The sequence below is a fragment of the Rhizobium sp. RSm-3 genome (assembly GCF_001854685.1).
Lineage (GTDB): Bacteria > Pseudomonadota > Alphaproteobacteria > Rhizobiales > Rhizobiaceae > Rhizobium > Rhizobium ecuadorense.
Genome location: NZ_MAWZ01000014.1, coordinates 55570 through 112310, shown reverse-complemented (window position 1 = coordinate 112310; position 56741 = coordinate 55570). Strand labels below are relative to the sequence as shown.

The window sequence follows — 56741 nt, the reverse complement described above, 5'->3', positions numbered from 1 at the left end:
AAGGGCGAACCCACGATGGCTCCGATATACCGGGCCTGGCCGAACTCGACGGTCCGCGCAAAGATCGCCGGTCCGATGTCGATGATCTCGGCATAGTCTCCGGTCTCAAGCAGGGCCTGCAGCAGGGCTGCGCCCGCCAGCACCTCGACGCGGCCGATGGAGGCTTGCCCGGCGCGCTTAGCCACGCTCAAAAAGCCATCGATCCGAGAACTGTCCGAGGCCATGTCCACGGATGCCGCGACGATCAACGCCTCGATACGATATTCCTCGTCATCGAGCCTCTCCGCCAGATCCTTCAGTTCGGCGCCCAAGAGCCTGGCGCGATCGAATTCTCGCCGCAATATCAGCGCCCGGGAAAACTGCCCCAGTCCGTCCGCGCGCAGCCTTGTGGGATCGACCGCATGATAAAGCGCTCGTTCCAGATCGGCGATTTCGCCCGGAATAAGCGTGTGCTGACGCATCACCGCGCGCTGCAGAAGAAGGGCTGCCAGCTGCGCGCCGTCGCCCTCGGCATCCACTTCGGCGAGGGCACGCTCGACGAAGGCCAGCCCCTGTTCGGCTTCCGCTGCCCAGCAAGCCGCATCGGCGGCCAGTTCCAACACCCTGCAGTGATCCGCGCCGATCAGATCGGCCGCATGATCGACGTCGGGCCACGCCGCCAACACGAGCTTGAGCATCTCCATCTGATCCGCATAGGCGAAGGTGGCGGCGGCTTCTACGGCAGATTGCCAGGCCCATCGCAGGCAAGGTTCGGCCTGGCCGGCGCCGTGCCAATGGCGGGCGAGAGCAACGGCATGCCAAACCCGGTAGCTTGGAACCGGGCCGCGTTCGAGCACCTCGGCATAGCCGCGATGGATGGCCATCCTTTCGCCGGCGATCAGGTCACTCCGCACCGCCTCGTGGATCAGGGCGTGGCGGAACGCATATCCGTCGCCATCCGGTACCAAGATCCCGGCCAAAATTGCAGGCCGCAGCAATTCTGCCAGTTCGAGATCGGGCTTCTCCGTTACGCTGCGAAGAAGCGCATGCGTGATATGCGGGCCGCCAAGCGCCATCACCTTCAAGAGTTCTGCCGTCGACGCCGGCATCTCCCTGGCGGTTTTCAGCAGATAGTCGTTGAGCGAGCCGGGGAAATCCGTCCGCAAGCCTCCGCTCGCGTCGATGAGCGCCTCGGTGAAAAGCGGGATCCCGCAGCTCCGCGCATGGACCTCATTGACGACAGCGGGTGTCGGCGGGCGCCCGAGCAGGCCTTCGAGTTGGGCGGCGACTTCGGCGCGCTTCAGGCGGGGAAGCTTCAACAGCTCGGCACCCTCGGAAAGCGACAGCTCGGCGATGGTCGTCCGCAGCGCGTTGCTGCCGCTGGTTTCCTCGGGTCGGTAGGTGACGATCAGCATCAGCCGAATTTTCTTCAGCCGCGCCGTGAGGAAGCGAAGCAGATCGCATGTGGCCTGGTCGGCCCAGTGAATGTCCTCGACGACCATGACGAGCGGCATCTCGCGGGCGAGCTCTTCGAACAATTTTCGCAGCGCTTCGAACAGCCGCGCTCTTGCGATGCTCGCATCGAGCCTTTCAGAGGTCTCGCCGAATTCGGGAAGAAGCCATGCCAGCTCGCGCGCACCCTCGACGCCGACAAGCGATCTGGTGGCCGTCCCGCCGCGCAGCTGAACCAGTTCATGCAGCAAAGCGGTTACGGGCGCATAGGGCAATGCCGATTCCCGCTGCTCGATGCAGCCGCCTTTCAGGACGATAGCCCGGCCCGACAGTCGGTCGGCGAATTCTTCTACCAGCCGGCTCTTGCCGCCGCCTGATTCCGCCCCGAGAAGAATGGAGCGTTGCCGGCCGCCGGAGACATCCCGGAACGCGCTATCCATCGCATCGAGTTCGGCGACACGGCCTGAGAACAGGGATCTTCTGAGGGATGCCGACACGAAGTCCTCCGATACGTGAAGTTTAAGATTAGCAGAGATGGAGACGTAGTCATCCCATGTGTGATTTGAGCCTGCCCTACGCAAAATGCCCGATGCGGCACCCCTGCCTTAGCCCCATTATGAAAATGCCTGCCGGTACCAGGACCCAAGGCGCCGCTTCACCCGATACAAATAAAGGATGCCCCAAGTGACTGAACGCATTATCAAGTTTGACGAGGTCGAGATCGCCACACAGGCATTTGGCAACCCGGCGCATGAGCCGATCCTGTTGATCATGGGCGCGATGGCGTCGATGCTGTGGTGGCCGGATGAGTTCTGCCAAAAGCTCGCCGCTCAGAAATATTATGTCATCCGTTACGACAATCGAGACACCGGCCGTTCGACGATCTATCAGCCCGGGGAACCGCCCTACACAATGGACGACATGGCTGAGGATGCCGTCAGGGTACTGGATGGCTACGGCATTGACCGCATCAATCTGATCGGAATGTCGCTGGGCGGCACGATTGCCCAGATCGCAGCGCTCTCCCATCCCGAACGCGTCAAGACGCTGACGCTGATGTCCACCACGCCGATGGGTGTTGATACAAGCGCTCTGCCGCACACCACTGACGCCTACATGGCGCACGCCCAGACGGGCGAGACCGTCGACTGGACAGACAATGCCCAGGTGATCGAATTCCTTGTCAAAGACACCCGGATGATCGCCGGGGTGGCGCACCCTTATAACGAACACCAGGCGCGTGCCTTTGTCGAACGGGATGTCAAACGGGCGAAAAACTTCGTCAGTGCCACCAATCATTTCATGCTGAGGGGCGGCCAGGCCCTGAAAGGAAAATTGGCTGAACTGGCCGCGCCTCTCCTTGTCTTCCACGGAACGGCCGACCCGATTTATCCGGTTGAACACGGCGAGCTGCTGGCGCGAACCGTCCGAGGCGCGAAGCTTGTCCGGCTCGAAGGCGGCGGGCACGAAATTCATCCCGATGATTGGCAAGAGATCGTTTCCGCTATCGACACCCACTTGCGGTGATCCGAGACGTGGCAGGGGCGTGCCGATCGATGGCTACGCCCTTCCGTACATCCGGCTCGCGCGCAACAGGCGTTGCGAATAGGGGTGTTCGACCGCACCTCTTCGCAATGCCTCGATATCGACCTGTTCGACGATCTCGCCCGCCTCCATGATGGCGACGCGGCTGCACATGTGGGAGACGACGGCGAGATCGTGGCTGACGAGCAGATAGGTGAGGCCGCGCTCCTTGCGCAGATCCTGCAACAGATTGAGGATTTCGGCCTGCACCGAAACGTCGAGCGCCGATGTCGGCTCGTCGAGAAGCAGCACGTCGGGATTGAGCATCAAGGCCCGGGCGATCGCCACGCGCTGGCGCTGGCCGCCGGAGAGTTGATGCGGAAACCGATAGCTTAGCGCCGGATCGAGGCCGACCGATCGCAGCACGGCGTTGACGTCGACCGAATTGGTGTCGAGCCCCTGGTTGCGCAGCGGCTCCAGCAGTTGCGAGCGGATGGTCTTGCGCGGATGGAGCGATCCGTATGGGTCCTGAAACACCATCTGCACTCGCCGATAGAACGGCCGGCTGCGCTGGCGCTCCAGCGTCTCGCCCTGGAGTTCGATGTGACCGTCATAATTGGCGTTGAGACCGGAGAGCGCCCGGAGAACTGTGGATTTGCCGCAGCCGGATTCGCCGACGAGGCCAAAGGCCGTGCCGCTCTCGATGGCGAGGTTGACGTCTCTGACGACGGGCCGCTGGCCGTGTCCGAAACGGATGGTGAGATTGTCGATCCGGATCATCGTGACGCCTCCGCGAGGTCATTGAGCCAGGCGGGATCGCGCGTCAGGATCGGGAGCCGGGCCGGCGGATCCTCTATCGTCGGCAGGGAGGCCAGAAGCCCTTGCGTATAAGGGTGTTTCGCCTTGTCGAGATCGCGCGCCTCCAGCACTTCCACGACGCGGCCGGCATACATGATGAGGACGCGGTCGCAGAAATTCCGGATGAGGTTGAGGTCATGGCTGATGAAGATCAGGCCGAGATTGCGGCGTGAAACGAGTTCGTCGAGCAGGGCCAGGATCTCGAGCCTGACCGTGACATCAAGCGCTGATGTCGGCTCGTCGGCGATCAGCACTTCCGGTTCGGCGATCAGCATCATGGCGATCATCACGCGCTGGCCCATGCCGCCCGATATTTCGTGCGGATAGAGGCGGGCGACGCGCTCGGGATCGCGGATCTGCACTGCTTCGAGCATATCGAGCGCTTGGGTGTAGGTCCTTTTCGCGCTGACCTTGGGATGGTGGAAGCGGTAGGTCTCTGCGATCTGTTCGCCGATGCGCATAACCGGATTGAGCGAATATTTCGGGTCCTGCAGGATCAGGCCGATCCGCCGTCCCCGGATCGTCATCATCTTTCGTTCATCCGCCTTGATGAGGTCGACGTCGCGAAATGTCATTCGCTCGGCGCTGACCACCGCGGTCGGCGGCAGCAGTTTCATGATCGCCCGGCCGACGGTCGATTTTCCCGATCCGGATTCGCCGACGATGCCGAGTTTTTCCTGCCCGAGCGCGAAACTGACGCCGCGCACCGCGCGCATGTGGCCGCCGCCATAGGCGATTTCGAGGTTGCGGATATCGATCAGGGGCTCTGTCATTCCGAACCTCTCGGGTCGAGCACGTCGCGAAGAGCATCGCCGACGAGGTTGAAGGCGAGGCTGACGAGTGCAATGGCGATACCGGGTGCGGCGATCACCCAGGGGCTGTCGAGCATGAACTCGCGGCCGCTGGCGGCCATCGAGCCCCATTCCGGCCATGGCGGCTGCGCGCCGAGGCCGAGAAAGCCGAGACCGGCGGCAGTGATGATGATGCCGGCCATGTTGAGGGTGACGCGGACGATCACCGAGGGAATGCACATCGGCAGGATGTGGCGGGTGATGATCGCAAGTGATGTCGCGCCCTGCAGGCGCACGGCGGCGATATAATCCGCCTTGCGCAGGCTGAGCGTTTCGGCACGCGCCAGCCGGGCGATCGGCGGCCAGGCCGTCAGCGAAATGGCGATGATGGCGTTGGTGATGCCCGGGCCGAGCGCTGCCGCAAAACCGAGCGCCAGCACGAGGCCGGGGAAGGATAGGAAGATATCGGTGACGCGCATCAGGATTTCATCGACGATACCGCCGAAATAACCCGAGACTGTGCCGATCAGCAGGCCGAGCGGTGCGACGATGATCGTCACCAGCATGATGATGTAGAGCGTCGTGCGGGCGCCGTAGATTACCCGGGCAAAGACGTCGCGGCCGAAATTGTCGGTGCCGAGAAAATGGGCTGCCGACGGCGGCGCAAGCCGCCCGGCCATATCCTGCACGATCGGATCGTAGCTCGTCAGCAGAGGCGCGGCCGTCGCCACAACGATGAGGAGCACGATGATAAACAGGCCCGCCAAACCAAGCGGATGCAGACTGAACTTCAGCCAACCCTGGTGGATCTGCTGCATCGACGACTGAAACCAGCCCTGAGGTTCCGGCGCCAGCAGCCATTTGTGGAGGCCGCCGGCATTGGCGCTGTCTGCGTCTTCGGTGGAGATCGTCATGGCGTCACCGTGTTCTCGGGTCAAGAATGCGATAGAGGACGTCCGACAGGATGTTGATGGTCAGGAAAACGGCGCCGATCGTCAGCACCGAACCCATCACGACGTTCATGTCGTTCATCTGCAGGCCGCGGGTGAGGTACTGGCCGAGCCCCGGCCAGCCGAAAACCGTCTCGATCAACACCGCGCCCTCGAGCAGCCCGCCGAAGGTCAGCGCCAGGATCGTCAGGAGTTGCACGCGGATGTTCCGGAAGGCATGGCGCCAGACGACCTTGCGGGTGCCGAGCCCCTTGGCCCGCGCGGTGATGATATATTCCTGGCTCAGTTGCTCCAGCATGAAACTCCGCGACATGCGGCTGATATAGGCGACGGAGTAATAACCGAGGATCGCCGCAGGCAGGATGATGTGGCCGAGCGCGTTGTGAAAAACGTCCCATTGGCCCTGTATCGCCGCGTCGATCAGCAGAAAGCCGGTCATCGGCGTGACGAGGCCCTCGTAGAAGACGTCGATCCGGCCGGATGCGCCGACGAGTTTCAGCTTGGCGTAGAACAGGAAGAGCGCCATCAGCCCGGTCCAGAAGATCGGGATGGAGTGGCCGGCAAGCGCGACGATCCGGGCGATATGATCGATGATCGTTCCGCGCCTGACGGCAGCCGTGACGCCTAAGGGAATACCGATGACGGCGCCGATGATCATGGCGATGATCGCAAGCTCGATCGTGGCGGGAAAGATCGTCATGAGATCGGTGAGGATCGGCTGGCCCGTCGTCGCCGCCGTGCCGAGATCGCCTGTGGCGACCTTCCCGACATAGGAGAAGAACTGCATCCAGATCGGCTGCCCAAGTCCCAACTCGTTATAGACCCGATCATAGACCTCCTTGCTGACCTCCGCCCCGGTGATGGCCAGTACCGGATCGGCAGGCAGCAGACGGCCCATCGAAAAGGTTAGGAAAAGCAGGCCGAGCAGCGTGGTGACGATAGCCACCACGCGCCCTGCCAGGCGCCGCAGCAGGCTCGTCAAGGGGTGCGGGGCCGCATCGGCAAACCCGCCCGCCCTGGAATGACGGCTCTCCTGCTTCGATGTCAGATCGGCGCTTGCCACGCGCTCTACTCCTTGGTCACGTCATGCCAGCGCGTCGACCAGGTCGTATGGCCGTGATAACCCTTGACGTTGGCGCGCATGACATAGGGGTCGGTTCGCTGGAAGAAGATGACGAGCGGTGCGGCCATTCCGGCGTAGATGCCGTCCATCTTCTTGAAGATATCGGTGCGCTTTTCCGTGTCCCGCTCCTTCATCGATTGATCGATGAGCGTGTTGAGCTCGTCCACCTTCATGCCCGTGCGCCAGAGATAATAGCTGCCGAGGCGCGCCTCGTCGCTATTGTCTGGGTTGTAGGCATATTGCGTGGCGACGGCGAAAGGATCGGGCAGACGGGCGCCGGAATTGCCGAGCAACACTTCGAATTTGCGCTCGCGGAAGGCGGGCGTGAATTCGCCGGGCACCAGATCGAGTTCGAGGCCGGCGGCCCGGGCGCTCGCCTGCAGCGCTTCGGCGAAGGGCAGGGTCGGGGCACCCGACGGATTGAGCACCTTCTTCAGGCCGTTCGGATATCCGGCCTCCGCCAGCAGCTGCTTGGCTTTGGCGGGGTCGTAATCGTAGCGGGCGGCAGCCTCATCGGGCGCGCCGATCATGCCGCGCGGGATCATCGACTGCCAGGGAAAGCCGGTGTGGCGCATGATATTGCCGGAGATTGCCTTCCAGTCGAAGGCGTGTTGGAAGGCCTCGCGAACCTTCGGCTTCTGCAGATCAGGGTCTTTTTGGTTGAGGGCGATGTAATAGAAGCCGAGACCCGGGACATTGTCGATGACCATATCCTTGTTGGTGGACAGCGCATCGAGATCGCCGCTTGCCACATACTGGCCGACATCGACGTCGCCGGCTTCGAGCTGCAGCCGGAGATTGCCGGATTCGGGAATGTGGCGGGCCACGACGCGGGCCATGGCCGGCTTGCCGCCCCAATATTTCGGCTGCGCGTTGAAGATCGCCACGTCGTTCGGCCGCCACTGCGCCAGGCTGAACGGACCGCTGCCGGCGGAATTGGCCGAAAGCCAGGCGCCGCCGAAATCACCGTTCGCCTCATGCGACAGCACCGTCTTCTTGTCGACGATGCCGATCGACGAGCCGGCCAGCGAATAGAGCACCAGGTCGGTATTCACCGACTGCGGCAGCTCGATCTCCAGCGTATGGTCGTCCTTTGCCCGAACGAGCTTTTCGACGTTTTCGGGCGTGAACCCCCAGAGTGCGACGTCGGTGGAGCCGACCTGGCCCATCTTGATGACGCGCTGGATCGACCAGGCGGCATCCTCGGCGGTCACCTTGTTGCCGCTCTGGAAGACGGCGTCGTCGCGCAGGGTGAGTGTGATGATCTTGCCGTCCGGCGAGACGCTCCATTGCGTCGCAAGCATCGGCTTCAGCGTCTTGAGATCGTCAGGCGACAGTTGCACGAGGTTGTCGTAGAGGTTCGAGATCAGCTCGGAAACCGTGCGGGCATTGTTCTGGGCCGGATCGAGCGTCCGGATACCGGTGAGGTTGGTGCCGATCACCAGCATATTGGGCGGTGACGCCGCCAAGGCAGGCTGCGCACCCATCAGGGCGCCGGTAAGTGCGATCGTTGTCAGTAGCTGTTTCAGCATCTCTAGACCTCCCAATCCTGTTATTTGCGAAAATACCGTTGAGTTCAGCCGGCCGCCTTGGCAGATTGCTGGCGCTCCGGATCCGTTTGAATGCTGCCCTCGGCCTCCCAACCTCGAAGCAGCCGATGAAGTTCCTCACGATCTTGCTGGTCGAGCAGCGGCAATCCCGGCACGCGCACGGGGCCGACATCGAGGCCGGAATAGGTGACGGCCTCTTTCACGACGGTCACGTTGGCGCCGTTGCGGAATTTCGTCCGCATCCGCTCGAATGGTTCGAGCGTGTTGACGATCGCCCGTGCCGCGGCAAAGTCGCCTTTTTCGAGCGCGGCGTGGACGGCAAGCGAAAGCCGCGGTGCAACATTGACGAGGCCCGAAGTGAAACCGCGCGCGCCGGCTGCGGTGAATGTCGGCGCCCAGCTCTCCGCCAGGCCGCAGACGAACAGCGCGCCATCAGGATCGGCCGCGGGGATCGCCCGCGACAGCAGCATCAGATCGGTCGTGGCGAACTTGATGCCAGCAATATTGCGGTGGTTGGCGAGACGGACGATATCCTCGACACCGAAACCTTCGGCCCTGACATAGGCGACGAGCGGCAGGGTGGACGCGTCGGCAAGTTTGCAGAAGTAGCCGATCTGGGCCGAAGGTGCCGCGAAAGGATCGACCGGCTGATGCGACATGACGGCGGAGGCGCCCATCGCCGCCGCATCCCTCGCCATGCCGATCGCCTCGCGCAGCGACCGGCCGATGGCAGCCGTCACCGGCGCCCGGCCATCGACGCCCGATACCGCCGCCTCGTGGACGATCCGGATCTCCTGCGGCGTCAGGGCATAGAATTCGCCTGTATTGCCGGCAGCGACGATGTTGTGAATGCCCGCTGCCGCTACCCGCGCATAAACCTTGGCCGTAATCCGAGGTTCGACTTCGCCTTTACCGTCATAGGCCGTGACGGGAACGCCCGACACGCCCGTAAGCGCCTTGCGCATGATCGCGATGCTCATTTTTCTTTCCCCGTTAGCTTTCCATCCAGATGATCGTCATCCGAAGCGGAAGGGCGGCAGCCCCTCCGCATCCACATCGAAGGCGATGACCGTGCCCGCCTCGAAACGTCCGGTGCGGTCCGTCGACAGGCTGGTGACGAAGAGGGTCCGGAGATCCGGCCCCCCGAAACACGGCATTGTCGGTGCCGGGACCGGCAGAATGTAGATCTCGACGATTTCGCCTTCGCTCGATATGCGGTTGAGGCGGCCGGCGGAGACGCCGGCGCTCCAGTAAAATCCATCGCGATCGGTCGTCGCCCCGTCCGGCCGCCCCTCTTCTTCGGTGAAGCCGCGCAGGCGACGTCCTTCACCGAGGCTGCCCGTCTCAGGATCGAAGTCGAATGCCTGCAGGAAACATTGGCGGCTGTCGGAGTGATACATCTGCCGGCCGTCCGGCGACCAGGCGAGGCCATTGGAGCTCGTCAGTCCCGTTGCAACCGTCCGCGTGCTGCCATCGGCGCCGACGCGGTAAAGAGCGGCCTCTTCGATCTGCGGCTTGGCTTCGCTGATCGAGCCGACCCAGAAATGTCCGTCCGGGCCGACCTTTCCATCATTGAGCCGGCCAATCATCTCGCGCCCGACCGGGTCGCATAGGAATTCGATATCGCGGGAGGCCGGATCGAAGAGATGGACGCCCGTCTGGAGGCCAACGACGATCCTGTGATCGCGGCAAAGCCCGAGGCTGCCGACCGCCGCCGGCATGTCGAAGCGGTCGATCTTTCCCGAAGCCGAGAGCCGCACGACAGCCGGCGCCAGAATGTCGACGAACCACAGCGTGCCGGTCTCGTCGTCCCATACCGGCGATTCACCGACCGTCAGCGGTTGCTCGATCACGGAACGGACTTGCGGGTGGATGATCCGAGGCGCCGTCATTCGGCCGCCTCCAGGCTTTTGGCCAAACCTTCGGCGTCACGCATGCGGATGGTGCCGTCGTGGTTGATCTCACAAAATCCGCCACCCTGGAACGCAAGCGCGACCGGCCCTTCGGATCCCTGTTCGATGCGGGCGTGATCGCGCGGCCGGTCTTCCGGTTGGTAGCCGAGCCTCCTCGCCAGATCATTGTCCCACCATTTCTCGTCGGTATCGGAAACACCGTAGACCACCGTCGCCGCGATCAACGGATGAGTGAGCCCGATCCGCACCAGTTGCGCCAGGTCGCGTGCGCTGATCCAGATCGCGACCGATCGCTCGCTGTTGGGATAGGTGCCGGCATTGCCGATACGGATGGAAAGGGAGCGAATGCCCGAGGTGTCGTAGTAGAGCCCCGCCACCAGTTCGCCCCAGCATTTGGAAAGCCCATAGGGGCTGTCGGGGCGCATGGGATCGAGCGGCGAGATGATTTCGCCACGCGGATAGAAGCCGGTCGCATGGTTGCTCGATGCATAGACGACCCGCTCGACCTTGTTGATCCGTGCCGCTTCGTAGAGATTGTAGGTCCCAAGCACATTTGCGTGCAGAATGGCGTTCATGTCGATGCCGCTGGCGATGCCGGCGAGATGAACGACGCCGTCGATATCCTTCAGGGCAGCCGTTGCCTCGTCGAGCTTTGTAAGGTCGGCTCTTACGAAGGTCTCGTTTTCGCCAAGCCCGTTGGGCTCCTGCAGATCGATCAGGCTGACGTGCTCGAAATGCGAGCGGAGCAGCGGGCGCAGCAGCGTTCCGACACGCCCAGTAGCCCCCGTCACAGCGATCCGTTTCATCATCCGTCCTTCCATTATCGCTCAACCCCCTGAAACATGCGGGCGCGGGCGTTCAATATGTGTTTCTTCATCGCATCGTGCGCTTCGGTTTCCCGCCGTGCGAAGATCGCCTCGACGATCACCGCATGCTCGTCCTGGACGCTGCGAATCTGCTCCAGCGTCCGTTTCAAGCTCAGGCTTCGCGTGACGGAATGCCCGATAGCGAAATGCGGCCTGAACCATTCGCGAACGGTGATGTGGAACTGGTTGCCGGTCGCCATGGCGATGGCATCATGCAGAACCTGATCCTCCTCGGCGCCGAGCTCTCCGTTTCGCAGACATTGCTCGATCGAAAGAAGCGCTGCCGTAATCCTCTCCTTGTCGGCCGGCTGCCAGTTTCGCGCGGCAAGCTCCGCCGCCTCGGCCTCGAGGCCGGCGCGGAACTCAAAGAACCGCTGGACATCGGCGAGTGATCCGACCGGCACCATTTTCAGCATCGACGAGTCCGGTCTTTGCCTGACATAAGAGCCCGAGCCCTTGCGCGAAACGACCAGGCCATCGGCTCTCAGGCGTTCGAGCGCTTCGCGAACGACAGGCCTCGATGCGCCGAAATCGGCGGCGAGCTTGGTCTCCGACGGCAGCCGTTCGTTCACCGGAAAATTGCCGTCGGCGATCATCCCCACGATCTTCTCGTAGATGATGTCGCTGAAGCGCGTTGCGCCCCTGTTCGAAACGGCGTCGACCGCGAATGTCATTATCGTCCTTTTCTCTGAACGCTATCGGCTCTTGCAACTGCCGACCGATGCCGTCTGCGTGGAAGTGTACAGCTTCTGACAGATTTCTGTCATTTATTCGCTTCTGCCTTGCTATCGGCGCGGGAAAACCCGGTTCCATTGCAGCATCGCTACAAAATTTGTAATTATCTGTCAACTCTTGTAATCATTTGGGAACGTGTCTATGGTTCGGTCCCAGCGCCGAGGAGGGTGCGGGCGGCAGGTCGGGAGCCTGCCGCATCAGCCGGTTCAAAAGGTGTGCCGGCTTAGAAAGGGAGGAACTCGATGCCCAATGAAATTCTGTCGCGCGGCGTTACCCGCCGCACTGTGCTTGGTGGCATGGCGGGCGTCGCAGCCTTGTCCATCGCCGGTCGCGTCTCTGCCGCCGCAGGCGGCGAAGCGCCGGCACTTGCGCAGCTTGTGAAGGACGGAAAACTGCCGCCGCTCGCCGAGCGGCTGCCGAAGAAGCCGATGGTCGTCAAGCCGTACGAGAAGGTCGGCACCTATGGCGGCTCGCTGCGCCGCGGCCTTCGCGGTTCGTCCGACCACAACGGCATCCTGCGCATGGTCGGCAACCAGAGCCTGGTGCGCTGGAACCTCGAATTTACCGCCGTGGAGCCGAACCTTGCCGAGCGCTGGGAAGTCAGCGACGACGCGACGCAATTCACCTTCCATCTGATCGAAGGCGTGCGCTGGTCGGACGGCCATCCCTTTACGGCCGATGACGTGGTTTTTGCGATCGAAGACTGCGTCAAGAACACCGAACTCTACAGCTCGACACCGGCGCAGCTTGCCGTCGCCGGCAAGCCGGTCACCGTCGAGAAGGTCGACGATTATACCGTGAAGTTCACCTTTGCGGCGGCCAACGCCCTTTATCTCGAAAACCTCGCCACGCCGCTCGGTCAGCATCCGACGCTCTTTCCGAAGCATTACTGCAGCCAGTTCCTGCCGAAATATAACCCCAACATCGAAGCCGACGCGAAGAAGGCCGGCGTCACCAGCTGGACGGAACTGTTCCGCAGCCGCTGCGGTGACATCGAGATCCCATCACGCTGGGGCAATGTCGACAAGCCGACGCTCGATCCATGGGTGGTCAAGGAGCCCTATGCCGGTGGTGCGACGCGTGTTGTCATGACCCGAAACCCCTATTTCTGGCAGGTCGACACCGAGGGCAATCAGCTTCCCTATATCGACGAAATCAATTTCGGCATCTCGCAGGACGTCGAATCGCTGATGCTGAATGTCATCTCGGGTAAGATCGACATCCAGGAACGCCATATCAGCGTGCTTGCCAACAAGCCGACGCTGTCGAAGAACATGGAAAAAGGCGATTATCGCCTGCTGACGCTCGTGCCTTCGGCCTCGCAGCAGTGCCAGATCTATTTCAACATAACCCACAAAGATCCGGCGATGCGCAAGATGTTTGCGGACAAGGCGTTCCGTCAGGCGCTGTCGATCGGCATCAATCGGCCGGAACTCATCGACATCGTCTATTTCGGGCAGAGCGAACCCTATCAGGCCGGGCCGCGTCCGACCCATCCCTGGTATAACGAGAAATATGCGCGCCAGTTCACCGAATTTGACGCCGACAAGGCGGGCGCGATGCTCGATGAGGCCGGCTACAAGAAAGGCGGCGACGGCTTCCGCCTCCGGCCGGACGGCCAGAAGGTGTTCTTCTCGATCGACGTCATTCCGACGCTCTATCCCGACCTCGTCGACGCGCTCGAACTGGTCAAGACGCATTGGGCGCAGATCGGCATCGACATGAAGGTCAACACGATCGAGCGAGCTCTTTATTACACCCGCGGCGACGACAATGCCCATGACGCGCAGGTATGGCCTGGCCCCGGCGGCCTCGATCCGATGCTCGATCCGCGCGATTTCTTCGCTTTCCATCCTCAGGGGTCGCGTTACGCCATTCCATGGACGCTTTGGTACACCTCCAACGGCGCACGCGGCGAAGAACCGCCGGAAAGCCAGAAGAAGCGGATGAAACTCTTCGACGAGGCGCGTTCGACGGCCGACCTCGACAAGCGCGGTGCGATCATGAAGCAGATCTTCGATATCGCGGCGGAAGAATTCGAGACCGTCGGGCTTTGCCTGGCCGTCGGCGGCTTCGGCATCATCCGCAACAATCTGCGCAATGTTCCCGAGAAGGAGCCGGACAGCTGGTCCTGGCCCAATCCGGGGCCGGCAATGCCGCAACAGTTCACCTTCACGAGCTGATTTTGATTGAGCGCCGTACCCACGGTACGGCGCTTTCCTCGGTTTGCCTTCCCCTTGCCGACCCCGATGGCCGGCAAGGCCCGGTGGGCAACGTTAGTGCAAGAGGCGCCTCATGCTGGTCTTCATCGCCAAACGCTTGCTATGGATGATTCCATCGCTTTTCGCCGTCAGCTTTCTCGCTTTCGTACTGATCCAGCTGCCGCCGGGCGACTATGTCACCACCTATATCGCAACGCTGGCAGCCTCCAACGAGATCGTCGATCAGAACACGGCCGCGCAACTGCGTGAGCGTTTCGGGCTCGGCGATCCGATGCTTGTCCAATATTTCAAATGGATATGGGGCATCCTCTCGCGCGGCGATTTCGGTATTTCCTTCGAGTGGCAGCAGCCGGTCTCGGACCTGATCTGGGAGCGCATGGCCCTGACGCTCGTGCTGGCTCTGTCGACCTTGATCGCCACCTGGGCGATCGCCTTGCCGATCGGCGTCTATTCCGCCGTGCGCAAATATTCGATCGGCGACTATTTTTTCACCGCCTTCACCTTTTTCGGCCTGGCCGTTCCGTCCTTCCTGCTGGCGCTGGTGCTGATGTATGTCGCGGCGGTTGAATTCGGCCAGGATGTCGGCGGCCTGTTTTCGCCGGAATACGAGAACGCGGCCTGGAGCTTCGCCAAGATGGGCGATCTTTTCTCCCATCTCTGGCTTCCCGTCATCATTCTCGCCGTCTCCTCGACAGCAAGCCTTATCCGCGTCATGCGCGCCAACATGCTCGATGAACTGCCGAAGCCTTACGTGACGACAGCACGGGCAAAAGGTCTGTCGGAGTTTCGGCTGCTGATGAAATACCCGATGATGATCGCGCTCAATCCGTTCATCTCGACGATTGCCTGGCTGCTGCCCAACCTCATTTCCGGCTCGGTGGTCGTCGCCATCGTTCTCAACCTGCCGACGGCCGCCCCCTTGCTGCTGCAGGCGCTGATGGCCCAGGACATGTATCTGGCCGGCGCTTTCGTTCTGCTCATCTGCGCGCTGACGCTGATAGGCTCGCTGATCAGCGATATCCTGCTTGCGCTGGTCGATCCCCGCATCCGGTTGGAATAGGAGCCGATATGGCCGACATTACCGTTACAAATATACAGCCGGATCGCGCCGCCGTCGCATCGCAATGGCAGCTGATCTGGTGGGCTTTCCGCCGACACCGGCTGGCCATGGTGGCGCTCGTCGTCACCGTGATGATGTATATCGTCGCCCTGGTCCCCGGTTTCTTCGCCATCAACGATCCGAACCTGCAAAATGCCCGGGCGACCTTTCACCCACCGCAAAAGTTGCATCTGATCGATACTGAGAACGGCTTCTCCTTCGGCCCGCATTATTATCCGATGAAGCTGACCCGCGATCCGGAAACGCTGGCCGCCATCTTCAAGGAAGACACGACGAAGCGCGTCGACGTCCAGTTCTTCGGGCGCGGCTATGAATATTCCGTCTTTGGACTGTTCAACACCAACATCCATCTGATTGCTTCGCCCGACAAGACCACGCCGCTGCTTCTCTTCGGCGCCGACAGGCTTGGGCGCGATGTTTTCAGCCGGACGGTGCAGGGCGCGCAGGTTTCGCTCTCGATCGGCCTCGTCGGTGTCTTCCTGTCGTTGATGCTCGGCATCGTGATCGGCGGCATCTCGGGATATTACGGCGGCCGCATCGATTTCATCATGCAGCGCGTGATCGATTTCGTGCTGTCTCTGCCGACGATCCCGATCTGGCTCGCCATGGCCGCGGCCCTGCCGCAGGACTGGCCGGCGACGCTGCAATATATGATGATCACGATCATCCTGTCGCTGACCGGCTGGGCGCAGCTCGCCCGTGTGGTGCGCGGCCGCTTCTTGTCCCTGCGCACGGAGGAGTTTGTGGCGGCCGCGAGACTCGACGGCGTACGCGAAAGACGCATCATCTTTCGCCACATGCTGCCGAGCTTTGCCAGCCACATCATCGCATCGATCACCCTTGCGGTGCCGGCGATGATCCTTGCCGAGACCTCGCTTTCCTTCCTCGGGCTCGGGCTGCAGCCGCCGACCATCTCCTGGGGCGTGCTGCTGCGCGAGGCCCAGAACATTCGCTCGATCGCTACCGCGCCCTGGCTCTTCATGCCCGGCTGCGCCGTCGTGGTTGCCGTGATGGCGCTCAACCTCCTCGGCGACGGCCTGCGCGATGCGGCCGATCCCTATAACAAATGAGGCCGGCATGACCGATATCGTACCCATTGCCGGCAGGCCGCTGCTCGAGGTGAAAAACCTGACCGTCGAATTTCCGCTGCGCACCGGCGTCTTCCGCGCCGTCAGCGATCTGTCTTTCTCGATCGAACCGGGCAAGACACTCTGTGTCGTTGGCGAAAGCGGATCCGGCAAGTCGGTGACGGCGCGTTCGATCCTGCAGATCGTCGATGCGCCCGGCCGCATTGCGGCCGGATCGATCGTCCTCAACGATCAAAACGGCGGCTCGACCGATCTGACCAGCCTCAATCCGCGCGGGCGCCAGATCCGGGCGATCCGCGGCCGCGACATCGCCATGATATTCCAGGAGCCGATGTCGTCGCTGTCGCCGATCCACACGGTCGGCAACCAGATCGTCGAGGCGCTTCGCCTCCACACCAGGATGAGCAAGGCCGAGGCGCGCGCTGAGGCCATATCGCTGCTGAAGCAGGTCGAGATTCCCTCGCCGGAAAAGGCATTGGACCGCTATGCCTTCCAATATTCCGGCGGGATGCGCCAGCGCGCGATGATCGCCATGGCGCTCGCCTGCAAGCCGCAACTCCTGATCGCCGACGAGCCAACCACGGCCCTCGACGTGACGACGCAGGCGGAAATTCTCGACCTAATCGCCCGGCTGCAAAAAGCCAACGGCATGGCCGTTCTGTTCATCACGCATGATATGGGCGTCGTGGCGCAGATCGCCGACGACGTGCTTGTCATGCACCACGGCGTCGCCAAGGAATATGCGCCGGTCGAGCAGATCTTTCATGCGCCGCAGGACGACTATACCCGCATGCTGATTGGTTCGGTGCTGAAGCTGGAGCAAAAGGCCGAAATCCGCCTGGCGCGTGCGCCGCTCGACAGGACGGCGGCGCCGATCCTCGAGCTGCGCAACGTCTCGATGGATTTCGGCGAGGTGAAAGCGCTGGACGATGTTTCCATCTCGCTTTTGCCGGGCGAGACGCTCGGCATCGTCGGCGAGAGCGGATCCGGCAAGACGACGATGGGCCGCTCGATCATGCGGCTGCTCGATCCGACAGCAGGCGAAATTCTCTATCGCCGCGCCGACGGCGGCATCATCGATCTGGCAACGGCAAAAGGCCAGACGCTGGCCGAGGCGCGCCGCGAATTGCGCATGGTGTTTCAGGATCCTTTCGGCTCGCTCAACCCGCGCATGACCGTCTCGCAGATTATCGGCGAGCCGCTGCTCGTCAACGGCGTCGCCAAAGGGCGGGCGCTGGATGAGCGGGTCTGCCACCTCATGGAGCAGGTCGGCCTCGATCCGCGGGCGCGCGAACGTTACCCGCACGCATTCTCCGGCGGTCAGCGCCAGCGCATCGGCATTGCCCGCGCCATCACGCTCAATCCGCGCGTCATCGTCGCCGACGAGGCAACCTCGGCGCTCGACGTCTCGGTGCGTTCGCAGGTGCTCGACCTGCTGATGCGCCTGCAGGACGAGCTTGGCCTCGCCTATATCTTCATCAGTCATGATATCGGCGTCATTCGCTACATGTGCGACCGTGTCGGCGTCATGTACAAAGGCCAGCTCGTCGAAATCGGCGAGGCGGAACAGGTCTGCCGCACACCCGAGCATGCCTACACCCAGGCGCTGATATCGGCGATCCCGCGCCCCGATCCGCGCGACCGCGATCATTCCAGACGCTTCCGCTATGTCGCGCCAGATAACCTGAAGCCAGGCAATCTCAAGCCCGACAATCTGAAGAATGGAAGTTCTCAGAGATGAAAATCACCGGAATCCGCACGTTTCTCATGCACGTCGGTCAGCCCGATCCTTCGAGCTGGGCTTCCGATCATCGTCCGGGCGGCGCGGCCTCCAAGCAGTTCGGAGGCACCCGGAACTGGCTCTTTCTGAAGATCGATACCGATGAGGGCATCACCGGCATCGGCGAGTGCTCGGGCTGGCCGCGTGTCGTCGAGACGGCGATCCATGATCTTGCACCTCTCCTCATCGGTGAGGATCCGGCTCATATCGAACGGCTGTGGCAGAAGATGCATATCGCCATGATGGGCCATGGCATGCTCGGGACGGTCGGAGGCGGTGCGATGACCGGCATCGACATGGCGCTCTGGGACATCAAGGGCAAGGCGCTCGGCGTGCCTGTCTGGATGCTGCTCGGCGGCAAGGTGCGCGACCGGATTCCGATTTATTCCCATGCCAATACGCCCGAGCGTGCGCTTGCTCTCAAGGAACGCGGCATCAAAGCGATCAAATGCGGCGGGGTCGCAGACCCGGTCCGCAAGGTTGCGGCGCTGCGCGATGCCGTCGGCGACGACATGGATATTGCCATCGACCTGCATGGGCCGCCTTGGCTGACGCCTGCGGATGCCTGCCGGCTGGTGCGGGCACTCGAACCCTATGAGCTGATGTGGGTGGAAGATCCGATCGCGCCGGAAAATATCGACGGCTACCGTCGCATCCGCGACGCAGCGCATGTGCCGCTTGCTGCCGGCGAGCGCTCGGCGACCATCTTCGGCGAGCGCGAGCTCATCGAGAAGGAGCTGGTCGACGTGATCCAGCCGGACACCGGCCGGGCCGGCGGCATCACCCAGATGAAGAAGATCGCCGCCATGGCCGAGGCCCATCATATCCAGATGGCGCCGCATTCCGGTTCGCTGGGGCCGGTGGCGGAATATGCGGCGCTGCATCTGCTGGCCGCCATCCCCAACGCCCTCATTCTCGAGCGCCTCGACGACGACTGGGACGGCCGCCGCCAGACGATCGTGCCGCATCCGCAGCAGGTCGACGGCCTGATCGCCGTTCCCGATGGCCCGGGGCTCGGCTGCGATATCGACGAGGAATTCGTGGCGCGATTCCCGAGCGCCGGCAATGTCTCGGTGCCGCAAGCCGCCGGCGCCTACAATCCCGGAACCGACAACGAGCATGTCTATGTGCAGACGCGCGTGGCGCGCCGCAGCTATTTCAATCGCTAGAAGGACAGAATGATGAAGATCGACCGCATGCGGGTTTTCATGACCCGCGACAAGGACCGTCCGCGCGTGATCGTCGCGCTCGATACCGATGACGGGCTGACGGGCTGGGGCGAATGCTACAATCACGGCCCCGACAAGGCGCTGCCGCCGCTGCTCGATTATCTCTACGCCTTCGTGGCCGGCCAGGATCCGACACGTGTCGATTATCTCGTCAACCTGCTGATCCAGCAAAGCCGGTTCCCGCCGGGCGCGCTCGGCCTTGCCGCGATCTCCGCGCTTGATCATTGCCTATGGGACCTTGCGGCCAAGGCGGCGAACGTCCCGGTCTACAAGCTGCTCGGCGGCGAGGTGCGAGACCGCATCAAGGTCTACGCCGGGGTCTACACCGCGCCCGATGCGCCGGCGGCCCGCGACGAGTTCGATCGCCTGAAGGAGGGATGGGGGTTCACCGCCTTCAAGCTCAGCCCATGGCGGATCGACATGCATGCCAATCGCTGGGGCAATGTCGTCAAAGCCTCGGCGGATTATTTCCGCTCGTTGCGCGAGACGGTCAACGACGAATACGAGATCGCCTTCGACGCTCACGCCAAGATTTTCGAACCGATCGCCGCGCGCCAGCTCGGCAATGCCCTGGCGCCTTATGATCCGCTGTTTTTCGAGGAACCGCTACGGCCCGAGAATATCGAGGCCTGGGGCGATCTGAAACAGGGCCTCAACTGCGTGCTCGCCACCGGTGAATCGCTGTACAGCAGAAACGAGTTCCTGCGGCTGCTGCAGGTCAAGGGCGCCGATCTCATCCAGCCGGATATCTGCGTCGTCGGCGGCATCAGCGAAATGCGCCGCATTGCCACGCTCGCCGAAGCTTTCTTCGTCGGCGTTGCCCCGCACAACCCGATGGGTCCGCTTGCGACAGCCGTCAACGTGCATTTCTCGGCCGCGGCGCAGAATTTCCGCATTCTCGAATACCGGCTGCCGAAGGGCCAGGCCTATGTCTATGGTGGCAACGATATCGAAAAGCGGGAGGGGGAAACCCGTTACGTCGTCGATCCCTATCTGCCGAAGGATGGCTATCTCGAACTGCGCCCGGATCGGGCCGGTTGGGGCGTCGAGATGGACGAAAAGGCGATGCAGGAGGAAGGCTACATCCACTGGCAGCGGCGCGTGCCGAAGCGGCCGGACGGTTCTTACGCCTTCGCCTGAAGACGTGACTCGAAAATCGAAAACTGGTCGCTGCCGCATGAGGCCAGTTTCTTTTATGCTCTAAGCATCTTTCGGCAGCACCGAGCGAACCCTTGCGATGAAGACGTGGAAGTCTTGCATGAACTTGCGAAGGAAGTCTGCGGTGGACTCGTTCGTGACCTCGCCGTCATCGGTGATCAGCCCCGGAGTGAATTGGATGTAAGCTTCCGGGGCGTTCATCTGGGGAGAGTTGCAGAAACTCAGCACGCTGCGCAAATTCTGCTGGGCGACGGCGGTGCCGATCGCGCCCGGCGAGGTGCCGATAACCGCCGACGGCTTGCGTGTGAACGAGTTGGTGCCGTAGGGGCGGCTCGCCCAGTCGATTGCGTTTTTCAGCCCGCCGGGTATGGATCGATTGTATTCGGGCGTGACGAACAGCACGGCGTCGACGGCCGCGATATCAGCCTTGAATGCCTTGCCGGCCGGAGGATAGTCGGCGTCAAAGTCGTAGCTGTAGAGCGGCAGATCCTTGAAGGATATCTCCGACATTTCAAGTTCCGGCGGAGCAAACCGCACCAACGCTTTGGCAAGCTTGCGATTGATCGAGCCCTTGGCGAGGCTGCCGATGAGATAGCCGACTTTATGGGTGGTCATGGCGTTCTCCAATATCACGGATGACAGGGACGTATCATACGCAGGAATCATAGAAGGGCTCTGTTGTGCTTCAAGCACAAGCAACTAATCGCCGATGAAAGTGACCGTCTCGGCGAGCGGGGCGCGGCCCGTGTGGGCAGAACTTACCGCGGGGTCTTCGTACCCGATCGACATGCCGCAGAAGAGGACGAGCCCGTCCGGGGGTGACAGGACCTCCGCGACCGTCTCACGAACCTGTGACCACGCCATCTGCGGGCAACTGTGCAGTCCTTCGGCGCGCAGCAGCAGCATGACGGTCTGCAGATACATGCCGACGTCGGCCCATTGGGGTAGGCCGAGGTCACGGTCGATGTAGCAGAACAGGGCGGCGGGCGCGCCGAAGCAGTTCCAGTTGGCGATCGCTGCCCGCTGGCGCGCCTCCCAGTCCTCGCGCGCAATGCCGAGCGCGCTGTAGCGCTCTTTGCCGAAGGCGGATCTGCGCTCCCCGTACGGGGACTTGAGCGCGGGCGGGTACATCTCGTACTGCCGTTTGTCCCAGGGGTCGCCGTGGGCCACACGCTCGACGGCTGATGTCTTGAGTTCGGCCAGCGACGCGCCGGTCATCACGTAGGTGTTCCACGGCTGGATGTTCGATCCCGACGGCGACCAGGCCGCGGCGGCCAGCACGCGCTCAAGTATCTCCCTCGCCACAGGCTTATCTTTGAATCCACGCACCGATCGTCGGCTCGTGACTGCCTCATATACGTCCATGATCGCGTCCTCCTGACCGTTCCATTCCTGATGTGATTGATTATCTCCATTCGCAATGGAGGCGTAATCACACCGTGGTCTAGGAGGCCTACATCAAACGTCCATCAGGGACCGATGCGTCCGACCTGATGCCTGCAAGATCATCCTCGGCAGAATAGGAGACCGATCACGCGCGGCAAGAGTAAGGCTTCGTCATTTCGCCGGATGCCCGGCCCGGATGCGGTCTGCCGGGGAGCGGCGGCGCGATCCGAAGATGTCGGCGAGCGTATCGAGCATCGTCCTGGCCATGCCGGATTGAAGTGAATAATAGATCGTCTGCGCAGCCCTTCGCGTCTGCACGAGCCCTTGTTCTCGAAGGATTGCCAGATGCTGGGAAGTCGAAGATTGACTCAATCCGACTTCATCAGCCAGGACGGTCACGGACACTTCTCCCTCGGTCAACAGATGCAGAATGTGAAGCCGTTTGGCGTTCCCCATGGCCGACAGGAAGTTTGCTTCGATGTCGAACGCGTTGGTTTCAGGGGAAGGCGCGGCTGGCGATAGAGTGTTCAGGCGTGATCTCCTTTATAAAATTGAAGCCGGGCTTGAGGTCATATCCCCGAGCTTTAATTTAGAGATAACGCATGGGTGCCGGTGTGAAACCCATTGCCGGCGCCGCGCCGTCTTTTTCAACGCAAATCGGATACGGCGCGCATCAAATGGACAGGCAATTGATAAAATTAACGCGAGACAGCCTGCCGCATTTGCGCCGGCAGCGTCTCCCAGGCCCGGATCAGCTCGCCGATCGAGGCGGCCTCCATCTTGTGCATGACGTTGCTGCGATGCAGCTTGACCGTCACTTCGCTGATGCCGAGATCGAAGGCGATCTGCTTGTTGAGGCGTCCGCGCGCCACTTCGTGCAGAACTTCGCGCTCGCGCTGCGTCAGCGTCTCCAGGCGTTTGACATTGCGTTTGGCGATTGCGGCTTCGGCCCGTCGTTCGGCATCCATCGCAATGGCCGCAGTGATGGCGTCGAGCAGCGTCTGGTCCCGCACCGGCTTGGTGAGAAAATCCACTGCACCTGCCTTCATCGCCTGGACGGTCATCGGAATATCGCCGTGGCCGGTCAGAAAAATGATCGGCTTGGAAATGCCGCTTTCGGCCAGATGGCTCTGCAGGTGAAGGCCGCTTGCTCCGGGCATACGCACATCGAGGATCAGGCAGCCGGGGTTTTCCAGGATATCGGCATCAAGCAATTCGCGGGTCGAGGCAAAACTGAGCGACTGAAAACCCGCCGACAGGATCAACTCCGACAGCGCCTCGCGAACCGATGCATCGTCATCGACGATAATGACGAGCGGCTGATCCTCTTCATATCTGACCTGCAATGATGACGGCGCCGATCTCCGCAGCAACGGCTGGTCAACTCTCATGTTACCCTCCATCTCTCGATTGATGTAAAGCATTGGCGATAGCCGCCAGCAGGGCCTGGGCATCGAAGGGCTTGCGGAAGAAACCGCCGCCTCCCTGGGCACGGCCCTGATCGGCTATCTCGTGGCGGCCAGTGATCAGGAAAACCGGCAACTCGGGACGCGATTTTCTCACAAGGTCACGAAGTTCGAAGCCGTCGATGCCGGGCATTCCGATATCGGTGATGAGCAGGTCGAAGTCCGACAGCCCGCTGACGAGCAGCGAGCCCGCCGACGGGAAGCCGCGAGCCACGTAACCCGCCGATTCCAGCAGGTCGCCCATCGATTCCAGCAGTCTTGGATCGTCATCGACAATTGCGACGACATGTCTTGTCTCGGTCATGTTCAATTCCCCGCCACCCGGCGCGAGTGGGTAATCGGTATTTCCAGTTTCTCCGCGATCCGCACGAGATCGGCGAGCGACGCCGCCGCCATTTTCTGCATCACATTTCGTCTATGGATCTGCAGCGTGACTTCGCTGATCCCGAGTTCGGCTGCCGCCTGCTTGTTGAGAAGGCCGCTGACCACGAGCGGCAGCACTTCGCGCTCGCGCGGCGTCAGGTCGAGATAGTGTCGTTTCAGCATGTCGAGCTCGGCGCGTCCCGATCGCTTTTCCCGATCCTCGGCGAGTGCGGCATGGATTGCCGCCAGGAGATCCGCGTCACTGAACGGTTTGGTCAGGAAATCCACCGCGCCGTGCTTGATCGCGCGCACGGAGGAGGGAATGTCGCCGTGCCCGGTAATGAAGACGATCGGCGGATGGTCCCTGTCGGCGATCTGCCTCTGCAGATCGAGGCCGTTGATATCAGGCAGCTCGATATCGAGGATGAGGCAGGCGGGCAGGTCAGGCTTGTCCGCTTTCACGTAGTCGCCGGCCGATTCGAAGGCGACGGCGCGCATGCCGTGCGAGTCCATCAGCTCGCCGAGCGCTTCGCGGATGCGTTCATCGTCATCGACGATGAAGACGATATGGTCATCGGCCGTCATGACGCCGCCTTTGTTTCAATGGGCAATGTGAAGATCAACGTCGCTCCGTGCGGATTGTTCTTCTCTGCCCACAAGCGTCCGCCGTGCAGCTCGACGATCGAGCGGCAAATCGCCAGACCCATGCCCATGCCGTTTTCCTTGGTCGTGAAGAAAGGTTCGAACATCTTCTCGGGGAACTCGATACCCTGACCGCGATCGCTGATTTCGGTCTGGATGGCATTCCCCATATGGCGCACCCGCATCCCGATCACCCTGTCGCCGTCGACCGTGTCCATCGCCTCGATGCCGTTGCGGACGAGATTGATCAGAACCTGCTGGATCTGGATGCGATCGATGGCAATGAGCGGAAGGTTGCCCTCAAGCTCCAGGTCCATACGGGCGCGACGGCGAGCCGCTTCTTCGGCCATGAGGTTGCGCGCTTCACTGACGACGCCTGAAAGCGTCGTATGAACTCTTCTGTCCGCGGATTGTTTGAACAGGGCGCGGATGCGGCTGACGACATCGGCGGCGGAGTTGGCATCGCGGATGATGCGCTCGACCGTCCTCTGCGCCCGCTCCATATTCGGCGGTTCGGCCATCAGCCAGCGCTGGCAGGCATGCGAGTTGGCGACGACGGCGGCGAGCGGCTGGTTCACCTCGTGAGCGATAGAGGCCGAAAGCTCGGCAAGGCTCGCCACCTGGCTCGCCCGGGCAAGGCCCTCTCGCGCCTGACGCAGATCTTCCTCCGCCCGAACTTCAGCGTCGACATCGAGGCAGATGACGTTCCACTGGACAATCACGCCTTCGGCATTGCGCATCGGCGCAGCGCGCGTCTCGACCCAGCGATATTCGCCATCGTAGCGCCGCAGACGATGCCGGCGCGCATAGGGCTCGCCGGTGGACAATGAATGGGCATAATTCTCTTTGACTCCCGCCACGTCGTCGGGATGAACGCCGGCGTCGAGCGTGCCGTCCAGCCGGGTTTTCCCCGTTCCATCAAGCTCTTCGAGCTTATATCCGAGGAAGTCGCGGAGCTGGGGGTTGCGATAGACCGGCTCTCCGTCGGGAGCTGCGCAATCGATCATGGCCGGCAGCGTTTCGACGATCTGCCAGAGCGAGCGCTCTCTTTCTCGCAGCGCCTCCTCGACACGCAGCTGATCGTCGATGTCGTGCGAGAGACCGTACCATTGGACAATCCGGCCGCTTTCGTCCCGCAGCGGCTCGGCGCTGCCTCTGACCCAGCGATAGATGCCGTCGGCGCGTCGCAGGCGATACTGCTTGGAGAAGCGCTCGCCGGTGGCGAGCGAATGGTGGAGTGCCTGGGCGAGACTATCGGCATCGTCGGGATGGACGGCGGCCTCGATGAGGTCCGCCAGCCGGCTCATCCCCGGCGTTTCCATATCAATGATGTCGAGACCAAGAAAATCTTTCAGGCGCTGGTTGAAGAAGGTCGGCGTCCCTTCCGGATCAAGCCGCCAGAGCAGGCTCGGAACCATGTCAACCAGTTGCGAGAGCTCGCGTTCCCGGTCGCGCAACGCTTCCTGCGCGCGCATCTCGTCATCGATATCGACCGAGATGACGTACCATTGCGTGATCGTGCCGTTCTGATCCCGCAGCGGCTCGGCGCGGCCGTCGACCCAGCGATAGGCTCCGTCGAAACGGCGCATGCGGTATTTGATCGAGAAGGGATCGCCGCTGGTCAGGGAACGGTGAACCGTCTGAAGCAGCCTTGGTGCGTCATCGGGATGAACGAGAGTATTGATGACAGCCGACAGGCGGCTCACGCCCGGCTGATCCATGTCGCCGACGTCGAGACCGAAGAAGTCGATCAGGCGTTTGTTGAAGAAGACAGGCTCGCCTGTCGGTGTCAGCCGCCTTATCTGGGCTGGGACCATGTCCACAAGCTGCGACAGCTCGCGCTCGCGGTCGCGCAGGGTCTCCAGCGCACGCACCTCCTCGTCGATGTCGAGAGACACGCCGTACCATTGCACGACCCTTCCGTCGTCGTCGCGCCGGGGTTCCACCCTGCATTCCGCCCAGCGGTAAACGTCATCTTTTTCGCGCCAGCGAAACCGCATTGCGGTGCCGCCACCGCTTTTGAAACAATTCTGCAGCGTACGCTGGACGTCGGGCGCGTCTTCTGGATGGATCAGCCGTTGCAGCAGATCTTCGATGCGCGGCTCGCCAATGGCGTCGAAATCGGCGATGACGGCGCGGAAATGGTCCTGATAACGTTTGTTGAAATAGACCGATCCGCTCTCCGGCTCCACGCTCCAGACGCGAACCGGCACCGCGTCGATCATCTGCCGCAGCGTTCGCTCGCTCTGGCGCACCGCCTCTTCGGCGCGGACCTGATCGTCAATGTCGTGGCAAAGACCATACCACTGGACAATGCCGCCGGCCTGATCCCGCAACGGCTCCGCGCGGCTCGACATCCAGTGATAGACGCCGTCGGCGCCGCGCAGCCGATACCGCATGGCAAAGTTTTCGCCGGTGGCGAGGCAATGGGTGAGCGCATTGGTGAAGCCGGCGGCATCATCGGGATGAATGACCGCCTCCAACAGGCTCATGCCGGGCCTGTCCGAATCCGCGACATCGAAACCGAGGAAATCGACCATCCGCCGGTTGAAGAAGGTCGGTTCGCCCTCAGGTGTCAGACGCCAGACGTGGCTTGGAACCATGTCGACAAGCTGCGAGAGCTCCTGCTCCCGCTCGCGCAGCGTCTCCACGCTCTGGCGCAGTGTCAGCACGGCCAATTGATGTTGCCGGGATATGGCGGCAACGATCAGCGCCGAAAATGCCGAGATGGCCAGAAAGAGCTGCAGCATGATCTGCTTGTGTTTCTGGGACTCGGGATCGCCGACGAACTGGCCCGCGCCGGTTATCGTGAAGATGGCTGTAATGAGGGCGAGGAGAGCCAGCGATATGGCGGCACCCTTGAACTCGAAGCGGACCGCGGCCCAAAGAAGGGGCGGCATGATGATGTAGGCGAAGGGAAGATAGCCGCTGAGCGACAGCGCGGCGACACCGAGAAAAATAAGCCCGAGGACGCCAGCCTCCACCCATTGCGCGGCCGAAAGGCGAGTCTTGCCCCGCCAGTTGTGGAGGACGGCGAGCGCCAGCGGCGCGACGATCAGCACGCCGGTTGCGTCACCGATCCACCAGAGAGGCCAGGCCGTCAGGAAGGATTGTGATTGGATGCCGAACCAGGCAAGCGTCGCACTTCCCACCGTCGCGCTCACCACCGGCGCAATTCCGGCGCCGAGCACGACGAATGCGAGAACCTCCTGCAAGCTTTCCAGCTGTGCCGGCCGCTTCAAGACCCGATTGATCAGCCATGCCGCGACCACCGCTTCAAGAGCGTTGCCGACATAGATCAGGAAGGCCGCAGGCAGCGGACTGTAAAACCAGATGGCATTGCTGAGCAGCTCAGCCAGGCAGCCTCCCAATATCCACCATGGCCAGCTGCGCCTTGGGGCGAGGATGAGCGTGGCGATGAAAAGCCCGCCCGGGGGCCAGATGGAAATACCCGTTCCCGGCACGATCGCGAGCGACTGGGCAAAGCCGCAGGCGAGCACATAGGCGGCGATGAAAAGCCCCAGATACAGGGCTCGGGGGCGGTGCGACCAGACGCTCATCATCAACAACTCCTTCCGGACAGGCAAAGCCCGGGGATCGTCAGCATTTGGCACAGCATTCGTTTTCGATATCGGAGCCGGCGAACTCATATTCGAACCGTAACCCTGCCGTACCACAGCCGCAACTCATGGAAATCCATACATTGCGCGGAGAGGTAGCGTCGCGCCACGGCCGGATCTTCGGCGCAGACGGGAAACGGAAGATGATTCCGTTCCTGGCGGGGTTTCCTAAACTTTCGGTCTGCTCCGCTATACTTCCGGCCAGGGCGCCAACGCTTTCGCATGATGGAAGGGTTTCGGCTTTCCGGTCATTGTCGATTCAATCGATCGCGAGGATGCCGACATGAAAATTGCCGTGGTGGGAGCAAGCGGGGTTATCGGAACGCGGCTCAGCGAAAGCCTGCGCCGGTCGGGCCACGAGGTCGCTGCCGCATCCCTATCGCTTGGCGTCGATACGGTTACGGGCAAGGGCCTCGCCGCGGCGATAGCGGGAACCGACGTCATCGTCGACGTCACCAACGCCGCATCGTTCGGCGACAATGCGGCCCTGGATTTCTTCAAGGCGTCAACGAAGAATTTGCTTGCCGCCGCCACTGAGGCTGGAGTCGGGCACTATCTCGCCCTCTCCGTCGTCGGCACGCCACGGCTTGTGGAAAGCGATTATTTTTACGCGAAAATGGTACAGGAAAACCTGATTCAGGCTTCCAACCGCCCCTACACGATCCTCCGCTCGACGCAGTTCTACGAGTTCATCAGCGGATTGATCGACATCGGCGGGCAAGGCGACGTCGTTCGACTGCCGCCAGCCTTGATGAGGCCGGTCGCAGCCGGCGACGTCGCCGCCTTTCTGGCCGAATTGATCGTCGCAACGCCCTTGGGCGGTATCGTCGAGATCGGCGGCCCGGAACAGTTCGGTATCGATGAAGTCGCCCGGATCTATCTGGCTGCCAACGAAGACGACCGGCAGGTGATAACGGATCCGTCCACATCCTATTTCGGCGTCGAATTGACCGACGCCGCACTGCTTCCGGGCGCCGGCGCGCGGCTGGCGGCCGAGAAACTTTCCGACTGGCTCTACCGATCGATGGCGGCTTAGCGGCGGCCTTGAAGTTTACCGAGTGAAGTAAGCCTTCTGCCAGAAGAGTATTATAAAGGCGCTTGCTATGGCGACACCGTTACCGCGAAAGGTCAGGTGACTATCCCCCAGTCCGTGCGGGATATGCTTGGCATCGCTCCAGGCAGCAAGGTGGATTTTCATTGTGCTCCCGACGGCAGTGTGGTTTTGACGCGCGCCGACAAGAAACGGCCGGCCAGCCGCTTCGAGAAGCTGCGGGGCCATGCTGGCAAGGGCCTTCATACATGCCATCATGACTTTGACGCGCGGCGAAAAGGCACATTCGAGCGCGCGGGCTGGTCCGGCGCTTCGATGACGAACGAGATCGGCGGATCGCGATCGGGTGTCACCACGTCGGGCAACCGGCCGGGCGCCAGCGGACGCTACACGCTTTCCGGCTATCGTCTCGACCTGACCGACGCGAGTGGCAAGACGGAAAGCATGAGCATATTCGAACCGGACAAAGCCTCCGACGGGCTGCTGGTGATCAACGGCAGCAACGACCTGAAGGACGACGGAGAACAGTCAGGCAGAACCTTTCCGTTCCGTCAGTGGCATCACATAAAATTCAATGAATTTCATGTGCATAACGAGGGTGTCGGCCTTGCTCGTCAGTACCTCGGGCGGGTGCGAATCACCCGCCGATTGGTTCATGAAACCGCCAGATTCCCGCGCCTGTCTCGCATGCCTCGACCCGCCGTTTGGTTAAGCATTTGTAATTCGGTCACGAATCGCGGCATATAGTAACTGCGCAACTGAAGCGCTTTCGTTCAAAATTGCGCAGTTATTTGGGAAATAGATCATGCAGCCGAGTCTTGCTCTTCAGGACGATCAAGAGCATCTCCCGTCGCTTCTGGCAACGGATGCGAAGGAGTTGTCCTATCAACTTCAGCAGCACCAGGCAAAAATCTTCCCGCCGCTTTCCCAAAAGACCATCAGAACATTTTCGCCTGCGGAAGCAGCGGCTTTCATCGGCATCGGCGAAGGTTATCTCCGCCAGGTGGCCGCCGACGGCCATGGGCCCGATCCGCTGGCAAACGGACGGCGGCTCTACAGCGCAACCGATATGGATCGGATTCGCCGGGTTCTCGACGAGCGAAACGGCACGCCGAAATATGTGCCGGCGCGCAGGCCGGGAGAAAAGCTCCAGATCGTCTCCGTCATGAATTTCAAGGGCGGTTCGGGCAAGACCACCACCGCGGCCCATCTGGCGCAGTTCATGGCGCTGAGGGGCTACCGCGTGCTCGCCGTCGACCTCGATCCGCAGGCCTCGCTATCCGCCCTGTTCGGCCATCAGCCGGAATTCGACGTCGGCGAGGGCGAAACGATCTACGGCGCGATCCGCTATGAGCAGCCGCGCCCGATCGCCGACATCGTTCGCGCCACCTACACGCCCAATCTGCACCTCATTCCGGGAAATCTCGAGCTGATGGAGTTCGAGCACGAAACGCCGAAGGCGATGTCGTCGGGTCGGGCGGAGACGATGTTCTTTGCCCGCATCGGCGAGGTCCTGACCGAAATCGAAAGCCTCTACGACGTCGTGGTCATCGACTGCCCGCCGCAACTGGGGTTCTTGACGATGTCGGCGCTCTGCGCGGCGACCTCGGTCCTGATCACCGTCCATCCGCAGATGCTCGACGTCATGTCGATGTCGCAGTTTCTAACGATGACGAGCGAGCTGATGTCGGTCGTGGAGAAGGCCGGCGGGCGCACCAGCTATGACTGGATGCGCTATCTGGTGACGCGCTTCGAGCCGAATGACGGACCGCAGAGCCAGATGACCGGCTTCATGCGGGCGATCTTCGGCAATCGAATGCTCCACAATGCCATGGTGAAGTCGACGGCCGTCTCCGATGCGGGCGTCACCAAGCAGACCCTCTACGAGGTCGAGCGGTCGCAGTTCACCCGCGGGACCTATGACCGGGCGCTGGAGTCGCTCAATCTCGTCAACAGCGAGATCGAGGCGCATATTCGTTCGACCTGGGGGAGGAAATAGTCGATGGCGCGCAAGAACCTCATCGAGATTTCCGCTCCGAGCCCGGCCAGGGTGGAAGCGGTCGCACCGCGCGACAATCGCCCGATCGCGGGATTCGTGCCGCAGGAGCGCAGTGCGGCGCCGGTCGGCGGCATTACCAAGACGCTCGGCAACATTACCGAAAAAATGGAACGGGCGAGTGAACTCGAACGGCAGCTTGCCGCCGGCCAGACCATCGTCGAACTCGATACGGGCCTGATCGATGCGTCCTTCGTCAGCGACCGATTGGCAATCGATCCGGCCGAACTCGCACAGCTTGTCGAGCAGATCCGCGAGCATGGGCAGCAGGTTCCGATTCTCGTGCGTCCGCATCCTGAAACCAGGGGACGCTATCAGGTGGCCTACGGCCATCGCCGCCTGGCCGCCGCGACAGAAATCGGCATCAGGGTGCGCGCGGTCGTTCGCGATCTCACCGATGGTCAGCTGGTCGTCAGCCAGGGGCAGGAAAACAGCGCCCGGACCAATCTTTCCTACATAGAGCGTGCGCTCTTTGCATCGAGGCTCGAAGAACGAAGCTTCGGCCGCGATGTGATCATGGCGGCGCTCGGGGTCGATAAGGCCGCGCTGTCGAGAATGCTGATCGTGATACGGCAGGTTCCCCTTGATTTGATCAACGCCATCGGTGCGGCCCCCGATATTGGCCGCCGGCGGTGGCTGGAACTGGGCGAACGGCTTGAAGGTGCCGACGTCGAGAAGATCATCGCCGAGTTGTCCGCGGACGACGCGCGAAAAATTCCAAGCGACGAGCGGTTTCACCGCGCATTTGTGCTCGCAACCAAGCGGACGCAGGCGCCGAAGCCGGCGATTGCCAAGACCCAGGTCAGCGGCGTGCCGGTGACGATCAAAAAGACAGCGTCCGGTGCAACTTTCGTTTTCGACGGCAAGACCGCACCCGGTTTCGACCAATTCGTCCAGGAAAGGCTGAAGAGCCTGTTCCAGGAATTCAACAAGGACAGAGGAGCGTAGCGCGCAAAAGAAAAAGGCCCCCAACGACGGCGTCGTGGAAGCCCTTCTCAGATCTTAAGCACATCGAGAATCGCATTTCCACGAATCACAGTCAAGCGTCTTAGGCACCAAATTGGTGGATGGTTTTCTTTTGCCTGAACGAAGGTGAAGGCAAATGGAGAGTGGATATGTGACGACGCCCTTTGGGCGGCGGCCGATGTCGCTTGGCATGCTGGCAAGCCAGCAATTGGCCGAGACGATCGAGCCGGGAATGAAACGCAGCAAGTGGAAGCTGTTTCGGGCAATCTGCGAAGCGCGGCCGGCGCTCGGCGTGACCGATCGGGCGCTGACGGTGCTCGACGCGCTGCTGACCTTCTATCCCGATGACGAGATCTCCGAGGAAAAAGGCCTGATCGTCTTTCCGTCGAATGCGCAGCTGTCGCTCCGCGCCCGCGGCATGACGCCGGCCACACTCCGTCGGCATCTGGCCGTGCTGGTCGAGGCCGGCCTGATCCTGCGCAAGGACAGCCCGAACGGTAAGCGTTATGCCCGCCGCGACAGGGCTGGCGCCATCGGCGAAGCCTTCGGCTTCAGCATCGCGCCACTTCTCGCACGCGCGGTCGAGATCGAAAGCCTTGCGGCCCAGGCGATCGCCGACCGGGAGTTGCTGAGAGCGACGAGGGAACGCCTGACGGTCTGCCGGCGCGATATCTCCAAGCTGATCTCAACGGCGATCGATGAAGCGGTTCCGGGTGACTGGGAGCAGATGACGATGATGTTTCGTGCGATCGTCACCAGGATTCCGCGCATGGCTGGCATCGAAGAACTGGCATCGCTGCTCGGCGAAATGGGGCTGCTGCGGGATGAAGCCGTCAACTTGCTGGAAAGGCAGATTAAAAGGCAAAAAATAGACGCCAATGAGTCTCAGATTGAGCGTCACAAACAGAATTCAAACCCAAACTCCATCTATGAACTTGAACCAAGCTTCGAAACGAAGCAGGGCGAAAAGGCAGCGACAAACAACGAGAGCACGGCCGAACCGCCGGGTGAGCAAAAGCCGAGGCCGTTCAAGCCCTCGGCTGGAATCACCGGCAAGGTCTCGGGTGCCGCCGCGCCGATGTCCGGCCCAGGCCTGAAATCCTTCCCGCTCGCCCTCGTCCTTCAAGCCTGCCCTCAAATCCTCGACTATGGGCCGGGCGGAACCATCGGCAACTGGCGAGATTTGATGTCGGCCGCGGTGATCGTGCGCTCGATGCTCGGCGTCAGTCCCTCGGCCTATGAGGAAGCCTGCGCCGGCATGGGACCGGAAAATGCCGCGACCGTCATCGCCTGCATCCTGGAAAGGGGAGGGCATATCAATTCGCCCGGTGGTTATCTCAGGGATCTCACCCGCAGAACCGAAAGAGGCGAGTTTGCGATCGGGCCGATGCTGATGGCGTTGGTGCGGGCAAATGGGCCGGCAACAAGGCATGCCGGTTGAGGAAGTTGCGTGCGCGACAATCATATCGTGTTCGGTATGCAATCACCTCTTTACAACTAACATGTCACTCTGTTACCTCTAATCCCGATAATCGGGAGGGATATATTTGACCCAGAAATTCGGGCTGTCAGTCGCTCTCGCCACGCCGTTCGACGGCAATGGCGATATAGCGATCGATGTTATGATCGCGCAGGCAAGACGATGCCTTGCTGCCGGATGCTCCAGCGTCACGCTGTTCGGTACGACGGGTGAAGGCTCCTCCATCGGAAGCCGGGAACGTGACCGTGTTTTCGAGGCCTTCCTCGATGCCGGGATCGAGGCAAAGAACATCATCGTCGGGGTGCTGGTCGACGCCGCCGAGGATGCGGCGATGCAGGCCGATCATGCTCTTTCCAAGGGTGCTCGCAATATCCTTCTCGCCCCGCCGTCCTATTTCAAGAACGTCAGCGACGACGGTGTCTTCCATTGGTTTTCGGCGGTCTTTGCCATGTTGGGCGACAAGGCGCGCGACATTATCGTCTATAACCTTCCTTCGCTCACCATGGTTCCGCTGACCGTGTCGCTGATCGGCCGGCTGCGGACCGCCTTCCCCAACATCGTCACAGGCGTCAAGGATTCTTCCGGCGACTGGCCTTATACCGAAAGCCTGCTCAAGGCGCATAGCGATCTCATCATCCTGGTGGGTGATGAACGGCATCTCGCCAGGGGCGTGCGGCTCGGCGGCCAGGGGGCAATCTCCGGGATGGCGAATTTCGTGCCCCGCGACGTCAAGCTGATGGCCGAAGACGGCAAGGACGACCCCCGCATCGAGGGTTTCGTGGCCGAACTGCTGAAATATCCTGTCGTCCCGGCCGTGAAGGCGATGGTGGCGCACGTGATGTCGGAGGAGATCTGGCTTGCGGTTCGACCACCGCTCGGTTCAATATCCGGCGAAGGGCAGGCGCAACTCGTTATGGCTTTCGATAAGCTTTTCCAGTCGAAAGCGGCATAGTCAAGCATGCTACGGGAAGAGGCGATGGACGGAATGGACGAGCAGCCGACGCTGCGGGAGAAGGCGTATGCGAGCTTCACGCGCCATCTTCTTGCGCGTGATGTGCGCCCCGGCCAGTTCGTGTCCCAGCGCCGTCTCGTGGGGCTGACCGGACTGACGCTTGGCGCCATCCGTGAACTCATCCCCAGGCTTGAAGCCGAAGGGCTGATCAAGACCGTGCCACAGCGGGGATTGCAGATCGCTCACATCGATCTCAATCTCATCCGCGAGGCATTCCAGCTGCGCGTGTTCCTGGAAAAGGAGGCGGTGGCGCTCTTCACCCGGTCGGCGTCGGACGAGACGATTGCCGGGCTTTTGAAGCAGCATCGGGATATCGCCGACGCCATTCGCAGCGGCGATGGCTCGCATGAACTGGAACTGCGCGCGCAGGCCGTCGACTGGGGCATGCATGACGCCTTTATCGATGCACTTGGCAATACCATCATTTCGAATGCCTACCGGGTAAACTCGATCAAGATGCGCCTGATCAGCCAAGACCGGTTTCGCATCGAGGGTCACGTCGGGCCTGTCATGGGCGAGCACCTGAAAGTGCTCGAGGCGATCGAACGACGATCGGCGGAGGACGCCGTCAACAACCTTGTCGCACACATCAACGGTGCAAGGGACCGTGCGCTGAGGATCTAATCGGGAATAATCAGCCGGAGGTGAGGAGATCGCCGGCAAAAGGAGGAGGAATACCATGCCATCATTTTTGAATCCGACGAGACGCGGCTTTCTGGCGGGGACGGCCGCTTTCGGGGCGAGCAGCATGCTCGGCATGCGCTCCGCATCGGCTGCCGTCGATTGGAAGCGCTTCGCCGGCACCAAGCTCGAGGTCAATCTGGTCAAGAGCCCGCGCAGCGAAATACTCCTGAAGTACCTGCCCGAATTCGAGGAGCTCACCGGCATCAAGGTCAATGCCGAAGCAACGCCCGAGCAGCAGCAGCGCCAGAAGACGACGATCGAGCTCAGCTCGGGAAAGCCGAGCTTCGACGTCGTGCATATGAGCTATCACGTCCAGAAGCGGCAGTTCGAAAAGGGCGGCTGGCTTGCCGATATCGGCGGCTTCCTCAAGGATCCCGCGCTGACCGACCCATCGCTGACGGAAGGTGATTTCGCCGAAGCCGGCCTCGCCTTCGCCAAGGACGCCGGCGGCGTTCTGCGTTCTCTTCCCTTTTCGGTCGATTACTGGATCATCTACTGGAACAAGGCGCTGTTCGAGAAGAAGGGGCTTTCCTACCCGACGACGTTCGAAGAGCTGGCAAGTGCGGCCGAAGCACTCACCGATCCGTCGACCAACACCTACGGCTTCGTCGCCCGCGGCCTGAAGAACGCCAATACGCCGGTCTGGACGTCGCTGCTGCTCGGCTACGGTTCGAGCCCGCTCGCCCCGGACGGCAAGCTGCGCACGACATCGCCGGAAGCGATCGATGCCGCCAAGCTTTACCAGAAGCTGATGACCAAGACCGCCCCTCCCGGCGTCTCCGGCTTCAACTGGGCCGAGGCGCAGTCGGCCTTCCTGCAGGGCAAGATCGGCATGTGGCTCGATGGCGTCGGCTTTGCGCCGCCGATCGAGAATCCTGAGAAGTCGCGCGTCGTCGGCCAGGTCGGTTACGGCATCATGCCGAAAGGCCCGAAGGCACAGGCCGCAGGCACCTTCGGCGACGGGCTCGGCGTCGTCGCCGCAAGCCAGAAAAAGGAAGCGGCTTACCTCTTCTGCCAATGGGCGATTTCGCATGACATGGGCGCCCGTCTGCTGCAGGCCGGTGCCGGTGTTCCATTCCGCCAGTCCGTCCTCGAGGATGCGAAGGTCCGCGAAGGCGTCAAGATGCCGGCCGCGTGGCTCGATGCCGTCGTCGGTTCCGGCAAGATCTCGCAGCTCGCGCTGCCGGTCATCATTCCGGTCACCGAGTTCCGCGACATCTACGGCGTCGGTCTCACCAACATGATCGGCGGCGCCGATCCCGAAACCGAACTCAAGGCGGCGACGGCACAGTTCGAACCCGTCCTGGCAAAAAGCGAGGGATAATGACCTCGGCAAGCATCGAAACGGCCGCAGCCGCCAAGCCCGCCTCGAAGGGAAGGAGCAACGCGGGTCGCGTTGCTCCCAACTACTGGCCCTTCGTCATCCCGGCGCTGATCGTCATCGCGGCCGTTATCGTTTTTCCATGGGTGTTTACCCTTTGGATGAGCGTCAACAGCTGGACGCTCGGCCAGTCCCAGGTTTTCGCCGGACTGGATAATTATGCCCGCCTGGCCGTGGACATGCGCTTCTGGGAGTCGCTGTGGCATACGGTGCTTTATACGACGCTCTCTGTGGTGGCGCCGCTCTTCTTAGGCACGCTCGCCGCGTTGATTTTCGATACGCAATTCCCGCTGCGCGGCCTTCTGCGCGGCATATTCGTGATGCCGATGATGGCGACGCCGGTCGCCATCGCCCTTGTCTGGACGATGATGTTCCATCCGCAGCTCGGCGTCCTCAATTATCTTCTTTCCTTCATCGGCATCGGCCCGCAGGAGTGGATCTATAATCAGAGCAGCGTCATCCCCTCGCTGGTGCTGGTGGAGACCTGGCAATGGACGCCGCTCATCATGCTGATCGTGCTCGGCGGCCTGGCGGCGGTTCCGCGCGAGCCCTATGAAAGTGCCGAGATCGACGGCGCCAATGTCTGGCAGAAATTCCGCTATCTGACGCTGCCGATGATCGCGCCCTTCCTGATGATTGCCGTGATCATCCGCAGCATCGATGCGGTGAAGAGCTTCGACATCATCTATGCCATGACCCAGGGCGGCCCAGGCACGGCGTCGGAAACGATCAATATCTATCTCTACAACACCGCTTTCGCCTACTACGATATCGGTTATGGCTCGGCCATGGCGGTGGTTTTCTTCATCCTCATCGTCCTGCTCTCCTTCGTCCTTCTGATGCTCCGGCAGCGCGCGAACTGGTCCGACGGGGAGGCACGCTGATGAAGCGCAAGACACTCGATCGCATCGGGCTTCTGTTTGTCGCCCTGGTGATGATCTCGCCGGTCGTCCTGTTCTTCCTCTGGATGATCTCGCTGTCGCTGAAGTATGAGATCGACAACGGCGCCTATCCACCGATCTTCATTCCGGAGCGTTTCGCCTGGACGAATTATCTGAAGGTCTTCGAGGAGAATAATTTCTTCCTCTATCTCTGGAATTCCGTGCTGGTGACCGGTGCCGCGACGCTTCTGGCGCTGCTGATCGGCGTGCCGGCCGGCTACGGCATCGCGCGGCTGAAGGCGGAGAAGGCGGCGATGGTCATCATGATCGCCCGTATGACGCCCGGCCTTTCCTTCCTGATCCCGCTCTTCCTGCTGTTCCAGTGGCTGAACCTGCTCGGCACGCTGATGCCGCAGATCATCATCCATCTTGTCGTCACCGTGCCGATCGTCGTCTGGATCATGATCGGCTATTTCGAGACGACGCCGATGGAGTTGGAAGAGGCTGCCAGCATCGACGGCGCGACGCCTTGGCAGATTTTCCGCCTGGTCGCTTTGCCGATCGCCAAGCCCGGCATTGTCGTCGCCTTCATCCTGTCGGTCATCTTCTCCTGGAACAACTTCGTCTTCGGCATCGTGCTCGCCAGTCGCGAGACGCGCACGCTTCCGGTCGCGGTCTACAACATGCTCTCCTTCGAACAGGTCAGTTGGGGGCCGCTTGCTGCTGCAGCGTTGATTGTCACCCTGCCGGTGCTGATATTGACGGTGTTTGCGCAACGGCAGATCGTCGCGGGGCTGACGGCCGGAGCCGTCAAGTGAACAGGTGAGACGACAGTTTTGACGATTTCTCCTGCCTTCGACCCGCCTGCCAGAACAGGATGATTTTAGGCCGGTCGGCCTAAAGTCCGAATCCTGCTCTCAATAAAGAGTTAGAGCATGATGTCGTCCGAAAACCGCTCACACTTTTCGGCGTCATGCTCTAGTCCGGCGCGCAGTGTTTTGTGCGTCGGCGCTGCGGTCCTGGACACGCTGTTTCGCGTGCGGGCGCTGCCGGCCGGCCAGGGCAAAATTCTCCCCTACGATATGCTGCAGGTCGCCGAAGGCATGGCGTCGAGCGCGGCCTTTGCGGTCGCCCGGCTGGGTGGCAATGCCAGCCTCTGGGGTGCGGTCGGTGATGATGCCACCGGCGAACGCATCATTGCCGACCTCGGCAGCAGCGGCATCGATACGAGCGGCATGGTCCGTGTGGCGGGCGCCCGCTCGGCGGTCTCGACGATCCTTGTCGACGATCAGGGCGAGCGGTTGATCGTGCCCTTCTACGATGCGGCCCTGCACGAGACGGTCAAACCGGTGACAAAACAGGACGTGTCAGCTTTCGATGCGGTTCTGGTCGACGTCCGCTGGCCGAAGCTGGCATTGCGGACGCTGCTCGCAGCCGCAGAGGCGGGCAAACCGGCTATTCTCGACGGCGACGTTGCCGGCGACGGCGTGATCGAGATGCTGGCACCTGCGGCCAGCCACATCGTGTTCTCGCAGCCGGCCGCCGAGCGCCTCACTGGAACTGCCGAGCCGGCGAAGGCCGTTGGTCTCTTGAAGCGAAAGTTCGAGCACGCCTTCATCAGCGTTACGTCAGGAGAAAACGGCTCCTTCTGGTGCGACGACCGAAGCGGCGAAATCTTCCATCTTGCCGCTCCGAAGGTAAGGGCTGTCGATACGCTCGCGGCCGGCGATATTTTCCATGGCGCTTTCGCTCTGGCGATCGCAGAAGGCGTGCCGATCGCCGAGACGATGCGTTTCTCGTCCATGGCGGCGGCGCTCAAATGCCAGGTCTTCGGCGGCCGTATCGGCGCGCCCGGCAGAGCCGATGTCTGCGATGCGCTGCGGGGCTGGGACGCACCGGTGACGAAGATGAATCCTGTTCTAAATTAAAGAGTTGGAGCACGATGTCATGAGAAAACCGCTCACGGCATCATGCTCTAGAAGAAGTCCGAAAGCCAGTAGCAGAGCGCTGAAATGGTCGCGGCGGCCGGGAGTGTGACAACCCAGGCGATAACGATGTTGCCGGCCAAGCCCCAGCGAACGGCTGACAGCCGTCGGGCGGCACCCACGCCGATGATGGCGCCGGTGATCGTGTGCGTCGTCGAGACCGGGATGCCCAGCCAGGTTGCGCCGAACAGCGTCAATGCTCCGCCGGTTTCGGCACAGAAACCCTGCATTGGGTTGAGGCGCGTGATCTTCGAGCCCATGGTGTGGACGATCCGCCATCCGCCGCAAAGTGTGCCGAGCGCCATTGCGCCCTGGCATGACAGAACGACCCAGAGCGGTACATGGAAGCCGCCGGTCAGATAGCCTTGCGAATAGAGCAACACGGCAATGATGCCCATCGTCTTCTGAGCGTCGTTGCCGCCATGGCCGAGGGAATAGAGGGAGGCGGAAACAAATTGGAAAATCCGGAATGTCCGATCGACAGCGAAAGGCGTCTGTCGCACGAAGATCCACGACACGATCAGGATGAGCAGCAGCGCAAGGAAAAATCCGATCGCCGGCGACATCACGATGGCGCCGGCCGTTTTCAACAATCCGCTCCACACGATCGCGCTGAAACCTGTCTTCATCAGACCGGCGCCGACCAGCCCGCCGACCAGTGCATGCGATGAGCTCGAAGGAATACCGAAGACCCAGGTGACGATGTTCCAGACGATCGCGCCCACCAGCGCCGCGAAGATGACTTGCGGCGTGACGATGGCCGGATCGATAATGCCGGTCCCGAGCGTTTCTGCGACGTGCAGACCGAAGAACAAGAAGGCGATGAAGTTGAAGAAAGCCGCCCAGAACACCGCATATTGCGGACGCAGCACCCGCGTCGACACAATCGTGGCGATCGAATTGGCGGCATCGTGCAGGCCGTTCAAGAAATCAAAGAAGAGAGCAACAGCCACGAGAGCGGCAAGGAGGGGCAGGGCGAGGGTGGCTTCCATCAAACGTTCTCGATGACGATGCCACTGATTTCATTGGCGACATCCTCGAAGCGGTCGACGACCTTCTCAAGCTCGCCATAAATCTCGCTGCCGATAAGATAAGCCATCGCATTTGACGCGCCGTGGCGGCGGAAAAGATCCTTCAGGCCCTGCTCATGCAACTCGTCGGACCGGCCCTCGACGCGCGTTACTTCTTCGGCCAGTGCGGCCAGACGCGGGGCGTTGGCGCTGATCCGGTCGAGAAGGGGAAGGGCTTCGGCGATCAGATGCGCCGCCTGGACGATCGTTTTTCCCATTTCCTGCATCACAGGGTCGAAGCTCTTCTGCTCGAACAGCCGGATGGTCTTGACGGTTTTCTGCATCATGTCGATCGCATCGTCCATCGACTGGATGAGATCCTTGATGTCGCCACGATCGAACGGCGTGACAAAACTGCGGCGCACGGCAAGCAGCACTTGGCGGGTAATCTCGTCCGCTTCATCCTCCAATTGGACGATCCGGGCGCAATGGCCTTCAATGTCCGTGCCGCCCAAAAGTTCGTTGAGCGCTTCGGCCGCACCGACGACGGTTTTTGCGTGTTGAGCGAAGAGATCGAAGAAACGATCTTCCCGCGGCATGAGTTTTCGAAACCAGCTTAACATCGGCACTCCATGGACTGTCACAAAATTGTCATAAAGCACGGCGGCTGCCATGGAAAGCCGCGAGACCGCAGAAGGGAAGTCATTGACAGAAATCGCAATCCGTCGATCGCGCTGTTCGGGCGCTATCGGCAAATGTTCATTTGAACATTTCATTATTGCAAAGTGAACTATGGCTGTTACCATTGCAGCACGTCTGGAGCGGGAGGCTGCGGACCGAGAGCAATGGGAGTGAAGATGAACAAGATCGCTTTTTTCCTGTCCGCAGGATTGACCAGCCTGTCCTTATCCGTCCCGGCCATGGCCGCCACCAAGATCCAGTGGTGGCATGCGATGGGCGGCGAGAATGGCGCGAAGCTTGAACAGATCGCCAAGGGCTTCAACGCATCTCAGTCCGATTATGAGATCGTGCCGGTCTATAAAGGCACCTATGACGAGACGCTGACCGGCGCGATCGCTGCGTTTCGTGCCAAGCAGCAGCCGGCTATCGTCCAGGTCTATGAAGTCGGCACCGGCACCATGATGGCGGCACAGGGTGCGGTCTATCCGGTTTACCAGCTGATGAAAGACGAAGGCGAGGCCTGGGACCAGAGCAAATTCATTGCCCCGGTCGTCGGTTATTACTCGGACACCAGCGGCAACGTCTTGTCGCTGCCATTCAATTCCTCGACGCCGATCATGTATTACAACAAGGACGTCTTCAAGAAGGCCGGGCTCGATCCGGAAACGCCGCCGAAAACATGGGCGGAGGTGGAATCCTTCTCGCGGACCATCATGAAATCGGGTGCGGCCAAATGCGGCTTCACCAGTGCCTGGATCTCCTGGATCCAGACCGAAAATCTCAATGCCCTGCACGACAAGCCTTACTCCACCAAGGCTAACGGCTTCGGCGGCCTGGACGCCGAATTCACCTTCAACAACGATCTGACGATTCGCCATTGGGACAATTTGAAGAAGTGGCAGGACGAAGGTCTCTTCAAATTCGGCGGGCCTGTCGGCGGCGACAACGCGCCTCCGATGTTCTATTCGCAGGAATGCGCGATGTATATGAACTCGTCGGCCGGCCGGGCCGGCGTCATCAACAACGCGAAAGGCTTCAAAGTCGGTTTTGCACCGCTTCCTTTCTACGATGACGTCATCAAGCAGCCGCTCAATTCGATCATCGGCGGCGCCACCCTCTGGACGCTGAAGGGCCGTCCGGAAGAGGAATATAAGGGGGTCGCGAAGTTCTTCACCTACCTGCAGAAGCCGGAAGTTCAGGCCGATTGGCATCAGTTTTCCGGCTATCTGCCGATCACCGAAGCTGCCTATAAGCTCGGCCAGGATCAGGGCTATTATGAGAAGAACCCTGGCTCCGACATCGGCATCAAACAGCTGACGCGGGTGACGCCCACCGACAATTCCAAGGGCATCCGCTTCGGCAATTACGTCCAGGTGCGCGGCATCATCGACGATGAGTTTGCCGCATTGCTCGGTGGAAAGAAGACGGCGAAGGAAGCGGTCGATTCCGTCGTCGCACGCGGCAACGAACAGCTTCGCGATTTCGAGTCCGCCAACTAATGGGCACCGCGACGGGGGCTGGTGAAAGACCGGTCCCCGTTTCCCATCCGTCAGTGTGAGGGCTCATGCAAACCAAACGGACCGTATTTCCCAACAAGCTTTTGCCTTACCTGCTCATTGCCCCGCAGATTTTCGTGACCGTGGTATTCTTTCTCTGGCCTGCGGCAACGGCCTTCTGGCAATCCTTCCTACGCGAGGATGCCTTCGGCTTCAAAACGAACTTCGTCTGGTTCGAAAACTACCGTCGGCTTTTTGCCGATCCGATCTATATCAATGCTTTCGGCCACACGCTGATCTTCGCCATTCTCGTGACGGTGCTGTCGACGTCGATCGCGCTGCTCCTGGCGGCCGCGGCAATGCGCGTGCTCCGCACCTCCCGAATTTATTCGACCCTGCTGATTTGGCCCTATGCCGTCGCCCCGGCGATTGCCGGTATTCTCTGGTGGTTCATGTTCAATCCGTCGATCGGCATCGTCGCCTATATACTGCGGTCGATGGGCGTCGATTGGAACCATCTGATCAATCCCAACGATGCGATGATCCTGATCGTGATCGCCGCCACCTGGAAACAGATATCCTATAACTTCTTGTTTTTCCTGGCTGCGTTGCAGTCCGTGCCCCGCTCGCTTCAGGAGGCCGGCGCCATTGATGGGGCCGGGCCTACCAAGCGTTTCTGGACGATCGTCTTCCCGCTGATCTCGCCGACGACCTTCTATCTGATCGTCATCAATATCGTTTACGCGATGTTCGATACGTTCGGCATCGTTCATGCGACCACCCAGGGCGGGCCGGCGCGCGCAACCGAGATCCTGGTCTACAAGGTCTATTTCGACGGTTTCATCGGACTGAATCTGGGCTCGTCGGCGGCGCAGTCCGTCATTCTGATGGTGATCGTCGTCGCCCTGACGGCGGTGCAGTTCCGCTTCATCGAACGCCGCGTGCAATATTGAGGGAGCCCAAGGATGGTTGAAAATCGCCCCTTCCTGAATTTCCTGGCCCATCTTGTGCTGATCCTCGGCGTCACGATCGTTGTGTTTCCGGTCTACGTCGCTTTCATCGCATCGAGCCACGGGCCCAATGACTTCCTGTCGGGCGTCGTGCCGCTGACCCCGGGAGGCCACATCATCGAGAACTATTCGACGATGCTGTCATCCGGCATGACAAGCTCGGGAGCGCCGCCGATCGGGCCGATGATGATCAACTCGCTGATCATGGCGGTCGGCGTCGCCGTCGGGAAGATCGCCATCTCGATCCTTTCGGCCTTTGCAATCGTCTATTTCCGGTTTCCGTTCCGGACCCTGGCATTCTGGATGATTTTCATCACGCTGATGCTGCCGGTCGAGGTGCGCATCGTGCCGACCTACAAGGTCGTCGCCGACCTCGGAATGCTGAACAATTACGGCGGCCTGATCATTCCGCTGATCGCCTCGGCAACGGCGACCTTCCTGTTTCGCCAGTTCTTTCTGACGGTGCCTGACGAATTGATGGAGGCCGCCCGTGTCGACGGGGCAGGGCCGATGAAGTTCTTCCGCGATATTCTGCTGCCGCTGTCGATCACCAATATCGCCGCCCTGTTCATCATCCTCTTCGTGCTCGGCTGGAACCAGTATCTCTGGCCGCTCATCATCACCACCGACCAGAGCTTCTATACCGTCGTCATGGGAATTCAGCGCATGGCAGCGGTTGCCGATGCCGAGCCGCGCTGGAACCTCGTGATGGCAGCGGTCATTCTGGCCGCCCTGCCACCCGTCCTCGTCATCGTCGCCATGCAACGCCTTTTTGTCAAAGGCCTGGTCGAAACGGAGAAATGAAATGGCTACGATCAATATCATCGACGTGAAGAAGAACTATGGTGCCGTTCCGGCTGTCAAAGGCATCAACCTGTCGGTTGCAGATGGCGAACTGATCGTGCTCGTCGGTCCCTCCGGCTGCGGCAAATCAACCCTGCTTCGCATGGTCGCCGGGCTGGAAACGATCAGCGAAGGCGATGTCGAGATTGCCGGCCGCAATGTCAACAAGGCGGAGCCGGCCGACCGCGACATTGCGATGGTCTTTCAAAACTATGCGCTTTATCCGCATATGACCGTGCGGGGAAATCTCGAATATGGTTTGAAAAACCGCGGCACCGAACGGGCGGAAATCAACCGCCGCGTGGCGGAGGCCGCCGAGATCCTCGAAATCGAACCGATGTTGGATCGCAAACCTCGCGAACTCTCCGGCGGGCAGCGCCAGCGTGTGGCGATGGGACGCGCCATCGTCCGCGAGCCGGCCGCCTTTCTGTTCGACGAGCCGCTGTCCAATCTCGATGCCAAATTGCGGGTGCAGATGCGCGTCGAAATTCGCCGGCTGCAACGGCGTCTGAAGACGACCAGCATCTACGTCACGCACGACCAGCTTGAAGCGATGACCCTTGCGGACCGGCTGGTGGTGATGAACGGCGGCCTTGTCGAACAGGTGGGCACGCCGGTGGCGGTCTACGATCGGCCGGCAAGTTTGTTTGTCGCCAGCTTCATCGGCTCGCCGCCTATGAACCTTGTGCCGGTCGACGTGCTCAGGGCCGCCGACAGGGCAGGCACCCTGGCATTGCCCGCCGGCACCGACATGGTCGGCCTTCGCCCCGATGCGTTGCTCGTCACCGAGCCGGCGACGCCCACCGTTCGCCTGAATGCGACGGTCGAGCTGCTCGAGCCGATCGGCGGAGAAAGTCATCTGCATGTGCGATTGGGTGAGAGCCAGCGGACAGTCGTCCTGACGGTACCGGGTCGCCCGGACTTTGCCGAGAATGCGAATATCGACGTTTTCGCCTGTGTTGACGCGATGCACCCTTTTAACAGCAATACCGGAAAACGCACGGATTGACGCAGGATTTTTATTTCTTCATCCAGCAGAAGACGACGAAAGAGATGAGACGATGACGACCGTAGAGCCGCGATCCGGCCCGCCACGCAGTGAAGTTCAGGCGCATCGGGGCGCCTCTGCCGTGGCGCCCGAAAATACCGTTGCTGCCTTCAGGGCAGCCGCCGAACAAGGTGCGGAATGGGTCGAACTCGACGTTGCCCTTCTTGGCGATGGCACCCCGGTGGTGATCCACGATGTTTCAATCGATCGCTGCTCGTCGTCAAAGGGAAGTCTTGCCGACCTCACCGCGTCCGATCTCAAGGCCATCGACGCCGGCGCATGGTTCGGTCCGCAATTCAAGGGCGAACCGCTGCCGACGCTGGCGCGGGTCGTTTCGGCCCTCGGCGAATTTGGCCTCAACGCCAATGTCGAGATCAAGCAGCATGCCCATCACAAATCGCTCGGCCAACTGGTCAATATCGTCGATCAGCATCTGAAGGCGCGGGCGCCGCACACCAGGATCATGATCTCGAGCTTCGATGCCGCTGCGCTGAAAGGAATGCATGGGCTCGATCCAAGGTACGAACTCGCCATGCTGTGGAGCAAGGTGCCGGCGGATTGGCTTGATATCCTTCGGTCGATCCCGGCAACGACCATCCATCTCGACTATAAGGCCCTCAGTATCGGGTTTCTCGAAGAGGCCGTCCGTTGCGGCATTAAGGTGAGGGCGTGGACCTGCAACGACCCAAAACGGCTCGCATCTTTCTGGGGCGCGGGTTTGACCGGCGTGATAACAGACGATCCCAGTGTCTACCTCACCTAAGGAGCGGCGATGGGGCAGCGGATCATATCGAGCCGACAACGCGAGATCCTTGCGCTGATCGAGACCGAAGGTGTTCAGTACATCGAGGAGTTGGCACGTCGCTACGATTTGACGACGCAGACCATTCGTCGCGATATCAATGGCTTATGCGATCTGGGCCATGCGCGCCGCTTCCATGGCGGCGTCGATCTGCCGGTCGAGGGCAGCAACATCTCGCTCAACGCCCGCGCCCAGCTCAACCGGCGGGCCAAGCGCCTGATCGCACGGCGCGTGGCCGCCGACATCGGCGCCGAGGCGACGGTGTTCCTCGGGATCGGCAGCACGGTGCAATTCGTTGCCGACGCGTTGCGCGATCACCAGGGTTTGACGGTGATCACCAACAACATCCACGTCGCCTTGAGCCTGTGCGACGCCCCGAGTGTCGAGGTCCATTTGACCGGCGGTCTTTTGCGTCACGATGACCGCGACGTGGTCGGCACGGATGTGATCCGGTTCGTCGAAAAATTCTATGCAACCCACGCCGTGGTCGGCGCAGGCGCTCTGAGCCCGCTCACTGGCCTGATGGATTTCAGCTACAGCGAGGCCCAGATCACCAACGCGCTTCTTGAAAATTCACAAACGCAGATCCTCGCCGCAGACGTCAGCAAGTGGACGCGCACCGCCTCCGTGCGGGTTGCGCCGTTCAGCAAACTCACCCGTTTCTACACGGATCGGCTGCCCGGCGAAGCGTCGGCCGCCAATGCTCTCGCCGAAAGCGGGTTGGACGTGGTGACATGCAGCGAGGAGACGACATGAGCTACGTGGACCTGGCGCCATCAGCGCGGGAGCTGCAGGATGTGCGTTACCTGTTCACCGATATCGACGATACGCTGACGACAGAGGGCAAGCTTCTGCCGCAGACCTATGAGGCTCTGTGGGATCTCAGCCGGGCCGGCATTGCCGTCGTGCCGGTCACGGGCGGCTCTGCCGGGTGGTGCGAACATATCGTCCGCGCCTGGCCGGTGGCCGCCGTCATCGGCGAAAGCGGCGCATATTGCGTCACCCGCCGGGATGGCGACGTCGTCTTCGACTATTGGGAAGACGGCACCCTGCAGGGCGAGCGCCAACGCCGGCATCTGCAGGCGATCAAAGCGCTGATCACGCAAAAGAGCAGGCCGTTCAGGATCGCCCACGACCAGGTCTTCCGGCTGGCGGATGTCGCGATCGACATACAGGGTCACGATCCGCACGAGGTCGAGGATCTGGCGTCCAGCATCAGGGCCATGGGCGGAACGGTGGCGATCAGCTCCATCCACATCAACACCTGGATCGGCGACTACAACAAGCGATCGATGAGCGAGCGGGTTCTAACCGGCCTGTTTGGTGTCGATCCGACCGAGACGCCCACCGCGACTGCCTTCGTCGGCGACTCTCGAAACGACGCACCGATGTTCGGCTTTATCCGCAACTCCTTCGGCGTCAACAATATCATCCCGGTCCTTCCGCACCTGCAGTACGCGCCGAAGTGGGTCTCCTCGCAGCCCGCCGGACTTGGCTTTGCCGATATTGCCCGCTCGATCCTGCACGCGGTCCGCGAAGTTTCGCAATAAGCCGTGGCGGATATCAATGCTTAAGACGAATTGGTCCCACCTCAGCTTTTGACCGAGCCGGCGGTCATGCCCGCCAGGAAATAGCGTTGGGCAACCAGGTACAGCACCAGCAGGGGGAGGGAGCCGAGCACGCTCATCGCCATCATTTCATTCCATTCGAAAGCATGCTGGCCCATCAGCAACTGGATGCCGATCGGAACGGTTCTGAGATCCATCGACTTTGTCAGCGTTAGGGCGAAGAGAAATTCGTTCCACGCCAGCAGAAAGGTGTAAACCGCGGTGGCGACGATCCCGGGAATGGAGACGGGCACGATGACGCGCCAAAGTGCCGTCCAGCTCGAGCCGCCGTCGACAAGGACGGCCTCGTCCAATTCCTTCGGCAAGGTGTTGAGGTAGCCGGTCATCAGCAGGACCGCGTAAGGCAGCGTGAAGACCATATAGGTGAGGATCAGTGCCAGATATGTGTCGAAGATCCTGAAGGCGACGACCATGCCGAAATAGGGGATGAGAAGCGTGATCGGCGGAACGGTCTGGGTGCTGATGATGAAGATGTTCAAGGTGTTCTTGAAGCGGAACGAGTAGCGGCTGAATCCATAGGCGGTCAGGATGGCGATGACGAGGGTCAGGCAGGTGACGACGCCGGCGACGAAATAGCTGTTGATGAAGAACCGCACCTTCACCGGATCGTTGAAGATCGTCAGATAGGCGGCCACGGTGAAATCCTCCGGCAAAAGCCGCGGCGGAAGAGCGAAGATTTCCGTGTTCGATTTCAGCGAGCTGAAAAACATCCAGACGATCGGGAAGGTCGAAAAGATGAGGCCGACCGCCAGCCCGAGATAGGTCAAGATGGTCGGCAGAGCCGAGTTCTTCGAACGCTTTGCCATGGCGGTCACCTGCGCTGCTGGTGTTTGATGTAGAAGTAGGTGACGCTCATCGAAATGATGAGGATGATCATCGCACTCGCCGAAGCCAGCGAAAATTCATATTGGGAGAAGGCGAGCTTGTAGGTGAAGGTGGAGAGCACCTCCGTCGAATAGATCGGGCCGCCGCCCGTCGTCATCCAGACGAGCGGAAAAACCTGCATCGTCCAGATGAAGTCGAGAAGCGCGATGCTGATGATGATCGGCATCAGTTGCGGAATGGTGATGTACCAGAATTTTTCCAGTTCGTTGGCGCCGTCGATCCCGGCTGCCTCGTAGAGCTCCTTCGAAATGCCCTGCAGGCCGGCAAGCAGGCTGACCATATAGAGCGGATAACCCGCCCAGATGTTTGCAAAGGTCAGGGCGTGAATGGCGGTGTGGGTCGAGGAGAACCATTCGACTTTGAAGTTGATGATATGGAGCGCCATCAGCACGCTGTTGACGACGCCGTTCGGGTCGAGCAGCAAGCGCCAGATGATGGCGATGATGACGGCGGTGAACAGCCACGGCAGGATGAAGAGCACACGCAATATGCTCCTGATCAGCGGATCGACGCGGTTGGTGTTCAACAGCAGCGCGAAGGCCAGGCCGATGATGAAGTGGAAGACGACGCTCATGATCGTGAAATACATGGTCTGGCCGACCGACTGCCAGAAGACTGGATTTTCGAAGATGGTCAGGTAATTCTGGACGCCTGCGAATGCAGCGTCCTTTTTCATGATGGCGCCGTCCATCAATGAATATTTGAAGACCATCACCATCGGGAACAGCATCAGCAGAACAAGCAAAAAGGTCGCCGGCGACACGTAGAAATACGGCACCAGCTTCCTCAAGGTGCTGTAACGAAGCCTTCTTTTCCCTCGCGCTTTGACTTGCGCTGCCACCAGGGCCGGAGCGGAATGATTCATGAGCTGTGACTTCCCATTCTGCCGAGATTTGACGACTTGCGCCGGCAGCGCCACGTCGCGTTGCCGGCGATCTCGTGAAAGCGACGTGCTTTAGTCCTTTGTGTTATGCGTGTCGTTATCCCGGAACCGCTGCGCACTTCCGGGCGACATGCATCAGAACTTCGCGAGCCAGGCCTTCTCGGTATTGGCTGCCGCGTCCTTGGCCGACTGGCCGCCGTCGAACATTTTCTGAACTTCGACGTTCATGTCGCGCATTAGTTCTTCGGCAACCGGAAGGCCGACGAATTCGTTGGCAGGATAGCCGCTCTGGAAGATTTTGAAAGCTTCGGCGAAGATCGGGTCCGATGCCACGAAGTCCGGCTTGGCATGGACATTGCCGGGGAAGGCATTGGCAATCGACACCAGGCGGCCGTTGACGTCGGGGCTCATCAGGTATTCCACCAGCTTCCAGGCTTCTTCCTTGTGCTTGCTGCCCTCGCTGATGCCGATGCCCCAGGACGCATAGGGCATGCCGCGTTTGCCGGTATAGCCGTCGGTGGCCGGCAAGGCGGAGATGCCGAATTTGAGCTTCGGATTGCGCTCACGGATGAGATTCACGTGCGCGAGGGAATCGACCATCATGCCGACGCGGCCGTTGACGAATTCCTCGACCTTGTCCTGTTCCTTCTTGGCGAAAATGCCGGGAGAAATAACGCCTTCCTTGTTGAGGGATGCCAGATAGTCGAGCGTGCCGACGACGGCGTCATTTTCGAGGTCAGGCTTGCCGTCCTTCATCATCGAGGCGCCGGAGGCCCAGACCCAGGACATCACGTCGTTCTGGATTCCGCTCGGAGACTGCAGCGACAGCGGCAGAACCCAGCCATACTGGTTCTTTGACGCGTCGGTCATCTTCTTGGCGGCTTCGGCGAATTCCGTGCGCGTGGCCGGCAGCTTGTCGACACCCGACGCCTTGGCGATATCGAGGTTGACGAAAACGGGGTAGACGAAAGATGCCAGCGGGAACATCACGCTCTTGCCGTCGACCTTGACGATATCGGTGATCTGGCTCTTGTCGTATTTCGCCTTCTCCATCAATTCGTCCATGGAGGCGATCGCGCCCTGCTTGGAGAGCCCGTTGACCCAGGCGCCATCCAGGCCGACGACGTCGCTTAAGGTCCCGGAGGCGGCGCCGACGACGATCTGGTCACGGGTCGTGGCATAGGGACCGCTGACGAGCGTCACCTTGATGCCGGGATTTGCCGCCTCGAAATCGTTCATGATGCCGCGCAGCGCGCCGGAGGGCATTTCGGGTTCCCACCATTGAATGAACTCGATGGTGGTGTCGGCAAATGCCGAGCTGGCGCAAAGCGCCCACACCGCCACGGCAGCCCGCATGGTCACGCTGAATTTTCTGATATTCATCTGTGCCTCCCATAGATTTTCAGTGATCGATCCTCCTCAAGACCGTAGGCAAATTAGGTTCCCTGAGGCGCCTGTCTGTCAATGAAGAAATGCGGTGCAGAAAAAAATTGACGGCGGTATGGACGATGCCTGACTTTCTAAGCAACTGATAAGAAAGCGTATTATACGATATTGCGGCCGATGTTTTTTCGCAGAATTTGTATTGCTTGTGATGCATTTTTTCTTTACTTTCGTAAACAAATGAAAGTTTGCAACCGCCGGCATGGGAGGGGAATGGGCGGATGGAGGCGACTTTTTCGTGTTTAGAAAGGCAGCGCCGCCAATGCGATATCAATTGGATCCAGCGTGATCATCCCGTCGTTAAGGAACTGAATGGCCAAGAAGAGTTATAAATCGATGGATGATTTCGCGACCGCCTCTGGCGTGTCGCGTCCGACGCTGTCGAAATATTTCAATGATCCCTCGCAGATCAAGGAGGTGACCCGCAAGCGTATCGAGGCGGCTCTCAAGAAGTCGAATTTCGAGCCGAACCTGTTCGCGCGGCATCTCAACCGCAAACGGACCAGAAATATCGGGATCCTGGTCCCGACCATGTCGGATCCCTTCTATGTGCAGGTCGTGTCGCTGATCGAGCTGGAGTTGCGCGACAAGGGATTCTGGCCGGTCCAGATCTCGTCGCATACGCGGCCGGAGCTGGAGGCGGAGGCGGTGCGGACCTTGCTGTCGCTGAAGGTTGCCGGCGCGATCGTGGCGCCGCTCGGGGCCGGCTCACGCCGTTCCGCGCTGGAAAGACTGAAGGACGCCATCCCTGTCGTCTGCTTCGACAATCCGGCCAGCGGCGATCTTCCCTATGTCGGCAACGACAACGCCCAAAGCATGGCAGCCATTGTGCAATATCTCTGCCGGTCCGGTGAGCCGCCGATATTCCTGGAAATTCCGCATCTGACGGAAAACGCCGGCGAGCGGCAGGCCAGCTACCGTGCGACGATGGCAAGGGAAGGGCATGCACCGCTGGTCATCGATTGCGAGGCGCCGCCGTCCTGGGAGTTCGAGCGCCTGGGATACGAGCAGATGCAGAGAATTCTTGCGCGTGGCGGCCTGCCCGGCAAAACCCTGCTCTGCGCCAACGACCGCTTCGCTTTCGGCGCCATGGCGGCGGCCTTCGCTTCCGGCCTGAAAATCGGCCGCGGCGACGGCTGCGATGTGCGCATCGCCGGGCACGACGATCACCCGCTCAGCCGATATACCTGCCCGTCGCTGACGACGATGGCCCAGAACGCGCCGGAGATCGCTGCCAAATCCGTTGAGCTTCTGCTGTCTCATATCGAAAGCGAAGACGAGGGGACGACCCCTTCAACGAACAGGGTCATCCTGGAGGCAACACTGGTGATGCGCGACTCGGCTTGAGGCCGGGTGCCGGTTACGGTTCAACGCGTGAGCGCCGGGTCCATCGTGCGCCATGCCGTTGCAATGGCGTCGAGCGCCTCCTGCGCCTCGGGAATGGCCCGTCTCTTCGAGACGAAGCCATGGATCTGTCCGGGCCAGGTCCGGCTTGTCGCCCGGGCTTCCGAATTGAGCCGCTCGGCATAAAGCGCGCCTTCGTCGAACAGCACGTCGTGGCCGGCAAGGATCACGAAGGCCGGCGCCACGCCGGCGAGCGATGCCGCGCGAAGCGGCGAGGCCCGCCAGTCGGAGCGGCTTGCCGTCACCGGCAGATAGTGATCCCGGAACCATCGCATCGCCGCTGCCGTCAGGCCGAAACCCTCTGCATAGCGCATGTAGCTGTCGCTTGCCTGCAACTGGTCGGTCACCGGATAGATCAGCACCTGCCCGATGACATCAGGCACCTCTCCGTCCCGCGCCAAAAGGGCGATGACGGCGGCGAGATTTCCGCCGGCACTATCGCCGCCAACGATAATTCGTGCCGGATCGATGCCGAGGGCGTCTGCCTGATCCCTCATCCAGATGAGCGTGGCTGCGCAATCTTCGATCGCTGCCGGAAAGGGATGCTCCGGGGCGAGGCGATAGTCGGGCGAGATCACGATGGCGCCAATCTTATTGGCAAGCGTCCGGCAGATGTCCTCATGGGTTTCCGGCGCGCCGATCACAAAGCCGCCGCCATGGAGATAAAGCAAGGCGGGGGCCTGCTCGCGCGGCGCCGTGCAGCCGCGCCATATCTTCACTCGGATTGCGCCGGCATGCTTCTCCGATACCTCGGCCACATCCTCGAGCGGCCACTGGATGTCTGCGAAACCGTCCAGATATTGTTGCCGCGCCAGCGCCGGCGTGCAGTTTTCCACCGGCTCCTGCGGATCGCCAGGCCACGCCAGTGCGCGTCTTGCGGATTCATCCAGCTGCGTCATGCGAGCAGGCTCCTTGCTTCGTCTTCCCGCAATTCGCTCGGCTGGGCGACAGTATCCGGAATGGTCTGAGCGACACCGGTTTCACCTGCCCGCAGGATTGCTTCCATGACGTCGAGCACATGCAGCGCGAGATCCCCCGAAGCGCGCGGCGTCCGGCCCTCGATGATGGCGCGGGCGAGATCGGCAAGGCCAAGCATGCGATAGTTGGCACGATCAGGTGCTGCGATCGGCCAGTTGACGGCGCCGAAGAGTGCGCCTGACGTATCGGTTTCCTGCCACGGCGCACCACGGCTGGAGAGCGCGATAAGGCCGCCGAAATTGTCGGGGTCCGGCAGGCGCAGCGAACCTTCGGTGCCGTGCAGTTCGATCGGATGGTTGGAGTGGCGGAAGACGTCCCAGGAGGTGCCGAAGGTCACGGTGGCGCCGCAATCAAACTCCAGCAGCGAAAGCACGCTGGTCGGTGTGCCGACTTTGAACGTGGTGCCCTGTTTCGGCCCTTCGGCGGTGATGAGCCGCTCCTCCTGCCCGCTTGTGGCGACGGCCTGCACCCGGCGGATTGGCCCCATGAGATTGACCATCATCGTCAGGTAATAGGGGCCCATGTCCATCACCGGGCCTGCGCCGGCCTGGTAGTAGAAGCTGGGGTCCGGATGCCAATGCTCCATGCCGCGGCCCATCATGAAGGCCGTTCCGGTTACCGGCCGGCCGATGGCGCCGGCTTCCATCTGCCGCCGGGCATGGCGTCCGGCCGCCCCCAGGAAGGTGTCCGGCGCCGAACCGAGCATGAGGCCGCTTTCGGCAGCCGCGCTCACCAACAGGCGGCCTTCCGCGGCCGTGACGCCGAGCGGCTTTTCGGTGAAGACATGTTTGCCCGCCGACAGCGCCCGCATCGAGACGTCGAAATGGGCAGCCGGGATCGTCAGGTTGAGGATCAGGTCGATGTTCCTGTCGTCGATGAGGGCGTCGACGTCGGCCGCCCGCAGATTGAACTCGGCCGCGCGGCGCTTGGCGGCGTCCGCATTAAGATCCGCACAGGCGGTGATTTCGACGCCGCGAAACAGCGACGCGTTGCGCATATAGGCGAGCGAAATGCTGCCGCATCCCACAACACCGATCCTGAGTGTCTGTGTCATTGAAAACCTGACCTTGCCGTTCCCTGCCCGCAGAGCCGCGGATGCACGTTGAATTCGCGAGGAATAAATTATGTTGACGCACGCTAACATTTTCCCCTACGAAATGACAAGACGTTGGGAGGCGTCGCAATTCCCCGAGGGAAGCGCCCCTTCTCGAAGAATGCTTTCGGCAATGCCGGATACCAGGTGCCGCGATGATCGCCGGCGCGGAGGCTCCGGCTTCGATATCGACTGTCACCAAAGAATAGGTCAGGACCAAGATATGCACGATGCTGCGCTGAAGATCGGCTGCCAGACATTCACCTGGGAGATGCTGGGCAAGGGGTGGAGCGGCGGGCCGGACGATCTGGTGCGCGCCATCGCCGATGGCGGATATGCCGGTCTCGAAATCACCGACACGATGATCGGTCACTACGCGCTCAAGCCCAGCGACTTTGCCCGGACTCTTGCGGAGGCCGGTTTAACGCTGGTTTCCTTTGCCTTCGGCTCGGCCAGCGGCTTCACGGTGACGGAAAAGCTCGCCTCCGATCTGGAGACGGCCCGGCGATGGGTGGATTTCGCGGCGAATTTTCCCGGTGCGATGGTCTCGATGGGATCGGCCACGGTCGTTTCGGATGGCCCGCGTGAGAAGAAGTTCGCCATCGCGGCGGAGTGCTATAATCGCGCGACCGAGATCGGACGGTCGGCCGGCGTCGCCGTTGCCGTCCACCCTTCCTCGCACCACAATACGCTGCTCTTCACCCGCGACGACTATGACCGGCTGTTTGCCCTCCTCGACCCACGCGTGGGTTGGGTGCCGGATACCGGCCATATCCTGCGTGGCGGCCAGGAGATCGGCGAGACGCTTTCGGCCTATCGTGACCGCATCCGCTACGTGCATCTGAAGGATGTCGACGCCGGGGGGATTTGGGCGATGCTCGGCGAAGGCGTCTGCGACGTGCCCGCCGTGATTTCGGCCGTTCGGGCGGCGCCGGAGTTCACCGGCTGGATCGTGGTGGAGGAAGAGTCGGACCATGCCGGAACCGATCCGGCCGCGGCCGTTCGCAAGAATCGCGAGACGCTTCGAGGGCTGGGGTTTTAGGCGACTTCGTGTCCCCGGCCTCGGCCGAAAACCTTTCGCGCGCGCCCAAACTTTTCTCAGCTGGGAGGCTGCCTGCCCGTCACGCGTAGCGCACCTCCACGCCGAGCTTGTCCAGCCGGTTGCGGATGCTGTGCGGCATGTTGCTGTCGGTGATGATCAGATCGACGCGCGACAGCGAGAAGGCTTTGGAGGAGGCGCCGATGTCGAACTTGCTCGAATCCGCCACCAGCACAACGCGCCGGGCCATACGAACCAGGTTGCGCTTGGTCCGCGCAATATCCTCGGAGACATCGACGACGTCGAAGGCCTGATCGATCGCGTGGGCGCTGACAAAGGCCTGGTGGGCGACGAGCCCGCCGACCGCCTTGTCGGAATCCGAAACGATCGTGCTGACGGTGCTGGGAAACACCCGGCCGCCGATCATGTGCACGTCGAGCCCCGGCCGGTACATCAGATGCTGGGCGATGTTCATCGCCGTCGTCGCCACCACGACGTTGTTGACCGGCGGCATCTGCATGGCCACCTGCAGCAGTGTCGAGCCGCTGTCGAAGACGATCGACTGGTTGTCGATGATCTGCCGCGCGGCCATCTGGGCAATGCGCCGCTTCGCATCGAAATTGCGCTGCATGCGCTCCTCGAAGGCTGCGGCCGGCGAGTCGGACGGCAGGGCGATTGCCCCGCCATGCGTTTTGATCAGCTGCTTCTTCGCGTCCATGATTTCGAGATCGGAGCGGATCGTGACTTCCGAAACCTCGAAGAATTCCGCGAGCTGGCGGGTGCGGGCCTGACCGACCCGTTGAAGTTCCAGCATGATCTGCTGCCGCCTCTGTTCTGCAAGCATGTGCGATCCCGGCTGCCGCGCGCCTCGTTGCGATAAGGCGACTTTTGAAAAACGAAAGACAGCCGTCTGATGGCGCGGCCTGTGCCCCACAAATAGCCCTAACGGGCAAAAAATGCACGTAAAAAATTCTCTTTCCGCGTGAAAACGAAAGAATTCGAAATATTGAACATTTGTTTGTTTTCGAGTTAGGATTTTCTCAACAACGACGCCGGCACTCGCAACGCCGCAATCGCAAAGGAAACATCGCCATGGGTCTCGGAACCAAAGTCCGCCTCGCACGCCTGTTCTCGAACCCATCGGGGCATCTGTTCGGGGGCGCGGTCGATCATTTTGTCGGTTACGG

52 protein-coding genes and 2 pseudogenes (2 of these 54 only partly in view) are annotated in these 56741 nt (G+C 61.2%); 29 read left to right on the top strand and 25 right to left on the bottom strand.

Annotated features, from left to right (window positions below; genetic code table 11):
- Positions 1-1928, bottom strand: partial view of a helix-turn-helix transcriptional regulator gene (locus BBJ66_RS16175; RefSeq protein ID WP_071088302.1) — the 5' portion only. 952 nt of this gene lie to the left of the window's left edge; the window shows 1928 of its 2880 coding nt (coding positions 1-1928); its start codon is at positions 1926-1928; its stop codon lies beyond the left edge, outside the window.
- Positions 1929-2115: 187 nt separating this feature from the next.
- Here BBJ66_RS16175 and BBJ66_RS16170 point away from each other — a divergent pair, with 187 nt between their 5' ends.
- Positions 2116-2958, top strand: a complete 843-nt coding sequence (locus BBJ66_RS16170) for an alpha/beta fold hydrolase (RefSeq protein WP_071088300.1) — start codon at positions 2116-2118, stop codon at positions 2956-2958.
- A 33-nt stretch (positions 2959-2991) separates the two neighbouring features.
- On the opposite strand, the gene BBJ66_RS16165 is transcribed toward BBJ66_RS16170, so the two are convergent.
- From BBJ66_RS16165 to BBJ66_RS16125, 9 genes are read right to left on the bottom strand one after another with little or no spacing between them, the layout of a single operon-like run.
- On the bottom strand, positions 2992-3735 hold the full coding sequence (locus tag BBJ66_RS16165; RefSeq protein WP_071088298.1) for an ABC transporter ATP-binding protein: 744 nt from the start codon (positions 3733-3735) through the stop codon (positions 2992-2994).
- A complete protein-coding gene (locus BBJ66_RS16160; protein ID WP_071088296.1) occupies positions 3732-4586 on the bottom strand; it encodes an ABC transporter ATP-binding protein in 855 nt (284 codons plus the stop codon). The genes BBJ66_RS16165 and BBJ66_RS16160 overlap by 4 nt, the downstream gene beginning before the upstream one ends.
- Entirely contained in the window at positions 4583-5518 is a 936-nt protein-coding gene (locus BBJ66_RS16155; RefSeq protein ID WP_071088294.1) for an ABC transporter permease, read from the bottom strand. Before BBJ66_RS16155 ends, BBJ66_RS16160 begins: the two co-directional genes overlap by 4 nt.
- A 4-nt stretch (positions 5519-5522) precedes the next feature.
- Positions 5523-6617, bottom strand: coding sequence for an ABC transporter permease (locus BBJ66_RS16150; RefSeq protein WP_049731078.1), 1095 nt, complete (start codon positions 6615-6617; stop codon positions 5523-5525).
- A 5-nt stretch (positions 6618-6622) separates the two neighbouring features.
- The gene (locus tag BBJ66_RS16145) at positions 6623-8209 is read right to left on the bottom strand and encodes an ABC transporter substrate-binding protein (RefSeq protein WP_071088292.1); all 1587 of its coding nucleotides are present in this window, start codon (positions 8207-8209) and stop codon (positions 6623-6625) included.
- Positions 8210-8253: 44 nt separating this feature from the next.
- A complete protein-coding gene (locus BBJ66_RS16140) occupies positions 8254-9207 on the bottom strand; it encodes a dihydrodipicolinate synthase family protein (protein ID WP_071088290.1) in 954 nt (317 codons plus the stop codon).
- A gap of 36 nt (positions 9208-9243) precedes the next feature.
- Positions 9244-10119 carry an SMP-30/gluconolactonase/LRE family protein gene (locus BBJ66_RS16135; RefSeq protein ID WP_071088288.1) on the bottom strand — a complete coding sequence of 292 codons (876 nt, stop codon included), beginning with the start codon at positions 10117-10119 and terminating at the stop codon, positions 9244-9246.
- On the bottom strand, positions 10116-10946 hold the full coding sequence (locus BBJ66_RS16130; RefSeq protein ID WP_071088308.1) for an NAD-dependent epimerase/dehydratase family protein: 831 nt from the start codon (positions 10944-10946) through the stop codon (positions 10116-10118). Before BBJ66_RS16130 ends, BBJ66_RS16135 begins: the two co-directional genes overlap by 4 nt.
- Positions 10947-10960: 14 nt before the next feature.
- Entirely contained in the window at positions 10961-11680 is a 720-nt protein-coding gene (locus tag BBJ66_RS16125; RefSeq protein WP_017967398.1) for a FadR/GntR family transcriptional regulator, read from the bottom strand.
- Positions 11681-11983: 303 nt separating this feature from the next.
- Here BBJ66_RS16125 and BBJ66_RS16120 point away from each other — a divergent pair, with 303 nt between their 5' ends.
- The 6 genes from BBJ66_RS16120 to BBJ66_RS16095 all read left to right on the top strand — a co-directional run bounded on the left by BBJ66_RS16120 (position 11984) and on the right by BBJ66_RS16095 (position 20320).
- Entirely contained in the window at positions 11984-13924 is a 1941-nt protein-coding gene (locus tag BBJ66_RS16120) for an ABC transporter substrate-binding protein (protein WP_049731082.1), read from the top strand.
- A gap of 112 nt (positions 13925-14036) precedes the next feature.
- Complete coding sequence (locus BBJ66_RS16115; RefSeq protein WP_049731083.1) at positions 14037-15023, top strand: ABC transporter permease; 987 nt, start codon at positions 14037-14039, stop codon at positions 15021-15023.
- An 8-nt stretch (positions 15024-15031) separates the two neighbouring features.
- On the top strand, positions 15032-16153 hold the full coding sequence (locus BBJ66_RS16110; protein ID WP_049731084.1) for an ABC transporter permease: 1122 nt from the start codon (positions 15032-15034) through the stop codon (positions 16151-16153).
- Between the two features lie 7 nt (positions 16154-16160).
- Positions 16161-17912 (top strand): ABC transporter ATP-binding protein, encoded by a 1752-nt coding sequence (locus BBJ66_RS16105; RefSeq protein WP_071088285.1) that lies wholly within the window; start codon positions 16161-16163, stop codon positions 17910-17912.
- Positions 17909-19120, top strand: a complete 1212-nt coding sequence (locus BBJ66_RS16100) for a mandelate racemase/muconate lactonizing enzyme family protein (RefSeq protein ID WP_071088283.1) — start codon at positions 17909-17911, stop codon at positions 19118-19120. Before BBJ66_RS16105 ends, BBJ66_RS16100 begins: the two co-directional genes overlap by 4 nt.
- Positions 19121-19132: 12 nt before the next feature.
- Complete coding sequence (locus BBJ66_RS16095) at positions 19133-20320, top strand: galactarate dehydratase (protein ID WP_049731141.1); 1188 nt, start codon at positions 19133-19135, stop codon at positions 20318-20320.
- Positions 20321-20380: 60 nt separating this feature from the next.
- On the opposite strand, the gene BBJ66_RS16090 is transcribed toward BBJ66_RS16095, so the two are convergent.
- The 7 genes from BBJ66_RS16090 to BBJ66_RS16060 form a co-directional block, all read right to left on the bottom strand.
- A complete protein-coding gene (locus tag BBJ66_RS16090; protein ID WP_071088281.1) occupies positions 20381-20953 on the bottom strand; it encodes an NADPH-dependent FMN reductase in 573 nt (190 codons plus the stop codon).
- 84 nt (positions 20954-21037) lie between these two features.
- Entirely contained in the window at positions 21038-21703 is a 666-nt protein-coding gene (locus BBJ66_RS16085) for a nitroreductase (protein WP_049731088.1), read from the bottom strand.
- Positions 21704-21895: 192 nt separating this feature from the next.
- The gene (locus BBJ66_RS16080) at positions 21896-22255 is read right to left on the bottom strand and encodes an ArsR/SmtB family transcription factor (protein WP_049731142.1); all 360 of its coding nucleotides are present in this window, start codon (positions 22253-22255) and stop codon (positions 21896-21898) included.
- Between the two features lie 167 nt (positions 22256-22422).
- Positions 22423-23115, bottom strand: coding sequence for a response regulator transcription factor (locus tag BBJ66_RS16075; protein WP_071088279.1), 693 nt, complete (start codon positions 23113-23115; stop codon positions 22423-22425).
- Between the two features lies 1 nt (position 23116).
- Positions 23117-23494, bottom strand: coding sequence for a response regulator (locus tag BBJ66_RS16070; protein ID WP_049731090.1), 378 nt, complete (start codon positions 23492-23494; stop codon positions 23117-23119).
- A gap of 2 nt (positions 23495-23496) precedes the next feature.
- Complete coding sequence (locus BBJ66_RS16065) at positions 23497-24138, bottom strand: response regulator transcription factor (protein WP_071088277.1); 642 nt, start codon at positions 24136-24138, stop codon at positions 23497-23499.
- Positions 24135-27758: a PAS domain-containing protein gene (locus BBJ66_RS16060; protein WP_071088275.1), complete on the bottom strand. Its 3624-nt coding sequence runs from the start codon at positions 27756-27758 to the stop codon at positions 24135-24137. Before BBJ66_RS16060 ends, BBJ66_RS16065 begins: the two co-directional genes overlap by 4 nt.
- Positions 27759-28098: 340 nt before the next feature.
- Between BBJ66_RS16060 and BBJ66_RS16055 the strand changes: the two genes are divergently transcribed.
- From BBJ66_RS16055 to BBJ66_RS16005, 12 genes and pseudogenes are all read left to right on the top strand, one after another.
- Positions 28099-28851 carry an SDR family oxidoreductase gene (locus BBJ66_RS16055; protein WP_071088273.1) on the top strand — a complete coding sequence of 251 codons (753 nt, stop codon included), beginning with the start codon at positions 28099-28101 and terminating at the stop codon, positions 28849-28851.
- 123 nt (positions 28852-28974) lie between these two features.
- Positions 28975-29185, top strand: a pseudogene (locus tag BBJ66_RS33160) (AbrB/MazE/SpoVT family DNA-binding domain-containing protein).
- A pseudogene (locus BBJ66_RS33155) lies at positions 29140-29391 on the top strand (hypothetical protein); the annotation flags it as partial. The pseudogenes BBJ66_RS33160 and BBJ66_RS33155, both read left to right, overlap by 46 nt.
- 280 nt (positions 29392-29671) lie before the next feature.
- Positions 29672-30865 carry a plasmid partitioning protein RepA gene (gene repA, locus BBJ66_RS16045; RefSeq protein ID WP_003591382.1) on the top strand — a complete coding sequence of 398 codons (1194 nt, stop codon included), beginning with the start codon at positions 29672-29674 and terminating at the stop codon, positions 30863-30865.
- A 3-nt stretch (positions 30866-30868) separates the two neighbouring features.
- Positions 30869-31870, top strand: coding sequence for a plasmid partitioning protein RepB (gene repB, locus BBJ66_RS16040; RefSeq protein WP_049731096.1), 1002 nt, complete (start codon positions 30869-30871; stop codon positions 31868-31870).
- A 154-nt stretch (positions 31871-32024) separates the two neighbouring features.
- Positions 32025-33329, top strand: coding sequence for a plasmid replication protein RepC (repC, locus tag BBJ66_RS16035; protein ID WP_071088269.1), 1305 nt, complete (start codon positions 32025-32027; stop codon positions 33327-33329).
- Positions 33330-33435: 106 nt separating this feature from the next.
- Complete coding sequence (locus BBJ66_RS16030; RefSeq protein ID WP_049731098.1) at positions 33436-34320, top strand: dihydrodipicolinate synthase family protein; 885 nt, start codon at positions 33436-33438, stop codon at positions 34318-34320.
- A 6-nt stretch (positions 34321-34326) separates the two neighbouring features.
- Positions 34327-35004, top strand: a complete 678-nt coding sequence (locus BBJ66_RS16025) for a GntR family transcriptional regulator (protein WP_443217134.1) — start codon at positions 34327-34329, stop codon at positions 35002-35004.
- 55 nt (positions 35005-35059) lie between these two features.
- On the top strand, positions 35060-36388 hold the full coding sequence (locus BBJ66_RS16020; RefSeq protein WP_071088264.1) for an ABC transporter substrate-binding protein: 1329 nt from the start codon (positions 35060-35062) through the stop codon (positions 36386-36388).
- Positions 36388-37329 (top strand): carbohydrate ABC transporter permease, encoded by a 942-nt coding sequence (locus BBJ66_RS16015; RefSeq protein WP_071088260.1) that lies wholly within the window; start codon positions 36388-36390, stop codon positions 37327-37329. Before BBJ66_RS16020 ends, BBJ66_RS16015 begins: the two co-directional genes overlap by 1 nt.
- Positions 37329-38144, top strand: a complete 816-nt coding sequence (locus tag BBJ66_RS16010; RefSeq protein WP_071088259.1) for a carbohydrate ABC transporter permease — start codon at positions 37329-37331, stop codon at positions 38142-38144. The genes BBJ66_RS16015 and BBJ66_RS16010 overlap by 1 nt, the downstream gene beginning before the upstream one ends.
- Positions 38145-38264: 120 nt before the next feature.
- The gene (locus BBJ66_RS16005; RefSeq protein ID WP_049731143.1) at positions 38265-39254 is read left to right on the top strand and encodes a sugar kinase; all 990 of its coding nucleotides are present in this window, start codon (positions 38265-38267) and stop codon (positions 39252-39254) included.
- A 47-nt stretch (positions 39255-39301) separates the two neighbouring features.
- Here the strand turns inward: BBJ66_RS16005 and BBJ66_RS16000 are convergent, their stop codons facing one another.
- Positions 39302-40303, bottom strand: coding sequence for an inorganic phosphate transporter (locus tag BBJ66_RS16000; protein WP_071088257.1), 1002 nt, complete (start codon positions 40301-40303; stop codon positions 39302-39304).
- On the bottom strand, positions 40303-40944 hold the full coding sequence (locus BBJ66_RS15995) for a DUF47 family protein (protein WP_071088306.1): 642 nt from the start codon (positions 40942-40944) through the stop codon (positions 40303-40305). The genes BBJ66_RS16000 and BBJ66_RS15995 overlap by 1 nt, the downstream gene beginning before the upstream one ends.
- 234 nt (positions 40945-41178) lie before the next feature.
- Here BBJ66_RS15995 and ugpB point away from each other — a divergent pair, with 234 nt between their 5' ends.
- The 7 genes from ugpB (at position 41179) to BBJ66_RS15960 (ending at position 47751) form a co-directional block, all read left to right on the top strand.
- On the top strand, positions 41179-42501 hold the full coding sequence (gene ugpB, locus BBJ66_RS15990) for a sn-glycerol-3-phosphate ABC transporter substrate-binding protein UgpB (protein ID WP_071088255.1): 1323 nt from the start codon (positions 41179-41181) through the stop codon (positions 42499-42501).
- 65 nt (positions 42502-42566) lie between these two features.
- On the top strand, positions 42567-43451 hold the full coding sequence (gene ugpA / locus BBJ66_RS15985; protein WP_071088253.1) for a sn-glycerol-3-phosphate ABC transporter permease UgpA: 885 nt from the start codon (positions 42567-42569) through the stop codon (positions 43449-43451).
- Between the two features lie 12 nt (positions 43452-43463).
- Positions 43464-44312 (top strand): sn-glycerol-3-phosphate ABC transporter permease UgpE, encoded by an 849-nt coding sequence (gene ugpE / locus BBJ66_RS15980; RefSeq protein WP_071088251.1) that lies wholly within the window; start codon positions 43464-43466, stop codon positions 44310-44312.
- Between the two features lies 1 nt (position 44313).
- Positions 44314-45360: a sn-glycerol-3-phosphate import ATP-binding protein UgpC gene (locus tag BBJ66_RS15975; protein ID WP_071088249.1), complete on the top strand. Its 1047-nt coding sequence runs from the start codon at positions 44314-44316 to the stop codon at positions 45358-45360.
- 52 nt (positions 45361-45412) lie between these two features.
- Positions 45413-46162: a glycerophosphoryl diester phosphodiesterase gene (locus BBJ66_RS15970; RefSeq protein WP_071088247.1), complete on the top strand. Its 750-nt coding sequence runs from the start codon at positions 45413-45415 to the stop codon at positions 46160-46162.
- A gap of 9 nt (positions 46163-46171) precedes the next feature.
- Positions 46172-46957: a DeoR/GlpR family DNA-binding transcription regulator gene (locus BBJ66_RS15965; protein ID WP_049731107.1), complete on the top strand. Its 786-nt coding sequence runs from the start codon at positions 46172-46174 to the stop codon at positions 46955-46957.
- Complete coding sequence (locus BBJ66_RS15960) at positions 46954-47751, top strand: HAD-IIB family hydrolase (RefSeq protein ID WP_071088245.1); 798 nt, start codon at positions 46954-46956, stop codon at positions 47749-47751. The genes BBJ66_RS15965 and BBJ66_RS15960 overlap by 4 nt, the downstream gene beginning before the upstream one ends.
- Positions 47752-47792: 41 nt before the next feature.
- Here BBJ66_RS15960 and BBJ66_RS15955 read toward each other — a convergent pair whose 3' ends face one another.
- The 3 genes from BBJ66_RS15955 to BBJ66_RS15945 all read right to left on the bottom strand — a co-directional run bounded on the left by BBJ66_RS15955 (position 47793) and on the right by BBJ66_RS15945 (position 50980).
- Complete coding sequence (locus BBJ66_RS15955) at positions 47793-48635, bottom strand: carbohydrate ABC transporter permease (RefSeq protein WP_049731109.1); 843 nt, start codon at positions 48633-48635, stop codon at positions 47793-47795.
- Between the two features lie 5 nt (positions 48636-48640).
- Complete coding sequence (locus BBJ66_RS15950; protein WP_071088244.1) at positions 48641-49579, bottom strand: carbohydrate ABC transporter permease; 939 nt, start codon at positions 49577-49579, stop codon at positions 48641-48643.
- A gap of 153 nt (positions 49580-49732) precedes the next feature.
- Positions 49733-50980, bottom strand: coding sequence for an ABC transporter substrate-binding protein (locus BBJ66_RS15945; protein WP_071088242.1), 1248 nt, complete (start codon positions 50978-50980; stop codon positions 49733-49735).
- A 372-nt stretch (positions 50981-51352) separates the two neighbouring features.
- Here BBJ66_RS15945 and BBJ66_RS15940 point away from each other — a divergent pair, with 372 nt between their 5' ends.
- A complete protein-coding gene (locus tag BBJ66_RS15940; RefSeq protein ID WP_071088240.1) occupies positions 51353-52387 on the top strand; it encodes a LacI family DNA-binding transcriptional regulator in 1035 nt (344 codons plus the stop codon).
- Positions 52388-52407: 20 nt separating this feature from the next.
- Here the strand turns inward: BBJ66_RS15940 and BBJ66_RS15935 are convergent, their stop codons facing one another.
- Positions 52408-53343, bottom strand: coding sequence for an alpha/beta hydrolase (locus BBJ66_RS15935; protein WP_071088238.1), 936 nt, complete (start codon positions 53341-53343; stop codon positions 52408-52410).
- On the bottom strand, positions 53340-54476 hold the full coding sequence (locus BBJ66_RS15930) for a Gfo/Idh/MocA family protein (RefSeq protein WP_071088236.1): 1137 nt from the start codon (positions 54474-54476) through the stop codon (positions 53340-53342). The genes BBJ66_RS15935 and BBJ66_RS15930 overlap by 4 nt, the downstream gene beginning before the upstream one ends.
- 262 nt (positions 54477-54738) lie before the next feature.
- Between BBJ66_RS15930 and BBJ66_RS15925 the strand changes: the two genes are divergently transcribed.
- Positions 54739-55557: a sugar phosphate isomerase/epimerase family protein gene (locus BBJ66_RS15925; RefSeq protein ID WP_071088304.1), complete on the top strand. Its 819-nt coding sequence runs from the start codon at positions 54739-54741 to the stop codon at positions 55555-55557.
- A gap of 79 nt (positions 55558-55636) precedes the next feature.
- Here BBJ66_RS15925 and BBJ66_RS15920 read toward each other — a convergent pair whose 3' ends face one another.
- Positions 55637-56398 carry a DeoR/GlpR family DNA-binding transcription regulator gene (locus tag BBJ66_RS15920; RefSeq protein ID WP_049731115.1) on the bottom strand — a complete coding sequence of 254 codons (762 nt, stop codon included), beginning with the start codon at positions 56396-56398 and terminating at the stop codon, positions 55637-55639.
- A gap of 248 nt (positions 56399-56646) precedes the next feature.
- On the opposite strand from BBJ66_RS15920, the gene BBJ66_RS15915 reads away from it, so the two are divergent.
- A protein-coding gene (locus BBJ66_RS15915) for a class I fructose-bisphosphate aldolase (RefSeq protein WP_049731116.1) crosses the window boundary here: on the top strand, positions 56647-56741 show its 5' portion. 706 nt of this gene lie beyond the right edge of the window; only the first 95 of its 801 coding nucleotides appear in the window; its start codon is at positions 56647-56649; the stop codon falls past the right edge of the window.

Excerpts from the sequence above, each read along its gene's own strand:
- BBJ66_RS15970 (WP_071088247.1), top strand. The coding sequence starts at position 45,413 with ATGACGACCGTAGAGCCGCGATCCGGCCCGCCACGCAGTGAAGTTCAG.
- BBJ66_RS16065 (WP_071088277.1), bottom strand. The coding sequence starts at position 24,138 with ATGACGGCCGATGACCATATCGTCTTCATCGTCGATGACGATGAACGC.
- BBJ66_RS16025 (WP_443217134.1), top strand. The coding sequence starts at position 34,327 with ATGCTACGGGAAGAGGCGATGGACGGAATGGACGAGCAGCCGACGCTG.
- BBJ66_RS16120 (WP_049731082.1), top strand. The coding sequence starts at position 11,984 with ATGCCCAATGAAATTCTGTCGCGCGGCGTTACCCGCCGCACTGTGCTT.
- BBJ66_RS16130 (WP_071088308.1), bottom strand. The coding sequence starts at position 10,946 with ATGAAACGGATCGCTGTGACGGGGGCTACTGGGCGTGTCGGAACGCTG.
- BBJ66_RS16020 (WP_071088264.1), top strand. The coding sequence starts at position 35,060 with ATGCCATCATTTTTGAATCCGACGAGACGCGGCTTTCTGGCGGGGACG.
- BBJ66_RS16085 (WP_049731088.1), bottom strand. The coding sequence starts at position 21,703 with ATGGACGTATATGAGGCAGTCACGAGCCGACGATCGGTGCGTGGATTC.
- BBJ66_RS16165 (WP_071088298.1), bottom strand. The coding sequence starts at position 3,735 with ATGATCCGGATCGACAATCTCACCATCCGTTTCGGACACGGCCAGCGG.
- BBJ66_RS16145 (WP_071088292.1), bottom strand. The coding sequence starts at position 8,209 with ATGCTGAAACAGCTACTGACAACGATCGCACTTACCGGCGCCCTGATG.
- BBJ66_RS16060 (WP_071088275.1), bottom strand. The coding sequence starts at position 27,758 with ATGATGAGCGTCTGGTCGCACCGCCCCCGAGCCCTGTATCTGGGGCTT.
- BBJ66_RS15955 (WP_049731109.1), bottom strand. The coding sequence starts at position 48,635 with ATGGCAAAGCGTTCGAAGAACTCGGCTCTGCCGACCATCTTGACCTAT.
- ugpA (WP_071088253.1), top strand. The coding sequence starts at position 42,567 with ATGCAAACCAAACGGACCGTATTTCCCAACAAGCTTTTGCCTTACCTG.
- BBJ66_RS16135 (WP_071088288.1), bottom strand. The coding sequence starts at position 10,119 with ATGACGGCGCCTCGGATCATCCACCCGCAAGTCCGTTCCGTGATCGAG.
- BBJ66_RS15950 (WP_071088244.1), bottom strand. The coding sequence starts at position 49,579 with ATGAATCATTCCGCTCCGGCCCTGGTGGCAGCGCAAGTCAAAGCGCGA.
- BBJ66_RS15940 (WP_071088240.1), top strand. The coding sequence starts at position 51,353 with ATGGCCAAGAAGAGTTATAAATCGATGGATGATTTCGCGACCGCCTCT.
- BBJ66_RS16005 (WP_049731143.1), top strand. The coding sequence starts at position 38,265 with ATGTCGTCCGAAAACCGCTCACACTTTTCGGCGTCATGCTCTAGTCCG.
- BBJ66_RS16010 (WP_071088259.1), top strand. The coding sequence starts at position 37,329 with ATGAAGCGCAAGACACTCGATCGCATCGGGCTTCTGTTTGTCGCCCTG.
- BBJ66_RS16115 (WP_049731083.1), top strand. The coding sequence starts at position 14,037 with ATGCTGGTCTTCATCGCCAAACGCTTGCTATGGATGATTCCATCGCTT.
- BBJ66_RS15925 (WP_071088304.1), top strand. The coding sequence starts at position 54,739 with ATGCACGATGCTGCGCTGAAGATCGGCTGCCAGACATTCACCTGGGAG.
- BBJ66_RS16095 (WP_049731141.1), top strand. The coding sequence starts at position 19,133 with ATGAAGATCGACCGCATGCGGGTTTTCATGACCCGCGACAAGGACCGT.
- BBJ66_RS16110 (WP_049731084.1), top strand. The coding sequence starts at position 15,032 with ATGGCCGACATTACCGTTACAAATATACAGCCGGATCGCGCCGCCGTC.
- repA (WP_003591382.1), top strand. The coding sequence starts at position 29,672 with ATGCAGCCGAGTCTTGCTCTTCAGGACGATCAAGAGCATCTCCCGTCG.
- BBJ66_RS15935 (WP_071088238.1), bottom strand. The coding sequence starts at position 53,343 with ATGACGCAGCTGGATGAATCCGCAAGACGCGCACTGGCGTGGCCTGGC.
- BBJ66_RS15930 (WP_071088236.1), bottom strand. The coding sequence starts at position 54,476 with ATGACACAGACACTCAGGATCGGTGTTGTGGGATGCGGCAGCATTTCG.
- BBJ66_RS15945 (WP_071088242.1), bottom strand. The coding sequence starts at position 50,980 with ATGAATATCAGAAAATTCAGCGTGACCATGCGGGCTGCCGTGGCGGTG.
- repC (WP_071088269.1), top strand. The coding sequence starts at position 32,025 with ATGGAGAGTGGATATGTGACGACGCCCTTTGGGCGGCGGCCGATGTCG.
- ugpB (WP_071088255.1), top strand. The coding sequence starts at position 41,179 with ATGAACAAGATCGCTTTTTTCCTGTCCGCAGGATTGACCAGCCTGTCC.
- BBJ66_RS15995 (WP_071088306.1), bottom strand. The coding sequence starts at position 40,944 with ATGTTAAGCTGGTTTCGAAAACTCATGCCGCGGGAAGATCGTTTCTTC.
- BBJ66_RS16055 (WP_071088273.1), top strand. The coding sequence starts at position 28,099 with ATGAAAATTGCCGTGGTGGGAGCAAGCGGGGTTATCGGAACGCGGCTC.
- BBJ66_RS15960 (WP_071088245.1), top strand. The coding sequence starts at position 46,954 with ATGAGCTACGTGGACCTGGCGCCATCAGCGCGGGAGCTGCAGGATGTG.
- ugpE (WP_071088251.1), top strand. The coding sequence starts at position 43,464 with ATGGTTGAAAATCGCCCCTTCCTGAATTTCCTGGCCCATCTTGTGCTG.
- BBJ66_RS16105 (WP_071088285.1), top strand. The coding sequence starts at position 16,161 with ATGACCGATATCGTACCCATTGCCGGCAGGCCGCTGCTCGAGGTGAAA.
- BBJ66_RS16125 (WP_017967398.1), bottom strand. The coding sequence starts at position 11,680 with ATGACATTCGCGGTCGACGCCGTTTCGAACAGGGGCGCAACGCGCTTC.
- BBJ66_RS16070 (WP_049731090.1), bottom strand. The coding sequence starts at position 23,494 with ATGACCGAGACAAGACATGTCGTCGCAATTGTCGATGACGATCCAAGA.
- BBJ66_RS16015 (WP_071088260.1), top strand. The coding sequence starts at position 36,388 with ATGACCTCGGCAAGCATCGAAACGGCCGCAGCCGCCAAGCCCGCCTCG.
- BBJ66_RS16090 (WP_071088281.1), bottom strand. The coding sequence starts at position 20,953 with ATGACCACCCATAAAGTCGGCTATCTCATCGGCAGCCTCGCCAAGGGC.
- BBJ66_RS15920 (WP_049731115.1), bottom strand. The coding sequence starts at position 56,398 with ATGCTTGCAGAACAGAGGCGGCAGCAGATCATGCTGGAACTTCAACGG.
- repB (WP_049731096.1), top strand. The coding sequence starts at position 30,869 with ATGGCGCGCAAGAACCTCATCGAGATTTCCGCTCCGAGCCCGGCCAGG.
- BBJ66_RS16100 (WP_071088283.1), top strand. The coding sequence starts at position 17,909 with ATGAAAATCACCGGAATCCGCACGTTTCTCATGCACGTCGGTCAGCCC.
- BBJ66_RS16075 (WP_071088279.1), bottom strand. The coding sequence starts at position 23,115 with ATGAGAGTTGACCAGCCGTTGCTGCGGAGATCGGCGCCGTCATCATTG.
- BBJ66_RS16140 (WP_071088290.1), bottom strand. The coding sequence starts at position 9,207 with ATGAGCATCGCGATCATGCGCAAGGCGCTTACGGGCGTGTCGGGCGTT.
- BBJ66_RS16155 (WP_071088294.1), bottom strand. The coding sequence starts at position 5,518 with ATGACGATCTCCACCGAAGACGCAGACAGCGCCAATGCCGGCGGCCTC.
- BBJ66_RS15965 (WP_049731107.1), top strand. The coding sequence starts at position 46,172 with ATGGGGCAGCGGATCATATCGAGCCGACAACGCGAGATCCTTGCGCTG.
- BBJ66_RS15975 (WP_071088249.1), top strand. The coding sequence starts at position 44,314 with ATGGCTACGATCAATATCATCGACGTGAAGAAGAACTATGGTGCCGTT.
- BBJ66_RS16160 (WP_071088296.1), bottom strand. The coding sequence starts at position 4,586 with ATGACAGAGCCCCTGATCGATATCCGCAACCTCGAAATCGCCTATGGC.
- BBJ66_RS16000 (WP_071088257.1), bottom strand. The coding sequence starts at position 40,303 with ATGGAAGCCACCCTCGCCCTGCCCCTCCTTGCCGCTCTCGTGGCTGTT.